The sequence below is a fragment of the Segatella copri genome, assembly GCF_026015295.1.
Taxonomy (GTDB): Bacteria; Bacteroidota; Bacteroidia; order Bacteroidales; family Bacteroidaceae; genus Prevotella; species Prevotella copri_C.
Window position 1 is genome coordinate 1 of record NZ_JAPDUW010000001.1, and the last position, 57,671, is coordinate 57,671.

The window sequence follows — 57,671 nt, forward strand, 5'->3', positions numbered from 1 at the left end:
ATGTTAGCAAGTCCAAAAGCCCTCTGGGACAACAGTCTTTTGCTCATAAAGGACAGTGTAACAGAGCAGCAATATAACACATGGTTCAAGCCAATCGTCTTTGAATCGTACAAGCCGTCGACAAAGACTTTGTTGGTGCAGGTTCCGAGTCCGTTCGTATACGAGTACTTGGAACAGAACTTCGTTGACTTGTTAAGTAAGGTGCTGCATCGTAATTTTGGGGAAGGAATCCGTCTCACTTATCGTGTTGTAACCGATAAGGAGCATAAGCTTTCTCAAGATATAGAGGCAGATCCAGACGATGCTGATATGGCAAAGCAAACTCGTGAGCGTGCCCAGCAGACGGCTGCCCAGCCTGCCGCTCCCCAGCAGCAGGAAGACATTGATACACAGTTAGACCCGAAGCTTACTTTCAACAATTATATGGAGGGTGACAGCAATAAGCTGCCTCGTTCCGTAGGATTGTCTATTGCCGAGCATCCCAATACCACCCAGTTTAACCCAATGTTCATTTACGGACCTTCGGGTAGCGGTAAGACGCATCTGGTGAATGCCATCGGTCTGAAAGCGAAGCAGATGTATCCTCAGAAGCGTGTGCTCTATGTGAGTGCCCGTCTTTTCCAGACCCAGTATACTGATGCCGTGCTCCATAATGCGAGCAATGATTTCATCAACTTCTATCAGTCTATCGATATGCTGATTGTGGATGATATCCAGGAGTGGGCTGGTAAGGCGAAGACGCTGAACACCTTCTTCCATATCTTCAACCACCTTTTCCGCAACGGAAAGCGTATTATCCTGGCGTGCGACCGCCCTCCGGTAGAGTTGAAGGATATGCCAGACCGTCTGCTCACCCGTTTCTCTTGCGGTCTGGTCTGCGAGTTGGAGAAGCCGAATATCCAGTTGTGTGTGGATATCCTGAGCAATAAGATCCGTCGTGACGGTTTGAAGATTCCGGTAGATGTCATCTCTTTCATCGCCCAGACCTGTAACGGAAGTGTGCGCGATTTGCAGGGAGCCATCAATGGTCTTCTGGCTTACAGCATCGTTTATAACAGCAGCATTGATATCCGTCTTGCCGAGCGCGTCATCAAGCGTGCGGTGAAGGTCGATGATAAGCCGCTCACCATTGATGACATCGTTGAAACGGTTTGTCATCATTATAATGTAACGGTTACTGCCGTGAACAGCAAGAGCCGTAAGCGTGATTATGTCGTGGCAAGACAGGTAACGATGTATCTGGCACAGAAATATACCAAAATGCCTGCTTCGAGAATCGGCAAACTCGTTGGTAATCGCGATCATAGCACAGTTATCCACAGTTGTTCAAAGGTGGAAGAAAGACTGAAGATTGATGCTGGATTCAGCGATGAACTGGTTAGTATCGAAAACGGATTAAAGGTGAAAAGGGCATAAAGGATGTGCTTTTCGCTGATAGGATAAGTTTAAGCGCGGAACCTTGGTATAGTGGTTCTTGTTTATATAAATGAAATAAAGGAAGCCTGGCAAGTTTGTTTTTGCCTTGGCTTCCTTTTTCCGTCTATAATATCTGAACTGTAAACTATCAACTCTTTTTCATCATCTTCTTCCATTTAAAGTATCCGGCTACGGCGATGATGACGTAGAGACCATAAAGTCCTGCCTTGAATGGGATGCCTTTGATGATATAGAGATAGAAGCAAACGGCATCTACGATAATCCAGAAGAACCACTGCTCGATATATTTGCGTGCCAGCGCCCAGAGACCCACAAAGCTCAGGGCATTGGTGAAACTGTCTTGCAGAGGAACCGTAGAGTTGGTGAAAGTTATCAGTATATAATAGGTGATGCCCCAGGCTGCAAGGAAGAACAGAAGAGTAGGGAGATAGAGCGACTTCTTCATATAGGTAATCGGAAGTTCTTCTTTCTCCTTCTGGTTGTGCTTCTTGCCATATTTCCATACGGCATAACCATATATACCGGCTATCGTATAGTAGACCGCCATACCCGCATCGCCGTAAAGACCATGACTCCAATAGAGCCATACGTCCAGGGCGGGCATGATGATGCCTACCAGCCAGAGCCAGATACTGGCACGGTACTCCAACAGGATATAAACCAGTCCGAGTACCGTGGTAAAGATGTCTAAACCATGTGATGCAATATAATCCATCATGATGATTTCTGATTAGAACTTCAATGTAAGATGCGTCATCCAGGTGGTATCTGCCATCGGGATGTAGGCTATCTGCTTGAATCGGTTGTCCAATGTATATCCGTAACCGGTAGCATTGCTCCAGGTGAATGCGCTGGCTGCATAGTGGCGGTTGAAGATATTGTTGATGTCTACACCGAAGCTTACCTCCTTGATGCCGAGTGCCTTGGTTACCTTAGCTCTGTAGTTCAGGCTCAGGTCGCTCTGTGAATAGCATGGCAGCGAGAAGTCGCGGTCTTCTGTGTTGGTAATATACTGGCGACTTACAAAGTTGGTATGCCAGGTAGCAGAGAAACCGGCATAGTGGATATCGATGAATCCGTTCAGGATAGCTGATGGAGAATAAGACAGGGTTGAGTTGTCGTAATGTACTACGCCTGGCTTCGTATCATCTTCCCAGTTGCTTACATACTCATCAAAGTCCTTGATCTTGTTCTTGCTCAAAGCGGCATTTCCTTCTACAGACAACCATGACAATGGTGCCCAGCCGGCTGTCAGCTCTACGCCCATACGGTAAGAATCCTTGATGTTGGTGGTCAGCGCCTCGCCGATGTCACTCAACTGTCCGGTCTGAGCCAGCTGGTTGTCATAATCCATATAGTAGAAGTTGGCGCCTGCATGCCAGTTGTCGCCCTGATACTGATAGCCGAACTCTACATCGAGCAGCTTCTCCTCTTTAGGGAATGGATAGTTGAAGTTGTCGGTAAAGTTGTTGCGCTCTGGCTCGCGGTTGCTGTAGGCTACAGATGCGTATGCCTTGTGGCCATCCTTGTTGAAGCTGATACCTGCCTTAGGGTTGAAAAAGTTGTACTTCTCGTTGATGTTCAGCTCCTGGTTCTTGTAGCTGCCATCTGCCTGGGCGATAAATTTGTCGTTGATACCGTCGGTCTTGTATTCTACACGGCGATACTGCAGGTCAGCGAAGGCATTCCAGTAGTCTGCAAAGCGATAGCTTGCCTTGACGAAGGCGCTGTAGTCATACTTGTGGGCATCAGAATCATAGTACTTATACTGACCATTGTTGCCGAAGAACTTCTTCTCGGCATCCTGGTTGGCGATATAAGTAAGGTATCCCCAGTGGTTGCCACGGAACTGCTGCAGGTTCAATCCGCCGATAACATCCCAGTGCTCATCCTTGTAGTTGGTATTGTATACCATGCCGTAGGTATGCTGGGTGAGTCCCTTCTTGCGGATGAAGTCAGATTTCTTAACCTTGTTGCCCTCTGCATCCTTGTAAACGAGTCCGAACTTGGCAAACTTGGCGTTGTTCTTAAACTCCTTGTAGTAGCCGTAGCCATAGGTATAATGCAGTGAGAGGCTGTGGCTCCAGTGGCTGCCAGGTGTCCAGGTAGCTGAAAGGATGTTGTGGTTCTGATAGAAGTTATCAGTAGTCTTGTCCCATTTGCTTCCGTCGCGCAGGGTATAAGGAGTGATGGTATAATCGCCTTTGCCGTTGCGAACCAAATCGCCTGTCAGCACATTAAACTTATCCAGACCTGCCTTATACATATCTTTATAAGTGCGGATGCCATCCTCAAGGAGGGTGAAGTTTGAGTTGTAATCTCCGCCCAGCACTCCGTTCCAAGCCTGACCGGTCTTCTCGAAGTTGCCGATGTTCTTGTAGCTTACCTTGAAGTTATCGCCCAGCCAGGTCAGTCCGCCATAGTAAGAACCTGAGCGGCCTGCTGTGCCGTCTACATAACCGTCGGTAGCTGTCTCGTGATAAGCACCGTCAAAAATCAGATGCTTGCCGAGCAGACCTGTAGAGAAGCTGGCGCCTGTATGATAGGTATTGTAAGAACCGAAAGAACCGGTAACTTCTGCAGTAGGGGTGAGCGAAGGAGCAGCTGTAGCCATAGAGATGCTTCCACCGAAGGCACCGTCGCCATTGGTAGAAGAGCCTACGCCGCGCTGTACCTGGATGCTGCCCAGGAGCGAAGAATAACTGTTCATGTTAGCCCAGAAAACGGTCTGGTCTTCCGGTGAGTTGAGAGCCACTCCGTCGAGTGTTACATTGATGCGGCTTCCGGCAGCGCCACGAATGCGCATATAGGTAGTACCGGTGCCGATACCGTTCTCACTCCAGGCGAGAATGCCCGGTGTACGAGAAAGGAGAAATGGCAATTCCTGACCTGAGCAAGAGAATTGTTTGAGTTCTGATTTCCTGATGTTAGCCACGGCGTATGGAGCTTCCTTTGCGGCACGTACGCCTTTTACAATCACTTCATTCAAATTCTGCACCTTCAAGGTGTCGATTTTTGTCTGTGCCAGTGCAGCCTGGCTTGCCAAAGAGCAAAACGCTACACTGAGTGCGATCCCGTTGAATCTTTTCATTTATTTAAATTAAAAACATCATATAAGGGGGGAATGTGCCTTATTTTCCTACGCCAGCATTACCTGGTTCAGGTCGATGGGTATATTCTCAGCATCCGCTTTTTTCTCTTTTCCGGCGGTAGCACCCCTTAGTTAGCTCTCTGCTAACCGGGTGCAAAGTTACAAATAAATTTTAATCCCGCAAAATTTACGTAGATTTTTACTATATTTGTGTCCTTTTATCATTCTTTTTTCTTATATTTGCAGTCGGATTGCGGTTATTCGCAGTCCTTACAGTTTGAAACCTAAACTTCATGTGATAGGATTATGAGACGATATATTTCACATTTGTTCACGTGGGTCATCTCTTTCCTGACCCTGTTGGCATTCTCATCGTGCTTGAATGAGCATCCTAAGGATCAGCTCGATGGGGGTGGCAGCAATGGTTCTGCGTCTGAAATATTCGATACGACCATAGCTCCTTTATATGATTTTATGGGTGGAACGATAGATGGGGAAGGCATCCGCGATATTCAGCGTCTTGACAGTCTGCTTTCTCTTTCTCCTGATGATGAACAGCTTTATTCTTCCTGGCAATATCTTTATCGGGCTATCGGTATGTGCAACAAGTCGCTGGATATGATAGATTTACAGTCTGTACGCCTTACCGATAACCAGAAGGCGCAGTTCAAGGCTGAGGTGCGTGCCATCAGAGCCATGATGTATTATGAGGCGATGGATTTGTATGGCAGGATTCCGGTACTCCTGTCTTCGGCAGAATCACTCATCTATGAACCGGCATCGGGCTCTTCGGTTACCGATGAAAAGCTGTCGGCTCAGAGCGAACGGAGCGAAATCTTCCATTTCATCTTTAGCGAATTGCAGCAGGTGTTGCCTTATCTTCCTCAGACGTCCAGTTTGGAGGAAGGCTTTCATTATGGGCGCATCACGCAGCCTGTGGTTAACTTCCTGCTGGCTAAACTGGCGCTGAATGCTGAAATCTATATGTACAACGATTGGGCGCAGGGTTACAGGAAGCGTCCGAAGGGTAGGGACCTGGAATTTATGGTGCGTACAGCCGATGGCGCCTCGCTCATTACGGGCGGCAAGGCGAGTGAGAACCGCAGCAAGATATTGAATGCTTGGGAAACCTGCATCTTCTATTGCAACAGACTGGCTGATGAAGGCTACAGTTTAGAGGAGGATGAAATCTTCAATAGTTCTGTGCGTTATCAGATGCCGAAGGATGCGCTGGTGATGGATGAGGCTGATTCTGTTCAGCATCCACGGCCAGCCAAACCTCTGTTCCGTTTCCGTTATGCTGATGTGTTGCTGATGAAGGCTGAGGCGATGGAGCGCAACGATGGGGATGGCAGGGCAGAGTATAATATGGTTCGTGCGCATGCCGGTTTGCCTGCGCGCAAGTCTTCGCTTGCCAATATTCTGGAAGACCGTCAGGTTATGCTGGCAGGCGAAACCTGTCATCGTCAGGATCTTATCCGTTTCGGCAAGTTCCTCAAGTCCTCGCATCTTCGCCGTTCTGTTCAGTCCGCTCTTACGTCCTGTTCCATCGTCTTCCCGATACCTCAGCGGAGCCTTGCCTTCAATGGCAAGTTGGTTCAGAATAAAGGATATGAGGCAATGGAATAGCCCAAAACTCTTCACTCTTCACCCGATAGCTCGAATCCCCTTTATATAAAGGTGTTGCGGAGGGTGAAGAGTTTTTTGTAACTCTTCACCTCTCTTCACCCACTCTTCACCTCTCGAATCCCCTTTATATAAAGGCATTCCCAGCGATTGGGTGAAGAGTGAAGAGTAAAATCAATTCGACCTGTACGGTTGAAATTACCCAATACGCCCTGAAAGGGCAGAAGCTCCTAGCCCAGGGCATCGCCCTGGGTTATTATGGGCGCAAACCTGTCGCCCTGTAAGGGCAAAAGCTTTCAAATACCAGGCAATTAACAAAGCTTTTGCCCTTACAGGGCGCCTTGCTGACTGCTATTATACCCAGGGCGATGCCCTGGGCTAGGAGCTTCTGCCCTTTCAGGGCGTGTAGGGCAAAACTTGCGAAAGTTCTGTCGGTTATTTAAAAACCTGGCAAACCGGTTTTCGTTCGCTGTTTGGCTCGGACAGCCCACTGTTCTTCCTGTCGCCAGTCTGCTGTTCTTGTTTCACTCGTCAGCTGTCCCCGATAAATAAAACCATTTTTTTCCTTTTTAAAAATCACTTTTTTCCTTTTCCCATCCTCATTTAAAAATAAAATTTGTACTTTTGCATACGTTTTAACGTGTTAACGATAATCTTGGCAGATGCCAAATACAAAAATAAGAACGAAATGGATACATTATATTTATTGCAGTTCGCCTGTTTCCTATTTATGCTCGTCAATATCCTCATCCTGGGTATTACCCGACTGCACATGAAGTGGATGAACCGGCGATATGAAGTGTCACGATGGCTGATTATCGGAGCCATGGTAGGATTGGCCATACAATTTCTCATGCAGATGCTTCTGGGCTTCCGGGCGCAAGACGCTGCTGTGGGAGCCGTTTTCAACATTCTGGTCTATCCCCCTTGCTTCTCGCTCATCTCTATTGGCATTTACAATATTGAGGCAACGCATGCCAACCGCCGGAAGATGAACATCGTTTGCGCCAGCATTTATGCCGCCATATTGGCTGCCTTCTGCATCGGCTTTATCCTGAGCGGAAACTTCCATATCGGCAGCTGGATTTATGTGATGATAGTCCTGTTCGCCATCAACGTAGTCTATTGCATCTATATGATAATAGTGGAAATCAGAAAGCGCAGAAGGATGCTGGAGGTGATGGCTGGTTACGATATCCTGCCTTACGTGAGATATGCGCGAGCCAGTGTATTCATCGTCTTTTTCCCTGCAGTAGCCCTGCCTTTTGCAGTTCTTTCCACCAAATCTCTATATGTAATCGGACCTCTGGGACTGCTTGCTGTCTTTTTCTTCACGCTCAGTTTCATGGCTTTGGGCTATAATTACGTGCCTACCGAAGAACTCTTGGATAAGGAGGAAGAAGAGAAGGCTGCCATGGAAAGTGTGGAAGACAATGCCTGTTTAGAACTGCAGGATGAAGAACTTGATGATAAGAAAGAAACTTTACAATCAAAGCGTTCAGAAAGACGGCAGAAGATCGTCCGTGAGAGGTTGGATGAATGGTGTGCTGCCAAGGGTTATAGGGATACGTCGCTGAATATGATTACCCTGTCACGTTCGTTGGATATCAGCAGATACGAGTTGTCGCGCTACCTCTCATCCTGTCTCAATACCACCTTCCGCCCCTGGCTTGCCGAGGTGCGTTTTGAGGCTGCCAAGAAGATGATGTTGGATAACCCCGACTTCGGTAATGACATCATTTCTGCCGAGTGCGGCTTCTCTTCCCGTACCCATCTCTACCGTATGTTCAAAGAGAAAGAAGGCTGCTCTCCTACGGCTTGGAGAGAGAAAAACTGTTAAAAAGTATGTATTAGGTGTCGCATTCCCCACGAATGCGACACCTTTTTTGTAGGAATGCGACACCTATGTGGGGGAATGCGACACCTTGTTTCAAAGAAAAACACTATATTTGCACCATGAAAAGTATAATAGAATCATTAGCCAAAGAAGAACAGGCTATCCTGATAGTAGCTTTGTTTCTCCTCATTTATGTTGGCATCATGATTAATGTCATGGTGAGGGAATATAGGACCTATCTTGATGATTACCCGATGTGTCATTTCAGCTTGGGTGATTTCATCAGGAGAGGGCGTTTTTATATCTGCCTCATCCTCGGCGTAGTGTTTATCACGTTCGTGTGTCTGGTAGTCAGTCTGATGGCAATCAGTATTCAGTAATTTCTTGATAAAAAATAATAACAAATATAATATTAAATTATGAAACATTTTTCAAATCAATCCAATGGGTCGCACGTCGGCCGTATGAACTATGGGGGGGCAAAGTTCTGTAGATTTGCCCTATTCCCATTGATGTTGCTCATGTTGTTGCTTCTGCCTGGACGTATGGTGGCGCAGACAGAATACGACAAGACAGTAACGCTTACTGCCTTAGCGGGTAACCCAGTGGGCTACACAGGTAAGACTGATGAGACTTACAAAAATCTCTTTGATGGCAAAAAGAAAGAAGGTGATTTCTCTAAGTGGTGCTGCAAGTTTAGCAGCAGCGCCTATGTCATCTTCGAAGCCAGCAAGGCAGGAATTCCTGTGGGCTACACCATCACTACGGGTAATGACAATGCAAATCCTAGATGTGGAGGTCGCAATCCGTTGTCATGGAAACTCTATGGCAACAACGAAGGCAAAGAAGGCGCTTGGACGCTTATCGATAAGGTAGAAAATGACAAGGTGCTCCAGGATAAGAACTATGCTTCGTACGACTTCAAGTGCGAATGTTCTACCTCTTATCAATACTTTAAATGGGAAATCTCGGCTATTCATAGTGGAAGCCTATTGCAGGTAGGCGAGTTTGAACTCAAACTCAAAACCTGTACTCACCTGAAAGCCGATGGCTCGTCTGCTCTTGGCGCAGCAATCAAAACCGTTGAACCTACTTGCACAGAGCATGGCTATACCACAAAAGAATGCTCTCTCTGTCATTTAATTGTGAAGGAATATTTGAATCTTAAGCCACACACTCTCACTCATCATGCACTGAAAGCTGCTACATGTACAGAGGCTGGTATCATAGAATACTGGCAGTGCAGTGTATGCAACAAACTCTTCAGCAATGAAGCCGCAACTCAAGAGATTACTGATGCTGCCAGCCTTGAGATTCCAGCAAAAGGTCATCAATACAACAGTGAAGGCACTTGTACAAAATGTAACGCAAAAGGACCTCGCTATACTTTGTTCGATGGTTTGGATGGTATAACCGATGTTACCTTTACTTGCAATGGTGATTATCCTTGGAAGATGCTGGACTTGGGAGACGAAGGAATGTCTGAGGTCTCTTCCTATATTACAGATGAAAGCATAGGACTGATGTCAAATAATTATGAGATGGATTACAGTACATCTGAAATTGTAATCAAATTCAATGTAGAAAAGCCTATATTATTTTCATTTAAATATCTAATTTCGGCAGAGTATTTTGACAAATTCATTATTACTTTAAATGGCAAAATGCTTGATGAAATTAGAGAAACAAACCAAAAAGTGTATAAAAGCATTTTAAATAAGGGTGAATATTCTTTGACATTATCTTACGAAAAAGACGGGGATATAAGTGATGGTGCTGACCGCGCAATCATATACGATCTGAACACGGCAACCACTATTGATGACTATATCGCAGATTATGAATCGTCTAACAATACAATTACATTCAAAAAAATCAATTCTGACAATCTGGGAGCTCTTGATTCAAACCATACAGTTATAGTGTGTAATGAACCGACGGTGAATGATGTGTGCTCTTTTTTAGGGATAAAGTACTCAGATATCAAGAGTGTCGTTTTCGATGAGAGTTTCATTACATACACTCCAACATCGTTGAATAGTTTCTTTAGAGAACTCAATAGCTTGCAAACTATTACAGGTCTTAAATATTTGAATACAGCGAATGTGACGGATATGGGATGTATGTTCTATAATTGTCAAAATCTCAATTCGCTCGACCTTACTAACTTCAACACTCCGAAGGTGGAGCATATGTCCTATATGTTCCTTAACTGCTACGCTCTCACAACCATCTACGCCAGCGACAATTTTGTTACGGGAAAGGTTACTGATGGTTCTAGCATGTTCTCGGGCTGCACAAACCTCAAAGGTTTTATACATTATATGAGTAACCCAGACAAAATCGACCAAACCTACGCCAACTACAAGACTGGCTATTTCACCAAGCTGGTAGGCAAGAATGGCGATGAGAAGATAGGAGCAACGGGAGAAACTCTTGCTACGGATAATCTCGTTCTTGACGATGGCAAGGACTTCGTGGCTTACGAGCCATTCGCAGCCAAGGCTGCATCTTACAGCCGCACTGTAGAAGGTACTACCTGGGCAACGCTCTGCCTGCCTTTCGAGGTATCTCTCGATGGTCAGAACTTCCGTGCCTTCAAACTCCTTTCGGCTGATGAGGGTACAGAAACCGTAGAACTCGAAGAGATAGAGACAAGCATCGAGGCTGGTACTCCTGTTATCATCAAAATGAAGGATGGAGAAACAAAGCTCGACTTTACTGTAGCCAACAAGGAGATTACAAATGAAGTAAAGCCAGTTGAAACAGCTAATGGCAACTATCAGCTTCAGGGACTCTATACCCAAAAGATGTTCAGCAAGGATGCTGATAACAACTGCTACATCGTGAAGGGCGACAAGCTGATGAACCCAGCCAAGCTGTTGGGTACAGCAACAGAGTTTGTGGGCAGCAAGCCTTTCCGTGCTTACATGGTAGATAACTCATCAGCTCCTGCAGCTGGTGCCAGAATGTTCAGCATCAGCGTAGGCGGCAGCACCACAGCCATCGAGCAGTTGGAGACTACAGCAGATAGCAAGGCTGAATACTACGACCTCCAGGGCCGTCGCCTCCAGGATTTGCAGAAGGGTGTGAACATCGTGAAGCGTGGTGGCAAGACTATGAAGGTTATCATCAAGTAATTAAAATATAGAAATAGATATGAAAAAGAAAAAATATATCAAGCCAGTGGTTAGCGTCATGGAAATGGAAACCACAGCCATCCTCGCCGGCTCTGTTATCCAGAAGGCGTCAGAAGCGGATTACAGCGACGAAAAAGTGAAGGATTTCTGGGATAATGAAACTAATAAGGGAATTTGGGCAGACTAGCCCCAGATTCTCTATAGTACCCCCAGGCAGCACATTTGATGCCTGAGGCAAAATAAAAAGCCCCCGGAACTATTACGCTTCGGGGGCTTTTTCTGCTTTCTAGGTATCATGTTGATAGGTAAGTTCATGAACATCCACAACATTTTTTCCTAAACTTTTCTCCTGTTTTCTTTGCATTTTCAAAATAAAAGCTTATCTTTGCAGACAAATAGAAGTAGAACTTTTAAATGGATAAATATGGCTTTAAAAATTAAAACTCGTGAAGAAGCAATTGCTGTATTACGAGACATGGTTAAACGTAAAAGAGAAATGGAGGCAAAGGCTCAAATAGACTTTGCTAAAGCACGTAAGGAGGCTGCAAATTGCTATGCAGGCCTTTAACTTAACGCGCCTCAATTTTCATTCTCCTTATAAGGTCTGGATAGATAATGGCTCATATAAGTTCTTGACAGATTATGGTGTTCAGTATCGAATAGAATTTGTTGAAAATAATAATATCTGGGAGGATGAAAAAGCGTATGAATTTGGTATTCTCAATGAAAACAAGAAGAATTCTCCTAACGATTCTAAAGTAAAAGAGACTGTACAAAGTATTATTGAAGAGTTCTTTCTCACGAATCCGGACATTCTTTTATATCAATGTGAAACGGGTGATAGCAGACAGGCTATGCGAGCTCGTCTTTTTACCAGATGGTTTAACGAATTCGATAAACGAGATCGGTTTTGTGTCAAGGTTTCTATTCTTAGAGATGAAGAAGTTGACAATTACATAGCTATTATAGTTCAAAAGAGTAATCCTAAGTTGACTGACATCCTTCGAGATTTTGATGAGTTTATCGGTTTCTTTGATACAAAGCCCGAATAAAAGCGGTAAGTGAGATACAGACAAACGGAATCTCTATCGTACCCCCACCAGGCAGCACCTTTGCTGCCTGGTGCATAAAAAAAACTCCCGATGCGTATGGCACCGGGGGCTTTTTTCCGTTTCCTTCTTTATTCTTCTTTATACTTCCTTCCAATCTACCAATCCTTTTCCCTTATCATCCAGTTCTATGGCAAGGGCGATTACTTTTCGCTTATCAGCCTTGAAAGGTTCGGCATACTGCTTGGCTGTTATCTGCTCCGTGGCAGCATCTACACCGCCGTTATTGCTCAGCTTCTGAAGGATGCCTACCGGCAATATTCTATCGTTAGTCTCTATCATAATTCCTAATCTTTGTTTTCCAATTGCAAATTTACGATTATTTTCCCAAACCGCCATGCTTTTTCCTCTTTTTTTTCTTCCCATATTGCGTATAGTGTATTTCTATATGGGTGAAGAGGGGTGAAGAGTGGGTGAAGAGATAAAGAAAACTCTTCACCTCCCGAAACCCCGATAAACAGAGGGGTTACGGGCGAGAAGGTGAAGAGTGAAGAGATAAATCGGGATTGCTTAAATAGACAGAGAATTAAAAATTGTATTTTTCTCCTAGCATTTTATGGATAGTCTGAATGAGAATGTGGAAGGCTGGCTGTGCCATGGCACCATGACCATATCCGCCCAATTCGTAAAGCTGGGTGTCTGGGCGTCCTATCAGATTCATCATGCGCCACATATATGCATTTTCTTCATAACGGCCAAATAGTTCTATGTTGCGATCGCCTGTTATCAACACCAAGTGAGCTGCATCCTTGCGAACATGATAGAGTGGGGCATACTTGTCGATAGTTGGTTGCAGATTATCGATGCCGTTCATCTTGCGATAAGCAAAATGGCTAATCATCTGACCGCTGAATGGAATCAGACCGGCAATGTTGTTGGCATCAACTCCATAACGTGAAAGCCAAGTCTTATCTAATCCTAACATGGTTGTAATATAGCCGCCGGCAGAATGTCCCGAAACAAATATTTTCTTTGCATCTCCACCATATTGACTGATATTTTGGAATACCCATGCCAATGCAGCTGCACAATCATCTAGGCATTCGTCTATTTTTACCTTGGGAAGTAAACGGTAGTTTACACCTACTACAACAAAGCCTTGTTTCTTCAGCAGTCCGGGAATCTCTTTTTGTCCACTGGTCAATCCGCCTCCGTGATACCACACTACTACAGGTGAGTTTTTTTTACTCTTGTCATAACAGATGTCGAGTTTGCAACGTTCTTTGATATAAGTATCTTTCCCATTCTTATATTGAATGTTGCTTGTTATCACTTCGTCAGAAGAAATGGACTTCTGCGCATTCACGTTCAAGACCATAAAAGTCATGAATATCATCCATAAAACCTTTTTCATAAGTTGCTTTTGTTTAAATTATTTGGAATTTAGAAAAAATATTTGCAAATGTATACATAAATAAAGTAAATAGCAAATTTTGAAGAAATAATGTGATAATATTAACACGAATTAACCGGGAAGTTTAGGATGCTCCTTAATAATTGTACCTTTTACCATTATAAATCTACCACTTATTTTTAGAACTATGAAAAATGTAAAGTCCTGATAATCAAATGCAGTTATAAAAACAGGTGGTCATTTTTACCACTTAATTATTTAATCAACCAACAAATATCAGACATTTTATATACTTTTGCAATCGGAAACCAATCATGGATGGGTTCCCGACTATCAGACAACAATTTTAAACATAAATGAGAATAACTAAAGTTTAAATTATGAGAAAATCAAAAAGTAATGCGATGTTGCGAGGATTAGCAGCCTCAGCACTCGTCCTAATGGTCTCAGCGACAGCTTGGGGACAGAAGGTGAAGATTACGGGTACTGTAATCGACAATACCAATGAACCCGTTATCGGAGCTTCGGTTCTGGAGAATGGTACCAAAAATGGTGTTGCTACAGACCTGGATGGTCACTTCACCATCGAAGTACAGCCAGGTGCCAGACTCAAAATTTCTTATATAGGTTATAAGAATAAGGAAGTGAAAGCTTCTAACGGCGTACAGATTATGCTCGAAGAGGAGTCTAATATGCTCAACGAAGTGGTGGCTATCGGTTATGGCTCTGTCAAGCGTAAGGATGTAACTACTGCCGTATCCAGTGTGTCAGCCAAAGACCTTGATACCCGTCCTATCGTATCTGCCGCAGCAGGTATGCAGGGAAAGGCAGCCGGTTTGCAGATTTCGCAAGCCAACGGTCAGCCAGGTGCTTCACCAACCATACGTGTGCGTGGTACCACCTCTTTAAATGGTAGTAATGATCCGCTCTATGTAGTAGATGGTGTGCCAATGACTAATATCGACTTTCTGGCAGCTGATGATATTGATAATATCCAGGTATTGAAGGATGCCTCTTCTGCTGCAATCTATGGATCCCGTGCAGCCAATGGTGTCATCATTATCGGTACAAAGCAGGGTAAGGCTGGCGTTGCCAAGGTTTCTCTGAATGCTCATTATGCATTTAATACTGTACGTGACAACCAGGAATCTCTTAATGCGGCTCAGTATAAGGAGCTGATGGATGAAATCGGTCTGGTGAAACTGCCTGAAGGCTTGAAAGACCAGACCGACTGGAAAGACGAGGTGTTCCGTACGGGTAATGTACAGGACTACCAGCTTTCTATTACCAATGGTACCGACAAACTGAGATACTTTATCTCGGGTGGCTATACAGGCGAAAATGGTGTTATCAAGAAGTCAAGCTATCAGCGTTACAACTTCCGAGCATCTGTAGAGAACGATATACGTAAGTGGTTGCGACTCAATGCCAGTGTAACTTATTCTGATTATACCAACAAGGGTACAGGTATCATTTCGGGTGCCGGTTCTAACCGAGGCGGCGTAGTAACCGCTATCGTCAATACGCCAACCTATGCACCGGTATGGAATCCGGAGAATCCTAGCCAGTTCTACAACAACTTCTATGGCGTGAACATTACCTCGCCAGCAGAGAATATCGCCCGTACTCAGAATAATAAGTCTGCTTACAACCGATTGTTGGCAACCGGAAAGGCTACTTTCACCTTTATGCCAGAACTGACTTATAACACATCTCTCTCGTTCGACCGTACACAAGGAACAACCACCAACTTCCTTGACCCGATATCTACCACCATCGGCCGTCAGGAATTCGGTACAGGATATGATGGTAGAAACATCAGCAGCGTTATCGTATGGGACAATGTATTAAACTATAAGAAGGCATTCGGAAAGCACAGTCTGGATGCGATGGCTGGTAGTTCCTGGACACAGAGCAAGTGGAGCCAGAACTATATCAACGGTAGCAACTATGCCAACGATCTGTTCCCAACCTTGAATGCAGCCAACAAGATTTCCTGGACAGGAACCGGTTCGTCAGCTTCTGATTGGGCTATTCTCTCAACATTCGCCCGTTTGCAGTACAACTGGAATGATACCTATATGGTAACCGCTAATATGCGTGCTGATGGTTCTTCCAAGTTGGCACCTCATCACCGTTGGGGCTACTTCCCATCATTCTCTGGTGCCTGGCGCGTAAGCAATGAGAAATTCATGAAAGATATCAAGTGGATTGACGACTTGAAAATTCGTGGAGGCTGGGGACAGACCGGTAACCAGAGCGGATTGGGCGATTACAGCTATCTGGCAAGATACAATATCAATCGTGTGCAGTGGTTTGGCGAGGGAAATGATGCCAATTCTACTCCTACTTTCTCACAGGGCAATCTGAGCAACCCTGAACTGACTTGGGAAACAACAACCCAGACCAATATAGGTCTCGACTTGACCGTACTGGGCAACCGCCTCACTTTCTATGCTGATTACTATTATAAGAAGACCAAGGATATGTTGATGAACATCACCTTGCCGGCAGGTAGTGCTGCAGCAAGAAACCTGACCTATAATGGCGGTTCGATGATCAACAAAGGCTGGGAGTTTGCCATCTCTTCACAGAATCTGACAGGCGCCTTGAAGTGGAATACAGATTTCAACATCTCATTCAACAAGAATAAGTTGGAGAGCCTGTCTCTGACTCAGGTATATTATGAAGCCACGACTACCGATTTCGTCAACGAACAGGTGGTTCGCAATACGCCAGGTAAGCCATTGGGCAGTTTCTGGGGATATGTAGCAGAAGGTGTGGATCCCGAGACCGGTGATATGAAGTATAAGGACGTGACCGGTGATGGTCTGGTATCAGCCAGTGACCGTACTTATATCGGTGATCCGAACCCAGACTTCACCTTCGGTTTGACCAATACCTTCTCTTATAAAGGCTTGAATCTCAGTATTCTTATCCAGGGAAGCTATGGCAACGATATCTACAACGTTTCACGTATGGAAACCGAAGGAATGTATGATGGTAAGAACCAAAGCACCAAGGTGCTTGCTCGCTGGAGAGTTCCTGGTCAGATTACCGATGTGCCAAAGGCTAAGTGGGATATCCGCAACTCAACCTACTTCGTAGAAGATGGCAGTTATCTCCGTGTAAAGGATATTTCTCTCTCTTACGATGTGCCTCGCAAACTGATTTCTCGCTTCGGTCTGACCCGTCTGCAGCCATACGTATCAGCAACCAACCTGCTTACCCTGACCGACTATTCAGGTATGGATCCGGAGGTTAACCAGTATGGCAACAGTGGTAGTGTGCAGGGCATCGACTGGGGTACATATCCACTCAATAAGAGTGTAGTATTAGGTGTAAAAGTAGAATTCTAAACATCGATAACAATGAAAACATATCATACAATCAAGACATTGGCGCTCGGTGGCATCGCAATGTTCTTTTTGGCAAGTTGCTCTCTCGACTACGAGCCATTATCAGAGCCATCAGAAATAACACAGGGCGGTCAGACAGAGACCTCAACAGCCGTATTGAAGGACAAGGCTGCTGCTGATGCACAGCTCAAATCGCTCTATGAGTTGTTCCGCAACCGTCAGGAGCATACCCATCTCGACTATCTTCTGATAGGCGATTCACATAGTGATAATGCTTATGCCGGAACTACCGGTGCAGAGGTTGTACCTTATGAGACCAACTCTATCGATGCCAGCAACTCGGTATTGAGCCGTGACTGGAACCGCTATCTGGAGGATATCGCCAAGGCAAATGTGCTGATCAATGGTGTTGAGCAATTGAAGGAGAATGGTCAGATATCAGAAGCTGAATATCATTCCTATAAGGCACAGGGCGAAATTTTCCGTGCCCTGATGATGTTCCGAATGGCTCGTCTGTGGGGTTCTTTCCCAGTCATTACGACCATCGCCAAGACCATTACATCCGAGAATATCAATGAGGTATATCCTACCTATTATCCTCCTCGCAAGACGCCGAAGGAATGTTATGAGCAGATTATTGCCGACTTGACGGATGCTGAGCAGTATGCACCGGATAATGACAATTCCGACCGCACCAAGATGACCAAGACCGTAGCTCAGGCTATGCTTGCCAAGGTTTATGCCGAAAAGGAAGTGCAGGATTATGACAAGGTAATCGCTTATGCCGACAAGGTAATGAAGACAACCGGTGTAGAGCTGGAAGACAGTTATGAAACTCTTTGGGGCTATGATGAGACAGCGAAAGACTGCATGAAACGCAATACCAAAGAAGGTATTCTGGAGGTGCATTGGACAACCGGTAGCGGAAACTGGGAAACCTGGATGTACGGCCGTCAGTTAGACAACTGGGATTATTACTTTACCTGGGCAAAGTGGATTACTCCTTCACGAGACATCATCAATGACTTTGACAAGGAAGGTGATGAGGTTCGTAAGAATCAGGCTATCGTATATTATGCCTGTACCTGGAGTAACTATTATCCGGCTTCCAACTATCCGTTCATGTATAAGTTACGCTCTTCATACAATAATATTTACTGGGTTCGCTTAGCTGATATTATCCTGATGAAGGCTGAGGCAGAAGCCTATAAGGGCAATCTTGCCGAGAGTGCGAAACTCGTGAACCAGATTCGCAAGCGTGCCAAACTGAAGGAACTGACATCCGACAAGACTGGCAGCAAGGAATCTATGATAGAGGCTGTTCTCCATGAGCGCCGTCTGGAACTTGCCTTTGAGGGAGAACGCTGGTTCGACCTCTGCCGCAACAACAAGGTCGAGAAGTATCTCAACGGAATAGACAACCGTGACAGCGGACGCATCAGACAGGTAAGACAGTTTGACAGCAATTCATACCTGTTGCCAATTCCACAGACCGCTCTTGACCAGAATACCAATCTAGAGCAGAATCCAGGTTACTAAGCTAACCTGGATAGCTTTCAACTCAAACCGTTATTAACAAATAATAGAAGAAACGAATATGAAATACTATAGCAGTAAACTGATGATGCTGGTCTGCGCAACAGCTTTCTCTGTGACAGCTTGCAGCAGCAGTAACTCATTCTCAGATCCTGTAGACTTTGATACTCCTAGTGAGGCACCAAATCCAGTACCGGCACAAGGAACAGCCAAAACTTTCATTACCACAGCCGATGGAGTCTATTCATTGGCACAGGGTGAGGTAAAGTTGTATAATGGAGTATCTATGGCACCAACCACCATCGAACTCGATTTAAATAAGAAGTATCAGACGATTGATGGATTTGGTTATGCCATCACTTATTCATCCTGCTATAATCTGATGCAGATGAACCCAGAGGCGCGTCTGGCTCTCTTGAAGCGCATTTACTCTACCACAGAGGGTTATGGCGTAAGTTATGCCCGTATCTCTTTGGGATGCAACGACTTTTCAAGTACTGAGTATACCTATTGCGACAAGAAGGGCAGCGAGGCTGATCCTCTCAGCAACTTCGCGCTCTATAGTGATGAGAACGATTATGTGATTCCGGTATTGAAGGAGATTCTTGCCATCAACCCAAATCTGAAGATTATCGCAGCTCCCTGGACTTGTCCGAAATGGATGAAGGTGACAGATATCAACACCAAGCAGCCAAAGGATTCATGGACTGACGGTCATCTCAATCCGGATTATCGCGAGGCTTATGCCAAGTACTTTGTGAAGTTTATTAATGTGATGAAGGAGAAAGGCATCAATATCTATGCTGTTAGTCCTCAGAATGAGCCATTGAACAAGGCTAACTGTGCTTCACTCTATATGCCTTGGCAGGAAGAGGCTCCTTTCGTAAAGGAATTGGCAGCACAGTTTAAGAAGAATAATCTGCAGACCAAGATTTATGTCTTCGATCACAACTACAACTATGACAATATTGCCGATCAGGAAGATTATCCTGTGAAACTCTACAATGCTATCGGTGATAACTTTGAGGGCTCAGAGCTGGTTGTAGGTGCTGCTTATCATGATTATGGCGGCAACAACAGCGAGTTGACTGATATCCACAACCAGCGTCCAGACAAGGAACTGATATTCTCGGAAACCAGTATCGGAACCTGGAATAACGGACGTGACTTGAGTAAACGACTGATGGCGGATATGAAGAATGTGGCGCTCGCTACGGTAAACCAGTATTGCAAGGCTGTGCTTGTATGGAATCTGATGCTTGACAATAAGATGGGACCTAACCTGGATGGTGGATGCCAGACCTGCTATGGTGCTATTGATATCAATCAGAATGGTTACAACCAGTTGAGCTACAATTCTCATTATTACATCATCAACCACATGTCTAGTGTCGTTGCTCCTGGTGCGGTTCGCATTGGTAATACGTCCCGCACCGTTAATGACAGCAAGATTACACATGCTGAGTTTGTTAATCCTGATGGTAGTTATGCTGCTGTCATTATCAACGAGGGAGATGAGGCTAAGTCAATCAACCTCAGTGATGGAACTCATAATTTTACCTGCAAGGTTCCTGCTAATGGTGTGATTTCTTGCAAGTGGAATAAGTAATCCATAAACTATAGTAAATGATTCATTAAAGATACGATCATTATGAAACATATCAGATATTATATCATGGCGTTGCTCGCCCTGCCACTGATGGCATCTTGCGGCGATGATGATTACAGTGCGCCTACTCCTGCCGGTAATCCAGTGATGAGCTATACGGCTCCTGCTGCAGCTGTATGGATGGGTGATGAAGTGGAGGTGAAAGTAAACTGCAAGGATGAGGGAGGCGTGGCTCTCTCTACCTTGAAAGCTAACCTCCTGTTTAGTGGGCAGAGTGTAGATGAAACTACCATCCGTACCAAGGAGGCTGGTGAATATACAGTCAAACTGAAAGTACCTTATGCACAGAATGTTCCTGATGGAAAGGTGGATATTCAACTTACTCTGCAGAATGTATCAACCAAATCGAATACAGAGACCTTGTCGTTTGACATCAAGCGCCCTCACTTCAACAATCTGCAGTTTGTGAGTGCTGATGGTGTTAAATATGACATGACAGAGAAGAGCGACTTTATTTATCAGGCTGTTCTTCCTAGCAGTAAGAAGACCTTCAAGGGATATTTTGCAACGAAGGATGGAAAGTTTGTCTTCGGTTCCAGCACAGGCAAGGATATCAGTTTGGGAGAAACAGGCAACTTCAACTTCACTTCTGAGAATATGAGCGATGTAGTTGTCACTTTCGATGCCAAGAACTATACGGCTGGTCCTACCGATGTATTGCCGGTTACTGTCCTCGATTTTGCCGATTCTGATGCAGGCAAGACTTGGGTGGGTGATATCAAGCAAGGTGCTACCTGTAACCTTACTATCAACGGCAATAATCTGCCAGATGACTGGTATTATGACAGCGACTGGTTCCAGAAAGAAGAGGATGGAAACTATACTTTCAAGGCTATTACCGGCAGATATACTATTTTGGCAGACTTCACCCATAAGTCATTCCGTATCTGGACAATGAATGGAAGTGAGCCTATGTCACTGAATGGCGATGGTACTGGTGCACTCTGGATCATCGGTAATGAAGGTGTCAACAAGCCAACTTGGGACGCTGTAAATCATGGCTGGTGGACAGGTGTAGATTCTGATGTCTGTCTCACTCCTATCAAGGATAAGGTATATCAGGTTACACTCACCGTAGGCAAGCAGCTCAGAGCTACTGGCGTAGACTTCAAGTTCTTCGGTCAGGCAAACTGGGGTATTGAGTTCAAGGGTAAGGATAACAGCCATCTCATCTCAACTGAGAGCGAGGTATTCGGCATCGGTGACGGTAACGGTCACGACAACGGCAATGTTTATCTGAAAGATGGAGTAGAACTGAAGGATGGCGAGACATACGTTCTTACAGTTGACTTGACTGCCGGTGTAGACAAGGCAGTTCTCAAAGTAGAAAAGAAATAATATGTAGGTTTATAATCATTCATAAGCATTTTAGGTTTTAGTTTGATAATTTAGGTATAAAGCTTTGTTTAAGGCTGCTCCAAACCTTTTGGGGCAGCCTTTTTTTGAGAGGTGCAAGGATGTAAGAACAATAAAAGTAAAAAAGAATATCAAAAAAATGCTTGAAAATTTGGAAATGTACCCAAAAAACTATACCTTTGTCCCTTGAATGTCCTATACAGCAGTAAGGGCTGGATCTAATGATACCTATACAACAAAATATTATCAACTAATGATAGAAAGATTATTATCTATATTGTATATCTGGTGTTTCGCTACACTTACATCATGCTTTGCTCAAAAGGAAAGCATCAGTGAACTGTATACCCAACTTGATCGGGCTATAGAGCAATCCCAGCACTATACCAAACTGAAAGAAAGCAGCATCGCTCAGTTGAAGAAATTGATTCATCAGGAGAACAATCCGAAGTTGCTCATCAATACTTATCGCAAGATCTATTCAGAATATAAGTCCTACCAGAGCGATTCTGCTGTGGCTTATATTCAGAAAGCCATTGTATTGGCTCAGAAGGAAGGACTGCCGGCTGAAGTTGCTGGATTGAAAAGTCAGTTAGCTTTACAGTATTCTACAGCCGGAGCTTTTGCTGAGGCTTTGGAGGTGCTCAATCATATAGATAAAAAGACATTGGATGAATCGAACCGGAAAGATTATTTCATTGCCTATTACCATGTCTATGGTGAGTTGGGCTTTTCTAATATGCATGTAGATACTGATTTAAGTCAGAATTTCTTTAGTCGTCAGAATGCATATCGGGATACTTTGTTTGCAATCCTTCCACATCATAGCGAAGATTATCTCATGCGTAAAGAGGTGATGCTTACCAGTCAGAATAAATGGGATGAAGCATTGAAGGTGAATGATGAACGGTTGAATTTATGTAAGGAGGGGAGTCATGAATACGGTATCGTAGCCTACTATCGCTATCTGATTTACCGTTCTCTGAAAAACGAAGAAATGAAGAAATATTGGTTGCTAAAATCTGCCATTTGTGATGTGAAGTGTGCTATCAATGATCAGGCTTCGCTCTGGATGCTCGCCGATATTCTGAGTCAGGAGGGAGATGTTGAGCGTTCTTATAAATACATCAACTTCTCTTGGAATGCCAATAAAAGTTGCAGTACCCGTATACGTAACTGGCAGATTTCGCCAGTGCTTGGTACCATCGATCATAATTATCAGGCACAGCTCAAGAAAGCAAACCAGCGTCTTGTCTTTGCCATCATCTGTGTCAGTCTTCTGGTTCTTTCTTTAGGTGTTCTGGCTTTCTATGTCAATAAGCAGAAGAAATATGTTACCATAGCGAGAAATGAACTGAAGAAAACGAATGAACAATTGGAAGAACTGAATAAGAAACTTTCTGCTACCAACGAAATGTTGAAGACTTCGAATGATAAACTGAATGAGTCAAATGGTGTGAAGGAAGAATATATAGGCCAGTTCCTGGGAGCATGTTCTCATTATATAGACAAACTGGATAAGTTGCGTCTCCATGTCAATAAAATGGTAAAGAACCGTGAATATCAGGAACTTTATTCAATGACGAGAAGCAGTGAACTGAAGGAACACGAGTTGGGAGAACTCTATACAAATTTCGATAAGGTCTTCTTGCATCTGTTCCCTAATTTCGTGGAAGACCTCAATAGCCTTCTGAAGCCGGAGGCACAAATCCATCTTACCGATGCAACAAAGTTACCGGCAATGGTGAGGGTATTCGCCTTGATAAGACTGGGTATTGATGACAGTACGAAGATAGCAGAATTCCTACATTATGCAGTTAATACGATATATAATTATCGGGCAAAACTGCGTAATGGAGCTATTGGTGAAAGAAATGAATTTGAGAAGAATGTGAAAGAATTAGGAACGATAAAAGGAAAAGAATAATATATTGAGCCCCTTTTTAAAGTGGGCTCAGTAAATGATGTAATAAAGTTGGTTAAAAATGTAGTAAAATGCTTGTTTGCTTGTCGTTTTTTTAGTATCTTTGCGATGAAAAATAAAACTCAAGTGTGGAAAATGTGGAGAATTTCACGAAAGAAGTATCAGAAATGTGTAAACTTACACATTTTTCGCACTTTAATGATGGAGGTGCTAAAAAATGTTTAATAGAATAATTATTCAAGAATTAAAACAATGGAGAGCTAAAAAAGACCGTAAGCCATTGATTATGCTGGGCGCTCGACAAGTAGGAAAGACTTCTGTACTTCAGAAGTTCGGAGAAGAATATTTTGAGCATTGCGCATATTTTAGTCTCAATGAAGAAGAGGGAGTCTGCGATATCTTTCGCAAGACCAAGAACCCGCTGCAAATCCTCGAGCAATTGTCATATCTTACTTCAGAACCTATTTTGCCTCAGAAGACTTTGCTTATTCTTGATGAGATACAAGACTGTCCGGAAGCCATTAGCGCAATGAAATATTTCTGCGAAAAGACACCGGAATATGTTGTGGCTTGTGCTGGTTCTCTTTTGGGGTTGGCTTTTGGTCATCAAGGCTTTTCGTTTCCTGTGGGTAAGGTTGACCATATAAATATGTATCCTGTCACTTTTTCTGAGTTTTTGGAGCAGCGAGATGAAAGGCTTTACCAATATTATATGTCAATAGATAGCTTGGAACCTCTTCCTGACGTTTTTTTTGATAGACTTTCTCAGGCATTTACTGCCTATCGTATATCTGGTGGAATGCCAGCTGCGGCAATGAAGATGATAGAAAAGGATCTGAGTGGCGTGGAAACAACTCTACGTAATATCTTGCAAGATTATTCCTTGGACTTTGTGAAGCATGCTACGCCTTTACTGGCTAATAGGATTTCGCATGTTTGGAAGTCTTTGCCGTCACAGTTGGCTAAGGAAAATAGAAAGTTTGTTTATCAGCTGGTTCGTCCTGGTGCAAGAGCGAGGGAATATGAGGATGCTCTTACATGGCTTAAAAATGCGGGATTGATATATAAGGTAAGCTTGTGCTCTACTCCGCAAGTTCCTTTGAAATCGTATGAAGATTTGAGCATCTTCAAGATTTATAGTCTTGATGTGGGATTATTGAGAGTGCTTGCTGATTTGAGTCCTGAGGCTTATCTGGTTGATAATCCTATATTTAAAGAATATAAGGGTGCTTTGGCAGAGAATTATATTCTTCAGAGTCTAGTGGCTAATGGCGTTAATTGTTCCCATTATTGGGCTTCGGGTAATAAAGCAGAAGTGGAATTTATTGTTCAGCGTGGTTTGGAAGTTATTCCGGTGGAAGTGAAGTCGGGTACCAGTGTCACGGGGCGTAGTTTGATAGAGTATAACAAAAGGTACTCACCTGGTTTGCGCATCAGATATTCGATGCTTAATCTCAAGAGGGATGATTCCTTTATCAACATCCCTCTTTTCCTGGCTGATAGAACGGAGAAACTGATTTTTAAATAATTTTTAATGAGAAAAAAGATAAATGGGTGAAGAGGGGTGAAGAGTGGGTGAAGAGATAAAGAAAACTCTTCACCTCCCGAAACCCCGATAAACAGAGGGGTTACGGGCGAGAAGGTGAAGAGTGAAGAGATAAATCGGGATTGCTTACAACTGATAGAACTTGGTGAAAGCCTTCACGCAATATTCATGGTCGATAACGCTACCGGTTTCGCGGCAACTGTGCATAGCGAGGATGGCATTGCCCATATCCACACCCTTCAATGGGATGGAAGAGGCGAGGATATTGCCCAAGGTGCTGCCACCTGCTACATCGCTGTGGTTTACGAAACGCTGGCATGGTACACCGGCTGCATCGCAGATGTTGGCGAAGATGGCTGCTGATACAGCATCGCTCGCATACTTCTGGGCTGCATTGAACTTGATGACCGGACCACCGCCCAACTTAGGATGATTCGTAGGGTCGAACTTCTCGCTATAGTTAGGATGCCAGGCATGCGCATTATCGGCTGAAATCATGAAGGCACGCTCTACTGCCTGATAATAAGCCTCTTCTGTATGGCTCTGTGCCAGGGCAATGCGCTGGAGCATATATGAAAGAAATGGACTTCCGGCTCCCTGTTTGGTCTGAGACCCCGTTTCTTCATTATCGAAGATGGCGAGAACCTGGGTGGTATCATTGGCAACAGATGCAATCATCGCCTCTACACCAGCCCAGCACATAGACAGGTCGTCGAGTCTGCCTGAAGAGATAAACTCATCGTGTACACCGAAGGTGCAGGCTGGAGTGGCATCAGCCAGATAGAGATCGAAATCAAGAACATCCTCTTTCTGGATATTCAGTTCGCCGGTTATCACATTCATCAGGAGGTTACCCTTCTCCAGTTCATCATTGATGATGCCGAGGATAGGGAGTACATCCTTCTGCTTGCTCAACTTCACACCATCATTCACCTTACGGTTGAAGTGGATAGCGAGATTGCTGATCTGCAGCAATGGGCGCTTCACATGAAGAAGAAGTGTCTGGGGATTCATCGCATTCTCGCCCTTCACGATAACTCTACCTGCCAGGGTGAGCGGACGGTCGAACCAGGTTGACATGATAGGACCACCATAAACCTCGGTATTCAGTTTTACGATACCGCCCTCGCAAAGCATCTCAGCATTTGGCTTGATGCGGAAGGTAGGCGAGTCGCAGTGGGCGCAGATCATGTGGAAACCGGCATCTGCCAAAGGCTTCTTTCCGATTTGGAAGGCGTAGATGGAAGAGTCGTTCTTGGTAACGAAGAACTTTTCACCCGCTTCAATCTTGCCCAAAGGCTCCTGTGGGTTCATACGTCGGAACCCGTTCTTCTCCAATTCCTCGGAGATATTCTTTACTGCCAGGAAATTCACTGGCGATGCGTCTAGAAAGGATAATAATCTTTTGATCATAGTCTATATCTTTATATTAATATCTTGCAAAGATAATAGATTTTTTTCATTTTATCTCATTATTCTATTTGTTTTTCATTTTTTTGTATTATCTTTGTCCCCAAATAAGATCAATGAATGAATTATGAAACGATATAAATCCTGCACTCTAATTATATTGCTGCTGTTGGCATCGGCTCTTCAGGCATATGCGCATATTTCCAGAAATATGTTCATGCTTTCCAATCTCAATGCTGACAATGGTCTTTCCAGCCCTCGAGTTTATTCTATTGTCGAGGCTGAGGATGGTGCCATGTGGATAAGTACTAAGCGTGGAGTTGACCGATATAATGGGCAACAAGTAACCAATTATACTTTATACACAGAGATGCCGTATAGTGATGCTAGTGGTAGATGTATTAAACTGACTAAGGATGCGCAACATCTGATTTACGCCTACGACAACAAGGGAAAGGTGTATATATATGATAAGAGGAAAGATACATTTGTTTTGAAATGTAATCTTCAGAAAATTTTAGGTGGAAGTATCGTGTTGAACGAACTGTTGGTAGACGGAAAGGGCAATTTCTGGTTAGCTATGGATAGAGGCATTTATTGCTTATCAGCAGCTACTGATGGAAAGGAGATAGTTCGGGAGACAGCTAAGGGTAGGTTTGTATTGAAAAATACCTATATAAATCATATCCAATTTATAGGTCAGAAACTCTTGATAGGAACATTTAAAGATGTTTATTGCTATTCGGTGTCTGCCCGGAAGTTAGAAAAGAAGATTAGTGGCAGTTCTGTAGTATCCTCTTATCATGATATTGCGGGACATCGTATCTGGCTGGGTACTTTTCACGAAGGAGTTAAAGTGATGGATGATCGTACTTGGAAGCTGATAAAATCTGCTGATTTCCAATCTTTGCAAAACATTCCTAAAATTCCAGTACGTTCAATCATTTTATATGATAAGCAGACTCTTCTGATGGCTGTAGATGGAGCTGGAATATATGCTTATGACAGTTCGAATAAACAAACCAGACTCTTGCTTGATACAGATGGACGTCCGTGTAACGTGTTGAATGGTAATGGATTATATACCTTGTGCTGCAATCGTTTTGGCGATTTATGGACAGGCTCTTACTCGGGAGGAGTAGATTTGGCAATACCGATGAAACATACATTGGAATATATCACACATGAATATCTCAACAGTCAATCACTGATAGATAATTGTGTGAACGATGTTTTCCAAAGCCGTGATGGGAAAATATGGTATGCCACAGATAAAGGAGTAAGTGTCTATGATGCGCAGACTCGTCTTTGGCATCATGGATTATATAATAAGGTGGCGCTTACGATTTGTCAGACTGTAGACGGCAGAATTCTGGTTGGTACCTATGGTAATGGCGTATATCAGGTTCATGCTGATGGCACTAGTATGCCTGCTTATTCTGTGGAAACAGGAATGTTGAAGAGTGATTACGTATTCAGTCTTTTTACTGATAGCGATGGTAATATTTGGGTGGGATGTTTGGATGGAGATATGGCTTGTTTCCCTTCAGATAAATATAATTTGAATGGAACGGGAAAGTCGGTATTCTATCTGCCTGTCAACGAAGTGCAATGCATCACGGAATCACTGGATAAGCGTTTTATTGCTGTAGGAACTTCGCATGGAGGCTATTTGATTGATAAGCGTGAACCTTTGCATCCTCGTCGTTTCTTTTATCCTGAACAGTATCCCGGTAAAGACATTAATTTGTTTGTCAACAGTATGTCTTTTCAGGATTCCCGTCATATCTGGATTGGAACGGATGGAGGAGGACTCTATGATTATGATTTCCTGACAAAGAAGTTTAAGCGCTATACGAATCAGGACGCTTTGCCTTCTAATACTGTTTATGGACTTATAAAAGGTATTAATGGCAATTTGTGGATCAGTACGGATAAAGGATTGGCTTTCATGAAACAGGGGAAGATAGTAAACCTCAACATCTTTAAGGGAATGGAACGTGAGTATAACCGAATGTCTGTTGCGTGTACTTCAGATGGCAGGGTGCTTTTTGGCAGCAACGATGGAGTTGTCGCTTTGACTCCTATGTTTGCCAAAGGTTTGAATTATGCCGCTCCACTTCGTATTCATAGTGTTGAGGTTGAAGGTGTCGAACGTTCCGATTACTGGAATGAATGTCTCTTTGAAATGTTGAAGGAAGGCAAATTGAGTCTTAGCCATAATGAGAATACGCTGGTTGTTTCTTTCGAGAGTATCAATTATCAATACCAGTATGATATCCAATATCAATATTATTTGGAAGGATACGACCGTAATTGGAGTAAACCATCTTCTAATCAGTTGGCACGATTTGTAAATTTGCCTTCGGGCAGCTATGTGCTTCATGTAAAGGCTATCTGCAGAAGTAATGGTAGAGAATTGGGAGAAACAACTTTGGAAATTCATATAGCCCAACCTTGGTGGAATACCTGGTGGGCATGGATTATCTATCTCTGTATTTTTGCTGCCATCTTATATTTTGTCTGGCAGTATTACAAAGAGCGCTTACAGCGAAAGTATTATGATGAGAAAATCAATTTCTTCGTTAATACTGCCCATAACATACGTACTCCTTTGAGTCTCGTGTTGGCTCCTCTTGATAATCTGGCTAATGATTCCAGCTTGAGTGAGAAAAGTCGTGGATTCTTGGATATGGCGCATCGCAACGGCAACAAACTGTTGAAGATGGTTACAGAATTGCTTGACTTCCAAAAGGTAGAGCAGTCTGCCGAACAGGTTCGCCTGCAAGATATAGAATTGCCGATGCTTTTACGTGTGCAGTTGGAAAAGTTTGTATTGGCAGCTCAGGAGAAGCATATTCAACTGTGTATTGAAACGTGTCCGCAGCAACAGATTCATTCTGATGTCAAAATGATGGATCTGATATTGGAAAATCTTCTCTCGAATGCTATCAAATATACACCTCAAGGTGGAAAGGTTACGTTGTCGGCTTCTGTTGAAGGTAAGATGGCTATGATTCATGTATGTGATACAGGTATAGGTATTCCAAAGGCCGAAATTAAGAGTATCTTCAAGACCTTCTTCAGGGCTTCTAATGCGATAAATTCTCAGGAAATGGGAAGTGGATTAGGACTGATGCTTACACGGAAGCTTGTAGAGAAATTAGGAGGAAAGCTTAGTTTCGTAAGTGAGGAAGGAAAGGGTACTACTTTCTGTGTGAAGATGCCATTAGGTCATGTAACAGATTCTTCTGTCCGGCTTGTAGGAGAAAAGAAAAATGTTGCAACTGAATCTTCTTTAGCTGAAGATAAGCATGATGAAACTTGCCAGACTGTGTCTTCTGCGGTTCTGCAGGATGCTGATGTTTCAACGGATACACTTCTTTTTGTCGATGACAATGAAGATCTTCGCAAATATATCAGAATGACTTTTGGTGATTCTTATCAAGTAGTTGATGTAGAGAGTGCAGAGGCTGCCTTGAAATATTTGAAAGAGGGCGGGGTATGTGATATCGTTGTTTCTGATGTCATGATGCCGGGAATGCACGGAGATGAGTTCTGTCGCAGCATCAAGGAAAATAAGGAAACATCATGGCTGCCTGTTATCCTGCTGACTGCTAAGGCTGGTCGTGACTTTATGATAGAGGGACTCGGACTTGGTGCTGATGACTATATAGCCAAGCCATTCGATACAGCTATTCTTGCGAGTAAGGTTGCCAGTATTTTGAAGAATCGTCGCCGGTTGAGTCAGTATTATATGGACAGAAGCCTTGCACTTGTTAGAGGAGAGGTTGCTTCTGAGTCTGCCTCTTCCGAGCAGATTGTGGGTTCTGCTTCTTCCAATGAACGCTTGGAACCTACTGGAGTTTCTGAAGAGAAAAAGGATGATACTGTTTTGAATAAGCAAGGCCAGACATTCGAAAATGTGGCAGAAGCTGTTCTGGATCCACAAGACCAGGCTTTTGTAGATAAAGCTACCCGTTTGGTGTTGACTCATCTGAGCGACACAGACTTTAATATCGACCGACTCTGTAGAGAGATGGCGATGAGCAGAACGCTTTTCTATGGTAGGCTGAAGACTCTTACGGGTCAAAGTCCGCAGGATTTTATGCGTTTGATACGTCTGGAGCAGGCTGCAATCTTCCTGAAACAGGGGGATAGTGTGCTGGATGTATCTGTGAAAGCCGGTTTTGTAAATGTGAAGTACTTTAGTACTGTATTTAAAAAGCACTTTGGGGTTTCTCCAAGTAAGTATCTGTAAATTAGAGTTTTAAATTCAAAGAAAAGGTTTCTGTTTAGACGATATGTCTGATTTGAAACCTTTTTTTGTTTGTTATCTAACCCTCTGAAAGTTCCTTTTCTTTATCTTTGCAACCAGATTCTGTTACGTAAGTTAAACAGTTATTTAAAAAACGAAACAATAACAATATAAACATAAAAATGAGAAGGAACTTTTTGAAAATTAGCCTCTTTTTAATAGGCGTCTTCACATGTTTCTCATGCGAAGCAAGTACATTGCCCTCATCCGGCAGTTCTGATGGTGTAGGCGAATCCATACCTACTGCCCAGCAATGGAATAAAGATGTTGTGGGGTGGAATCTTGGCAACGAATTCGAGTGCTCAGCTCCTGGACAGGATGGTGAGTCGATGCAGATTGGCAACCCTGATGGTTCTATCCATGCAGAGACAGCCTGGGGCAATCCCGTTGTTACCAAGAAGATGATACAAGCCGTGAAGAAGGCAGGTTTCAATGCCATCCGTATTCCAATCCGTTGGCAGTGCCACATTACCAACGCTCAGGCGATGAGCATCGACAAGGCTTGGATTGCTCGCATCAAGGAGGTGGTGGGCTGGTGCCTTGACAACGGTTTGAAGGTTATCATCAATGTGCATCATGAAAAATGGCTCGAAAGTCGTCCTACCTATCAATATAAGGAAGAAAACTGCCAGAAGCTTGCGCTCCTCTGGATGAATATCGCCTCTGAGTTTGCCAATTATGATTATCGTCTTGCTTTCGCAGGAACTAACGAAGTGCATATCAAAGATAACTGGGGCAAACCTACTGCCGAGAACCTCGAAGTGCAGAATGCTTACAATCAGATATTCGTGGATGTGGTTCGTGCCACAGGCGGCAACAATGCCAAGCGCCACCTCATCTTACAGACTTACGTTTGTAACCCTTGGTTTGGCATCGAGAATGGAGATTTCATCATTCCGAAGGATGCCGAAGACAATGGCAACAACTATATGAGTGTGGAATTCCACTACTATCAGCCATGGAGCTACGCCGGCGATTGCACCTACGATTACTGGGGTGATGCCTACAAGGATGCTGGCAAGATACCTGCAGACAACGAGAAGACGATGACGGATTTCTTCGACAAGGCGGTGAATACCTGGAGCAACAAAGGACTGGGTATCGTAATAGGAGAGTGGGGAGTAACCGATCACTATAAGTCAAACTCAGAGAAAGTGCATGAAAACATGACCTACTACTGTAAGTTCTTGACTACGGAGGCTCGCAAACGAGGCTTCTCTACTTTCGTTTGGGACAACAACCACTTCGGCAACGGCTCTGAGAAGTATGGCATCTTCGACCGTTTCAAGAGTATGAAGGTGAATGCTCCTTGGATTCTCGAAGGAATCTTTGGGAAAGAATAATGTTAAACTAAAAACAAAAATATCAATTATGAGAAAGAAAACTATGTTTCTCGGCCTGCTTGGTGCAGGTTTGATGTGGATGCCTGCTTCTGCCATTCTCGCTGCCCAGATGAACAATGCAGCGATGAGCGTTCAGCAGAACCAAGGCATCAAGGGTACAGTGGTGGATGCCACTGGCGAAACCTTGATTGGCGCTAGCGTGAAGGTGGCTGGTACAACCAACGGTGCCGTTACCGATATAGATGGTAACTTTACGTTGAACTGCAAGCCTGGAGCAACGCTCGAAGTGAGCTACATCGGTTACAAGACGATGACCGTGAAAGCTGCTAATGGCATGAAAATACAGATGCAAGAGGATGGTAAGGCCTTGAATGAGGTCGTTGTTACCGCCCTTGGTATCAAGCGCGACCGCAAGGCTTTGGGCTATGGCTTGGAGGAGGTTAAAGGTGAGGAACTTACCAAGGCGAAGGAAACCAACGTCATCAACTCTCTTTCAGGTAAGGTGGCTGGTCTCGTTGTGCAGAACACCGCTGGCGGTGCTTCTGGTTCTACCCGCGTGCTTCTTCGTGGTAATACAGAAATGGCAGGCAATAACCAGCCTCTCTACGTGGTGGATGGTGTGCCTTTGGATAATACCAACTTTGGCAGTGCTGGTGAAGCAGGTGGTTATGACCTCGGTGATGGTATCTCTGCCATCAATCCAGACGATATCGAGACGATGACCGTATTGAAAGGTCCTGCTGCCTCAGCCCTCTATGGTAGCCGTGCTTCCCATGGTGTTATCTTGATTACGACCAAGAAGGCGGAGAAGGATAGAATTTCCGTGGAGTACAATGGTTCTTATACTATCGATACCCAGTTGGCTAAATGGGACGACATCCAGGAGGTATATGGTGCTGGCTACAATGGCGAGCTTCCTACATCCAGTACCTCTGGTACCAATGCCAGTTGGGGTCCTAAGGCCGATGACTTCATGTTCAAATATTTCGATGGCGAGGAACGTCCATTCATGATGCATCCAAACAATGCTTCTGGTTTCTTCCGTACAGGTTTCACCACTCAGAACTCTGCCATCCTCTCAGTTAATTCCGGTAAGACGGGTATGCGTTTCTCTGTTACGGATATGCGCAACAAGGATATCTTGCCAAATACCAACATGAGTCGTGACAACTTCAACCTCCGTGTGAATACCTCAGCAGGTCCTGTTGACTTCGACTTCACCGCCAACTATACTCGTGAGAAGGTAAAGAACCGTCCTGCCCTTGGTGACTCTCAGAGCAACGTGGGTAAGAACCTCATGACCCTGGCGGGTACCTACGACCAGGCTTGGCTGAAGCACTATGAGGATGCCGACGGCAACTACTCCAACTGGAATGGTAACGATCAGTATAACAAGAACCCATACTGGGATCTCTATAAGAACAGCAATACATCCGACAAGGACGTGTTCCGTTTTACGGGTAAGGCAATCTGGAACATCAACAAGCACTTCAAGTTGCAGGGTACTATTGGTACCGACATCAACAGCATGAACTTCGAGGACTTCATTGCCAAGACAACTCCAGGAACTCCTGCCGGAAAGCTTACCGACCAAATCTTCAACAACCGCACACTTAACGCCGAGATACTCGCCCTCTACAACAACTCATGGGGCGACTTCGATGTCAATGCTACCGCTGGTGGTAACATCTTCAAGGTGAATAACAAGACCACTACAAACATCGGTCTCAACCAGCAGATGGATGGCATCCAGAATATCATGAACTATCAGGAACAGAACACTCGTGAGAGTATGTACAAGAAGCAGATCAGCTCTCTCTATGCCAGCGCAAGCCTCGGCTACAAGCATACTTACTATTTGGAGGGAACCCTCCGTGGCGATAAGTCGTCTACGCTCCCTACAAATAACAATACATACGTATATCCTTCTGTATCGGGTAGCTTGGTTTTCTCTGAGTTTATCAAGAACAAGAAGTTCATCAATTATGGTAAGATTCGCGCATCTTGGGCAAAGGTAGGTAGCGATACCGATCCATACCTGTTGGCACTCAACTATACCACGGGCAAGTACAGCTACGCGGGTTATACCATCGGTATGATAGCCAACTCAACACAGCCGAACAAGGATTTGAAGCCTACAATGACAGGTTCTTACGAGGTAGGTTTGGAGATGAAGTTCCTTAACGGACGCTTGGGCTTGGATGCCACCTATTACAACCAGAACTCCAAGAACCAGATTTTGAGTTTGGCTTCAACCACCACCTCTGGCTATGCTTACCGCCTCATCAATGCCGGTGAGATTCAGAACCAGGGTGTCGAGATTGCCCTCAATGCCCGTGCCTTGCAGATCAAGGACTTCGCTTGGGACTTGGGTGTCAACTTCTCGAAGAATACCAACAAGGTGAAGTCGCTCACCGATGGCATGGACTATTTTGAGCTTGCCAAGGCAACCTGGTGCGGTGTATCAGTAGGTGCTCAGGTTGGCGAGAACTATGGAGCTATCCGTGGACACGACTTCCTTTACAACGACAAGGGACAGGTGGTTGTCGATGCAGCTACTGGTCTTCCAAAGATTGACCAGAAGGTCAAGACCATCGGCAACTCTACTTGGGACTGGACAGGTGGTTTCTACTCAACCTTCAGCTACAAGAACTTCCGCCTTTCTGCATCCTTCGATGTGAAGGTAGGTGCCGATATCTACTCTATGTCTATGCGTTCTGCATACCAGACAGGTAAGGCAAAGGGAACATTGGCAGGCCGTGAGGAGTGGTACTCTTCTGAGGAGGCTCGCAAGGCTTCGGGTATGGATCTTGCCGCATGGCGTGAAGCAGGTAAATGCAAGGGATTGGTCGTAGATGGTGTCATCGACAATGGCGACGGTACTTATCGCAAGAACGACATCGCCGTGAACCCTGAAGATTACTGGAAGCATGTGGCAAATGGCGTGCAGAGTGCCTTCATTTATGACAACTCTTACGTGAAGTGTCGTGAGATTACTTTCGGCTATACCTTCCCAGAGAGCATCCTGGGCAAGTATGTCAAGGGCTTGACCGTATCCTTCGTGGCTCGTAACCCATTCATTGTTTGGAAGAACATTCCTAACATCGACCCAGACTCCAGCTACAACACCTCAGGTCTCGGTCTGGAATATGGTTCCCTGCCATCTCGCAAGAGTTATGGTTTGAACGTGAACGTGAAGTTCTAGTCTCGAAAAAATGAATCAATTTCTTTAGAAGAGTTCTAATATATAATAAGGTAAGAAAATGAACAATATAATCAAGAAATATATAGGTAAGAGCAGCCTGATGATGGCTTTCGCCCTGATGGCAACCGGCACTGCGATGACTTCTTGCTCTGATGATACCTTGAGCAACATCAATACCGACAAGACCAAGGTGAGCGAGCTCGACCCTAACGCACAGTTGACAACAGCTTTGTTGCAGACTTACGGTGACTTCAGTCTGATGGATACCTACCGTAACTATATAACTGGTTTTCCACAGTATTTCGCTGGTGGTTGGAATGTAACCAATTACGCTGGTTCTAATTTCAGAGAAGATGATATGACCCGTCGAGTTTGGGACCGCTATTATGAAATCGGTATCAAGAACCTTGTGGATGCCATCAACAATTCTGCTGACAAGGCAAACTTGAATGCAGCACTTCGTATCCATCGTGTCTATATCACGGCAGTTTTGGCAGATACCTACGGTGACGTGCCTTGTTTGGAGGCAGGTCTGGGTTATATCTCAGGTATCTCCAACCCTAAGTATGATACCGTAGAGGAACTCTACAGCTGGTTCTTCAAGGAACTTGACGCTTGCGAGAAGCAGCTTGGCACAGGTACCGACCACATTTCTGGTGATGTCACCAGCATGGGTGGTGATGTAGCTAAGTGGAAGAAGTATGCCAATGCACTCCGTATGCGCTATGCCATGCGCATTTCCGATGTTAATCCACAGAAGGCAAAGGAGGAGTTTGAGAAGGCTGTAGCTGCCGGTGCCATCGCCAGTGCAGCAGATGATGCTTATATCAAGTATGCTGATGCTCCATTTACCTATTATGATGGAGCCAACGATTACGATTTCCGTGCCAATGCATTGAGCGAGACTCTCTATGGTCAGGATGCTACATCGCCTACCATGGTATGCTCTACCTTGTTCTATCAGTTGCAGAATACCAACGACCCTCGTCTCTATCGCATCTGCCGTCACTACTACAATATCAAGCGTAGTCAGGTGAAGCCAGATAAGGAGCAGAACATCGACTTGACCGATGATTTCCTGGCTTACTTCCAGAGCAAGAACCTCGGTGAGGAGCCTTGCAACCCTGGTGCAGCCTGGTACACAGACTGGATGAATCCAGCTACGTTGGATGACCTTCCTACTTTGAAGAAGTATGCAGAGATAGACGCGAACACTTATGCCAGCTCTGATTATATAGCCCGAGCTGGTCGTCCTTGCCTGAACATCGACTTCGAGATGCCTTCTTGTCCTGGCGACTTGATGAGCTATGCTGAGGTAGAGTTCCTCAAGGCTGAGGCTGCAAACAAGGGTTGGAATGTAGGTGGTGGTGATGCTGAGAGTCACTACGAGGCTGGTGTTCGTGCCAGCATGGAGTTGCTCAACAACTACTATCTTACATCCAACAAGATTTCCAAGGAAGAGATAGATGCGTTCATTGCTAACAATCCGTTGGGTGACAATCCTAAGGAGACCATCAACACCCAGGCTTGGATTCTCCACATGATGAACCCTTCTGAGGGTTGGGCTAACATGCGCCGCTCTGACTATCCTGCCATCTTGAATCGTGATCGCTTGACCAAGAAAGGTTTCACTTATACGGATCCCGATTGGTCAATGCCTGTCCGCTTGCAGTATCCTGAGTTGGAAGCTCAGTACAACAATGCTAACTACAAGGCTGCCATCGACCGCATGGGTGGTACAGACGATTGGCACAAGCGCCTCTGGTGGGACAAGGCTGATGTAAACCTTCAGCCAGACTTCAATCCTCCATTCGGAACGGGATATAGCAAGTAGTGTTTAATGTTAAGTGTTAAATGTTAAGTCTTATAGGACAATAGAATAGAATAATTAATTATGAATAAGACAATGAAACAATATAAGGAAAAAGTCTTGAAGGCTATGATGATGCTCTTAGCCGTGGGTTTCGCACTGGCTGGTACATCTACCTTGTCTTCTTGCTCTTCTGACGATGAACCATACTTCACTGTCAGCGAAGATGACAATCCACGTATCTTGAACACCGACTTGGCTGATTCCAAGATAGACCGCAAGACTAATTATAAGATGGAAATCAAGGTGACTCCAGCTCACTACACCACTGTGACATGGTTGCTTGATGGCAAACAGATTGCCGAAGGTACCACCTTCGACCAGACTTTGCCTTTAGGTGATCATGAACTGAAGATTGTGGCAACCACCACCAAGAATAAGACCACATCCCGTACCTTGAAAGTTACCGTGACTCCTGCTGCTGATGATCCAGCCTTGGGTACCAATGCCAGCGAGCTTTGGGTAGCTCCGGGAGAAACTACAACCATACGCAACTGCAAGAATCTGGTGGATCACGTTCAGAAAGTACTCATCGATGGTAAGGAGGCTGCCTTCGTAGTTCTCGATGAGGGTAAGGCATTGAAAGTTACAGCTCCTTCTGACCTCGCCAATGGCGATTACGACATTACATTGGTAGATGGCAGTGGTGTAGAGTTCCCTTGCGGTAAAATCAAGGTAACTACAGAGCCACGTCCATCTATGGAGACTACCCTCTGGGAAGGTCATCACTATGTATCTTGGGACTTGGGAGATGGTGACCCTAACAAGAGCTTCAACCTCATCACCAAGGACCAGGTAGCTAAGTGGAAAGAGGGGCAGACCCTTCGAGTTTACTGCTCGATGAAGGATGACGATGATTACCATCAGATCAAGCTTGCCACCGGCTGGTGGACCGACTTGACTTCTCCATACGAGTTTGGTGAGGGCAATGTCGTGAAGTTTGAGTTGACCCAGGATGCACTCGACAAGATGGCTGCAGAGGATGGGTTCATCTGTGTGGGACATGGCTATTATGTAGATAAAGTAACTATTGAATAATATATTAGAAAGATTTCCGTTTTTATCATAAAACGTCAAACCTTTGAATTTATGAAGAAAATTTTATTATCTATTTCATTGTTGGCATTGGCTTATACAGCCAGTGCCAATGTTCCGGTTATCAAGAGCGACCCTAAGATAGAGGCTCAGGTAGAACAAACCCTGAAGAAACTCACCTTGGAGGAAAAGATAGGTCAGATGATGGAATTGGTGACCGACCTCTTTGGTGCCAACGACAAGAACGGTGTGTTCTATATCGACGAGCACAAGACCGATTCTATCCTTTCCCGCTATAAGATCGGCTCTATCCTCAATGCTCCAAATACCTGCGCACCAACCGCTAAGCAGTGGGAGAAGTACATCGCGCAAATCCAGAAGATCTCGATGAAGCGCATCGGCATCCCTTGTGTCTTCGGTCTCGACCAGAACCACGGTTCTACTTATACACAGGGCGGAACCCTCTTCCCGCAGAACATCAATGTGGCTGCCACCTTCAATCGTGAGATAGCTCGCCGTTCGGCTGAGGCTACCGCTTACGAGACTCGTGCCGTGAGCATCCCTTGGACTTACAGTCCTACCGTTGACCTCGGTCGTGATGCCCGTTGGCCTCGCATCTGGGAGAACTTTGGCGAAGATTGCTACCTCAGTTCAGAGATGGGCAAGGCGATGGTCTATGGTTTCCAGGGCGAGGACCCAAACAACATCGACCAGTATCACATTGCCACTTCAATGAAGCACTTCATGGGCTATGGTGTGCCTTGGACCGGTAAAGACCGTACGCCAGCCTATATCTCTCCTGCCGACTTGCGAGAGAAGCACTTCGCTCCTTTCCTGGCGGGTCTGCAGGCTGGAGCCTTGACCGTGATGGTGAATTCCGCTTCCGTTAACGGTATGCCGATGCATGCCAACAAGGACATCCTGACAGGATGGCTGAAGGAAGAGACTGGATGGGATGGTGTGCTCATTACCGACTGGGCAGACATCAACAATCTCTATACTCGTGAGATGGTGGCAAAGGACAAGAAGGATGCGCTCCGCATCGCCATCAATGCCGGTATCGACATGATTATGGAACCTTATTCTTGCGATGCTTGTGGCTATCTTGTAGAACTGGTGAAGGAAGGTAAGATTCCGATGAGTCGCATCGACGATGCCTGTCGCCGTGTGCTTCGCATGAAGTACCGTCTCGACCTCTTCAAGAACCCAACCCAGAAACTGAAGAATTATCCTAAGTTTGGTGGCGAGGAGTTTGCCAAGCTCGCCTTGGAGGGAGCTACCGAGAGTATGGTGCTCCTGAAGAACGAGGGTAATATCCTTCCTTTGCAGCATGGTAAGAAGATTCTCCTTACAGGTCCTAATGCCAATCAGATGCGTTGTCTGGATGGTGGATGGAGCTATACCTGGCAGGGACATCGTGCCGATGAGTTTGCCGGCAAGTACAATACCATCTATGAGGCATTCTGTAATGAGTATGGCAAGGAGAATGTTATCTTGAACCAGGGTGTTACCTATAATGAGAAGGGAAAATACTGGGAGGAGAACGAACCTCAGATTCAGGGGGCGGTGGCTGCAGCGAAGGATGCCGACGTCATCGTGGCTTGCATTGGCGAGAACTCTTATACAGAGACTCCGGGCAACCTGACCGACCTTTGGCTCTCAGAGAACCAGCGCAATCTGGTCAAGGCTTTGGCTCAGACAGGCAAGCCTGTCATCTTGGTGCTGAATGAAGGTCGTCCTCGTCTCATCGCCGACATCGAACCATTGGCACAGGGCATCATCGACATCCTTATCCCTGGCAACATGGGCGGCGATGCCTTGGCAAACCTGGTATCGGGCAAGTCAAACTTCAGTGGCAAGATGCCTTACACCTATCCTAAGGAAATTAATTCGCTCGCCAACTATGACTTCAAGAAGAGTGAGGAGGTGGGTACGATGGAAGGTGCTTACGACTACAATGCGAAGATTACCCAGCAGTGGGGCTTCGGATATGGTTTGAGTTATACCACTTACAAATATAGCAACCTGAAGGTTTCTCAGTCTGATTTCCGCCACGGCGACATCATCAAGGTGAGCGTGGATGTGAAGAATACGGGAAAGGTGGCAGGCAAGGAGAGTGTTCTCCTGTTCAGTAGCGATCTCATCGCTAGTATGGTGCCTGATGGCCGTCGTCTCCGTGCCTTCGACAAGGTGGAACTTCAGCCTGGTGAGACCAAGACCATGATATTTGAATTGAAGGCAGACGATTTGGCCTTCGTAGGTTGGAATGGCAAATGGAGATTGGAGGAAGGCGACTTCAAGTTGATGATAGCCGACCAGAGTGCCGATATCCATTGCACTGATACTTATCAGTGGCCTACTGCCAACCGATAATGTATATTTAAAAGATGATTTAAAGAAAAGAGCGTGCCAAGAGTGGTGCGCTCTTTTTGTTTGCATAGTAAAATGCAGAAGAGTTAAATATCTACAAGAATCCCCCATGATGTTTGGTGTTATGTCTTGAAATGATTACTTTTGCAAATCATAATTTTTGCAGATTTACAGAATCATTCAAAACAAGGATAAATGGAAATAGTAATTGGAATCATCATAGGACTTGCCATCGGATTCTTCGTGGGGAAACTGATGGAAGCAAAAAGTGCGGGAGAGGAGAAAACCCAGCTCGTAGCGAAGGCTCAGGTGCTGGCGGCTAACATTGAACAGATAAAACTGCATCATGCTTCTGAGGTTCAATCAATGAAATCTCAAATGGAGAACGAGCGGCTGTATGCGGCGAAACTCAGGGCGGAAAGCGACCAGCAGTGGGCACAGAAACTCGAGAGCCTGAAGCAGGAAATGCAGCGAATGACGATAGAACAGCAGAAGGTGGCGGCTGAGCAGTTGGCTGCCAAGCAGTCGGCTCTGCAGGAAAACAACCGTCTGCAGATGGATGAACTCCTGAAACCTATCAAGGAACAGTTTGCTGATTTCAAGAAATCGGTAGAGGAGAGCAAAACCCAGAACGAGGTGAACAAGAAGGAACTGCAGAACACCTTCGAGGCAACGATGAAACTCTTCCAGCAGGAACAGCAGCAGGCTGTACTGAACCTGAAGGAGCAGACCGAGAAGATTGGCTCCGATGCTGCCAACCTGACCAAGGCATTGAAGGGCGACAGCAAGATGCAGGGCGACTGGGGCGAGATGGTGCTGGAAACCATCCTGGAGAACAGCGGACTTCGTAAAGATGAGGAATTCTTCATTCAGGAGAATACGAAAGATGAAGAGGGAAAGAACTATCGTCCGGATGTCATCGTCAGATTCCCGGAAGGCAGAAGTGTGGTCATCGATTCCAAGGTTTCGCTTACCGCCTATTCCGATGCTCTGGCAGCTGAAGATGAGGCTGAACAGGAACGCCTGATGAAGGCACATGCGCTGAGCGTACGAAAGCACATCGATGAACTGGCAGCCAAAGACTATTCCAAACTGGTGGATGATGCCATCGGCTTCGTACTGATGTTCATCCCTAACGAGACCAGCTATATAGCAGCCATGAAGCAGCAGCCTGATCTCAGCCGTTATGCTTATCAGAAGAAGATTATCATCATCTCACCAAGCAATCTGCTCATGGCACTCCAGCTTGCGTATAATCTCTGGCAGTATGACCGGCAGAACAAGAATGTGGAGAAAATCGTGAAGACGGCAGCTGACCTGTATGATAAGGTGGCTGGCTTCGAAGATACCTTTACAGGAATCGGTGATCTGATAACCCGCCTTTCGGGTACCTTCGACAAGGCAAGAAAGCAGCTTTACGATGGAAGTGGCAACGTGATGCGCAGGGTGGAAAGCCTGAAAGGGATGGGCGTTACGCCGAAGAAACAGATCAAATCGCTGGAGGAATCGTAACATTTTCTTTTCCTGGTCTTACCATATTGTTCAAAAGTATTTGTTAATCGTTCAATTTTTGAAATTAGTTCTCTAAAAATGAGCGGTTTTCGATTTTTCTTTGTACTTTTGCCACGCCTATTCGGAAAGATAGGCACATACATGGAACAATCAAAAAATAACATATAATCAAATCAAAAATACCGTATAATCATGAAACTGAACGAAATTCTTTCAGACAGCTTTAATGCTGCAGAATGGGAAGCTAAGGGTTATGAACTTCCTAAGTATGACATCGCAGCCGTAGCTAAGAAGACTCACGACGAGCCTACTTGGGTTCACTTCGGTGCAGGTAACATCTTCCGTGCGTTCCCTGCTGCTATTCTTAACGATGCACTTAACACCGGCAAGTACGATCGTGGTGTTATTGTTGCAGAAAGCTTCGACTACGAAATTATCGACAAGGCTTATCGCCCTTACAATAATCTCTCTCTTCTCGTCAGCCTCCAGAGCAACGGAACCATCGAGAAGAAGGTCATCGCTTCTATCACAGAAAGCCTCAAGGCGGATAAGCAGTTTGGTGAGGACTGGGCGCGTCTGGTCCAGATTTTCCAGGCACCAAGTCTGCAGATGGTAACTTTCACCATCACAGAGAAGGGATATTCTTATAATGATGCCGATTTGGCACGTGGTCTTGATGCAGTATTTGCTATGGGTAAGCTTACCGCTCTTCTCTATGAGCGTTATAAGGCAGGCAAGTTGCCACTTACTCTTCAGTCTACCGACAACTGTTCTCACAACGGCGACCATGTTAAGGCTGGCGTAAAGGCTTATGCTGAGCGTTGGGCACAGGATGGTATCGTAGAGGCTGGTTTCGTAGATTATATCAATGACAGCAGCAAGATTACCTATCCTTGGTCTATGATTGATAAGATTACTCCTCGTCCTCACGAGAAGGTACAGGCGATGCTCGCTGAGGATGGTTTCGAGGATAACAATACGATTATCACCGAGAAGCATACTTTCACCGCTCCTTTCGTAAATGCCGAGGAAGTGCAGTATCTCGTTTGCGAGGATACTTATACCAACGGTCGTCCGCCATTGGAGTTGGGCGGTGCGCTCTATACCACCCGCAAGACCGTGGATGAGGTTGAGACCATGAAGGTAACCACCTGTCTGAACCCTCTCCATACAGCGATGTCAATCTATGGTTGCATGCTCGACTATACCTTGATTTCAGCCGAGATGGCTGATGAGGACCTTCGTGCCTTCATCCAGAAGATTGGTTATATCGAGGCGATGCCAGTAGTAACAGATCCAGGTGTATTGAACCCATACGAGTTTATCGGCACCGTTATCAACAAGCGTCTGCCTAACCCGTTCATGCCAGATGCTCCTCAGCGTATCGCTACCGATACCAGCCAGAAACTCTCTATCCGTTTCGGTGAGACTATCAAGAAGTACATCGGCCGTGGTCTCGACAAGAGCAATCTCGTGTTGATTCCTTTGGTATTGGCAGGTTATGCCCGTTATCTCAAGGCATTGGATGATAACCTGAAGCCATTCGAGCCATCTTCTGACCCATTGTTGGCAGAACTCCAGGCTATCGTAGCTCCTCTTGAAGTAGGAAAGGCTGATCAGGACTACTCTTGCCTGAAGAATCTCTATTCCCGCAAGGATGTATTCGGACTCGATCTCTACGAGGCTGGCTTCGGCGAGCAGATTGAGGGCATGGTAAAGGAACTCTTTGCAGGTAAGGGTGCTGTAAGAGCGACATTGCATAAATATGTTTCTGCAAGATAATTCATTTTTAAACTTATACATTATAATATATATATGGAAAGAACATGGCGCTGGTTTGGCAAGAAAGATAAGATTACGCTTGCACAGTTGAAACAGATAGGTGTTGAGGGCATTGTTACCGCATTGCACGATGTTCCTCTGGGCGAGGTTTGGACACGCGAGAAGATTCATGAACTCAAGGAGTACATCGAGTCTTATGGTATGAAATGGAGCGTGGTTGAGTCTTTGCCTGTGGTTGAAACCCTGAAATATGGTGGTCCTGACCGTGATTATCAGATTGAGGTTTACAAGGAAAGTCTCCGCAACCTGGGCGAGGAAGGCATCAAGTGCATCTGCTACAACTTCATGCCTGTATTAGACTGGGCTCGTACCGATTTGTCACACGAGAATCCTAACGGAGCCAACAACCTCTATATGAACTGGGGCGAGTTTGCCTACTTTGATATCTATATCCTGCAGCGTGAAGGCGCTCGTGAGGATTGGGCTGAGTTCTCTAAGGAGCACAAGTGGGGCAGAGACCTCGTGGCTGAGGCTGATGAAATCAAGAAGACTTCTACTCCTGAGCAGGATCATGCCTTGGTAGAGAATATCATCATCAAGACCCAGGGCTTCGTATCCGGTAACTTCAGCGAGGGCGATTCGGCTCCTGTCCAGAAGTTCCGCGACCTGTTGAAGCTTTATGATGGCATTGACAAGAAGAAGTTGCAGGAGAACATGAAGTACTGGCTGGAGGCTATCATGCCTATCTGCGATGAGTACGATATCAACATGTGTGTTCACCCGGATGATCCTCCTTATCCTGTATTCGGTTTGCCAAGAATCATCGGTCGTGCCGAGGATATCCAGTGGATGCTCGATGCTGTGCCAAACAAGCACAATGGTCTGACTTTCTGTGCAGGTTCATTCTCTGCCGGCGAGCACAACGACTGTGTGGCAATGGCTAAGCAGTTTGCCGACCGCACTCACTTTGTTCATCTGCGTTCCTGCTACATTTTCCCTAACGGCAACTTTACAGAGGCTTCTCACTTGGGTGGTCGCGGCCATCTGATAGAGCTTTGCCGCATCTTCGAGAAGGCTGAGCAGGAAGGCAAGTGCAATTCCGGCCGTCGATTGCCGATGCGAGTAGACCACGGTATGACCTTCACTGATGAGCCAGGTGGCGTATTCGATGAGAGCAATCATGGTCACAATGCCGGTTACACTCTCCTCGGCCGTATGTTTGCCATGGGTCAGATTCAGGGTGTCATCGCAACAGTAGATGATGAACTGGGCATTGAGTACAAGCAGCCGGGATTCTATGATTAGTGATTAGTTATTAGTGATTTGAAATTCAGGTAAGATAAAATACGAAAAAGGCTAGCGTGCGTTTTTGCATGCTAGCCTTTTTTTGTGTGCTTGGGGTGCTTTATTCTTTTGTTTTGAGCTCCACTTCCTCCACATATTTCACCAGTGAATCCTTGCCATTGAGGAGATAGAAGTCTACACGAACCACGTGGTTGATGTCGGCATTGCCCTTCACCTTTATGTGTCGGGTCTTGCTGTACATCATCGTGTCGCGGCGTGAAGGATAGGATACGAGCTCGATGAGGTCTTTGGTAGAGCTGCTGCCCACATAATAGATGCCTACACTGTCTTTTCCGTTCTTGATGGCAGCAATCTTCGCCATCTTCTTGGCATGAGCTGCAGAGGTATCTATCGGGTAAAACTCGCTGGCAGCTACCGTGTCGCCGTCATGCTGGTCGGGTGCAAACTTGCAGCTGGTACCCATCGTAGTGATAATGGATGTAGCAGCCAGGGCTGCCACAAAGTATAATATTTTCTTCATTGTTATTTCCTTTCTTTTCTTTTAAAGAATCCTGTTTTGTTCGCAAAATGCGTTATCGGCTGCAAAAGTACAAAAAATAACTCGAAAAGCCATACCTTTTTTATCTTTTTCCTTTTAATACTTCGGATGGAGAGACGTGTGCTGAAACTGGGTGGAAGGAGTTATGGGGATAGCATGGAAGAAGTTATGGGGATGGCATGGAATGAGCGGTATGGAAGGTGTTGGAAGGTATGGTAGATATGGATGGCATGGAAGGAATGGATGGAATTCGGTGCAAAGATACGAATTTTCTCTGATACTGCCAAATTTGGGGGTGTGATAAGGAAATCCTCAAATCCGCAACCTATAGGGTTTAGTGGGATTTTGCTTGCAAAGCGACAAAATTCATTTTATTGTACATATTTCTTGCACAACAGAAATGTCGCAGACACAAAATCCCCTTACCCCATAAAGCGACTTGAGGTAATACGCTGGTTTAACCAGAAAAGCATGGTCTTTAACCAAAGTCTGTCTTGAACAGGTTGGCATAAGCATTGTTGTCTGAGTAAATGTTCAATACATGCCTACGTGATGTCTTAATCCATTTCGCAGGAACAGAGATGAACTTGAAAACAAAGGTCTTGATTCTGCTGGTGGCACGCAATCCAAATTCATGGGTTTTCAATCTCTGCATAATAGCTTTGTAGAAGTTTCTGATGAGAGCTGTCATAAGCAGGAATACAGTATTCTGTGCCATGAACGATTTTGGCAATCGATTCCAGCCAAAGCCATTGTTCATGTCATCGAAGATGCGTTCCTTGCCACCACGAAGATTGTAGAATTCCACGATGTCTCTTGCACTCGACTTGTAATCGTTAGTCAGTATACATCTGTAGGTATATTCGCCTTCCCAAATGTCAAGGTATCCATCTATTCGCCTTTGTCTCTGTATGACAAGACGATACGGTTTTCCTTTCCATTTCTCAACAAGGATAGAATTCAACTCAAACTCAATACCGTTGATTTCAACAGTTTTCCATCCAGTTAAGGCAAACATGGAATCGTAGAAAGAAGAGCATCTGTTGGCACGAATATAAAAATGCCTGCAATGAGCCTCTACCATATCTACGATTTCCTCCGAACATGAGCCGCAATCCATGCGGGCACGAGAAATATATATTTCCGAAGCCTCCAATCGCTTGAAGATTCTTTCCAAAGTCTCTCTTTGGTTGAAGCGCACGTTTGTGTTACCGTCTCTATTTTCAATACCGACAATCATGTCGTTAATGACTGCCACCCCTGGACTATAGCCCAAGAACTTCTTGTAGGTTGGTTTTGCATCATACTTCTCTGTTTCAATGAACTGATGGTCAAAGTCAAAATCATACTCTTGACCGGATTTCAATTGACCAGTAGCAAGCAGGGCATTGACCAGTAAGCAGTTCATCTTGTCTGCAGTATTGAAATCATAGGATTTGCCAGAAGCAGACTTATAGGTGATGCTCTTAAAAGTCAGTTCTTCGATAGCACGTAATATGGTGTCTGCGCTGCAAGTGCGAAGAGTTGGATGAAGAGACAAATGTTTCATCAGGTGAGTTGTAACATCCTCAATACATGAGCCACCACAAAGATATACGCACATCAGAGAGCGTAGAATCTCGCTATATTGATAACCAAACATAGTGCATCTCAATCCCAAGGTGGAATCTATGGTTTGAGCTAAAAGAGCATCAAATTGCTCCATAATCGAAAAAATTCCCCCAAAAGGAGTGAGTTTCTCAGATTTTATTTGTATCTTTGCCATGTCATATTAGAGTTTTGCTTGTCTTCTTTTCGCAACACTAAGGTAAGTGAAAATTCTGACATGGCAAAATCCTGGGTAACTTTTTGTTGCTCAGGCACTTATAAATAATGTTAAATATAGTGTTGCGGAATTAAGGGAAATGTTTGAACTGTGCTTTCAGATTGAAAGTAGTTAAACTTCCTTACTCATAGTTTTGCGGGTGACAACTCATAGTTTTACGGGTAACAACTCATAGCTTTGCTCTCTTAAAGTATAGAGTTAAGCAGTAAATCAGGTGTTTACGAGGGTTATGATGTTTTTACTGCAATGACTCAGTTCCTCAGTTCCTCAGTTTTTCTCTGACCCTTCACTTTTTCCTTTATTTAGAAGTTTATTATATATATAAATATATATATAATAATATATAATATATAACAATTTAAAACAACTTTGAACTATAAGGGCTATATACCCCTTAGGAAAAAACTGAGGAACTGAGGAACTGAGGAACTGAGGAAATGATAGAGACTTAGAATCTTACTCTTGATACTGTTGAATATGTGCTTATGTTAAAAGTTAAGTATCAGATTATCAGATAAATAAAACACTTGACCCCCTGAAATAAGGGGTCAAGTGTTTATTGTGATACCCATACGTCGTGAAACACAACGTATGGGTATGAAAAAGAATTTCGTTACATTGAACTTTCAAATCGTAACTTGATGAGATTTGGCTGATTTACATCTCAACCACTACTTCATGCTTGCCTTCAGAGCAAGGAACGATGGTGCCTGAGATAGGAGAGCCATCCACTGTAATCTGCTTCACGCCCTTCTGGTTTCCGCTAGGATTCTTTACTGTGATATGGTATTCGCCACCACGGAACTTGCGGGTTACCTCATACTCCTTAGCGGTGCTTGGGAGACAAGGATCGATGAGCAAGCCTTCATAATCTGGCTTGATGCCGAGGATGAATTCTGATACTGTATACCACATCCATGCCGCTGTACCGGTGAGCCAGGAGTTCTTTCCTTCGCCCGGCTTGGCTGCATCCTTACCGGCTACCATCTGGCAGTTTACGTAAGGTTCTACCTTGTGAAGTGTCTGATATTTTTCCTCTACATAGCTAGGCAGAATCTTGGTATAATGGCTCCAGGCATCGTTGCCTCGACCGGCTACAGTCTCTCCGATGATGACCCAAGGATTGTTGTGGCAGAAGATACCGGCGTTCTCCTTGTAGCCTTCAGGATAAGAAGAAATCTCACCCATTTCTACATGATAGGTAGTGTAGGCTGGGTTGTTCAGCACCATTCCGTGCTCGCATTCCAGTTGTTTCTTGCTGCTATCCAGTGCTTTATCGCAGAGTCCTTCTTCCAGACCGATACCAGCCATCGTACACCAGCCCTGGCTCTCGATGAAGATTTTGCCTTCCTCGTTCTCATCACTACCAATCTTGTTGCCGAAGAAATCGTAAGCGCGGAGGAACCATTCACCGTCCCATCCATGCTGCTTCACAGCCTCGTTCATCTCATCTACAGCCTGCTGCATGCGCTCGGCTTCTGTCAAATAATCTTCTTCTGCAAGACCGGCTATTTCGCCCTCCTTGCTTTCCATAGCTTCCTTGGCAAGCTGCTTGCACAGAGCCACATAATCCTTGCCGGTAACCACGAACAGACCGGCTATCATCAGACTCTCTGCCTTGCTTCCTTCGCCCTTGTTTTCGGTGGTCTGGAAACTCTCGTTAGGGTCCCAGGAGAAGCAGTTCAGGTTCAAACAGTCGTTCCAGTCGGCTCTTCCGATGAGTGGCAACTTGTGTGGACCCAGATTGTTGATAACATGGTTCATCGAAATCTTGAGGTGCTCGAAGAGGCTTACTTCTGTGCCTGGCTGGTTGTCGAAAGGCACCTGCTCGGCGAGGATAGAGAAGTCGCCCGTCTCCTTGATATAGGCTACGGTACCGAAGATGAGCCAGCATGGGTCGTCGTTGAAACCGCCACCGATATCGTTGTTGCCACGCTTGGTGAGCGGCTGATACTGGTGGTAGCAGCCACCGTCAGGGAACTGGGTGCTGGCGATATCGATGATGCGCTGGCGGGCACGGGTAGGTATCTGATGAACGAAACCTACGAGGTCCTGGTTGGAATCGCGGAAGCCCATGCCTCGACCGATGCCGCTTTCGAAGAAACTTGCTGAGCGTGACATACAGAAGGTGATCATGCACTGATACTGGTTCCAGATGTTCACCATGCGGTCTAACTTGTCGTTGCCGCTCTTCACGGTGAAGATGTTCAGCAGGTTATCCCAGTACTGGTTGAGTTCTGCAAAGGCAGCATCCACCTTTTCTGTGGTATCAAACTTGGCGATAAGCTGATGCGCTTTCTCCTTGTTGATTACCTTCTTGGCGCTGAACTTCTTGTCCTGCTCGTTCTCCACATAGCCCAGCAGGAAGATGAGGTCGCGGCTCTCGCCTGGCTGCAGGGTTACTTCGATGTAGTGAGATGCGATTGGGCTCCAGCCGTGGGCAAAGCTGTTGCGTGGCTTGCCTTCCATCACAGCCTCAGGCTCGGAAAACTCGTTATAGAGTCCGATGAAGCTCTCGCGGTCGGTATCGTAGCCCTGAATCTCGGTATTCACTGTGTAGAAAGCATAGTGGTTGCGGCGCTCGCGGTATTCGGTCTTGTGATAGATGGTAGAACCCTCTACCTCCACTTCGCCTGTAGAGAAGTTGCGCTGGAAGTTCTCCATGTCGGTAGCAGCATTCCAGAGGCACCACTCTGCAAAGGAGAACACCTTGAGGGTCTTCACCTCCTTAGTCTGGTTCTTCAGCGTCATCTTCTGCACCTCAGCCCATGTATGGAGCGGAACGAAGAAGAGCACACTCGCCTCCACGCCGTTCTTGCTGCCCGTGATGCGGGTGTAGTTCATGCCGTGGCGGCACTCGTAGCTGTCGAGCGGTGTCTTGCAAGGTTTCCATCCCGGGTTCCATACGGTATCGCCATCTTTGATATAGAAATAGCGACCGCCGTTATCCATCGGCACACCATTGTAGCGATAACGGGTGATGCGACGGAACTTGGCATCCTTGTAGAAAGAATAACCACCTGCTGTGTTTGAGATGAGCGAGAAGAAATCCTCGTTACCCAAATAATTGATCCAAGGCCATGGAGTCTTTGGATCAGTAATCACGTATTCGCGATTGGCGTCATCAAAATGACCATACTTTTTTTCTGCCATTGTTTTTTTAATGTTATTTCTTGGTAAAATATACTATTTTGATGCAAAGATAGTAAAAAGTTTCAGTTTCGGGGTTAGAAAACAGTTTTTTTTTGTATTTTTGCAATGAAAAGTTTGATGATTATCATCATTCTATTAACATTTTATACAGTTGGCTTATGAAAAGAAACATTTTATCACTTTTGGTAGCCCTCTTTGCTACGATGCAGGTTGCGGCTCAGACATACGACAACTTGTGGAAGCAAGCTGAAATCAATGCTCAGAAGGACCAGCCTAAGAGCGAAATCGCGGTGATGAAGAAAATCATCGCCAAGGCTTCGGCTGCCAAAGATTACGGGCAGCTGCTGGCGGCTGAGACAAGACAGATGACACTCTGGAATGAGATTTCGGCTGACTCGCTGACGCCTAACGTGAAGCGGATGGAAGCAGAGGTGCTGAAGGTGAAAGACCCGGCATTGAAGGCGGTGAGATATGCCGTGCTGGGTAAGGTGTACTGTGATATGAACGAAAAGAAAAGCCAGGAGTTCTTCAAGAAGGCCTTGGAACAGCCTGAACTTCTTGCCCGGCATACATCTGCAGAGTATGTTCCATTGACGCAGAAGGGCGTGGATGGCAGTTCCTTCAACAACGATCTGCTGCATCTCATCGGATTCGAGGCAGACAGCAAGGAGGCGTATCTGCAGCTGTACACTTATTATAATAAGGTGGGCAATCGGGGTGCGGCTTGTCTCTGTGCCTATAAGCTCATCGAGAAATACCGCCAGGACGATGTGAGAGAGGTGAAGAAATCGAAGTATCTGCAGACCATCGACTCGCTCATCCAGGTTTATCAGGATATTCCGGAGGCAGGCGAACTTGCCGTGGAGCATTTCCGCTTCATGGAAGGTGCTACCGATGCCAAACCGCAGGATAAGCTCAACTATATCAACTATGCGCTGAGCCGCTGGGGTGGATGGTCGAGAATGAACGAACTGAGAAATGCGCAGAAGCGACTCACCGAACCGATGTTCCGGGTGAAGGATATGCCGCAGGTATTGCGACCTGGGGAGAAGGCTTGGGTGCAGCTTGATGTGCGCAATCTCCAGAACCTGAAAATCAGTATCTCCCGCCTCAATATCACGGCGGATAACGATTATGATGCTCAGGATGAGGCTACCTATAAGATGCTCCTGAAGAAGACTACGAAGCTGCATCAGAAGGATTACAGCCGCAACTACTACGGTCGCCCGGATTACGAAGAGGTGAAGGATTCCATCGAAATCGGTGGCAATCTGCCGCTGGGTGCCTATCTGATGGAGGTGACTTCGGATAATACCTGCATCGCTCCGCAGCGAGAACTCTTCTATGTCAGCAATCTGGCGGTGATGATCCAGCAGTTGCCGGATGATAAACATCGCTATGTAGTGGTGAATGCTACAGACGGACAGCCTATCGCCGGGGCGAAGATAGAACTCTACGACCAGCGGTATGATTTCAAGACGAAGAAGGACAAGCGAATAGTTCATGCCCGCTTGACAACAGATGAGAACGGAGAGGCTTACTTCAAGAATGTGGATGGAAATGTATTGATTTCTACCAACAATGACAAATTTACGCCAGCCAAGTACATCTATCTCAGCCGTACCCGCTATTATGAGAAGAAGGATAATGAGACTAAATATCAGGTTTATACCGACCGTGCTCTCTATCGCCCGGGGCAGAAGGTACATGCCTCAGCCATTTTCTATACTGTCAAGAAGGGGTTGGATGCCAGCGTGCCAGGAAAGAGTATGGAACTGAAGTTTGTCCTGAGTGATGCCAACTGGAAGCAGGTGGCAGAACAGAAGGTTACGACCGATGAATATGGTACGGCTTCGGTAGATTTCGAACTCCCGAAGGAGGGAAAGACAGGACAGTATTCCATCTCCGTGAATGGTACAGCAAGCGAATATTTCAGAGTTGAGGAATACAAGCGTCCAACCTTCGAGATTACCTTCCCGAAGGTGAACGAGAAATACACCTGGGGCGACACCGTGGTGGTGAAAGCTTCAGCCAAGACCTATGCCGGAGTGCCGGTGCAGGGTGCCAAGGTGGAGTATCAGGTGACCCGCAGAAACCAACTCTGGTGGTGGGGCGCAGGATCTGCCGGACAGTTGGTGAAAACTGACAGTTGCGTGACTCGTGAGGACGGAACCTTCGACGTCGAGATTCCGCTGGAGGCTTCCTTGTCAGGAAAAGACGAGGCTGATATGAGCGATTTCATGCGCCAAGCCCGTTTCTTCAACTTCGAGGTCTCAGCCATCGTTACCGACATCAGTGGTGAGAGCCATGAGGGCGTGATGAGTCTGCCTCTGGGCACCAAGCCAACCATCCTCACGGTGAATCTTCCTAAGCGTATCGAAACAGACAGTCTGAAGACGGTGACCTTCGCTTACCGCAATGCCAGTGGTATGCCGATTTCTAGTAGGTTAAAATATCGAATTGATAAGGGCGAATGGAAGGATGCCGAGGCGAATGCACCGGTTTCTATCAAGGAATATGCTTCTTCTTCTGCATCTTCTTCCCTCGTTTGGAAATCTGGCGTTCATCAGTTGGAGGCAATCTGCGGACAGGACACCCTGCAGCAGAAGTTCACCCTTTTCAGCATGAAGGATACCCATCCGGTGGAGCCAACTACCGAATGGTATTATCAGACGGCGAAGACCTTCCCTCGTGATGGCAAGCCGGTCTATATCCAGGTGGGCTCTTCGGAGAACGGAGCGCACATCGTATATTCCATCATCGCCGGCAACAAACTGCTGGAGAAAGGTGCCTGGGAGTTGGGCGACAGTATCGTGACCCTGCCTTTCACCTACAAGGAGGAATATGCGTCGGGCATCGTACTGAACTATAGTTTCGTGAAGCAAGGCAAGTGCTATACCCGAATGATGAGCATTGCCCGTCCTTTGCCTGAGAAGAAACTGAACATCGCCTGGAAGACCTTCCGCAACCGTCTGACCCCTGGACAGAAGGAGGAGTGGACGCTTAGGATTACCACCCCTGACGGCAAGCCAGCCAAGGCGCAGCTGATGAGCGTACTCTATGACAAGTCGCTCGACCAGATAGCCCCGCATTTCTGGAATTTCTCCCTGGGCTTCTATCAGAGTTTGCCAAACTGCTACTGGGAGGACAACCTCACTTTCCGTTCATTTTACTTGAATGGCGTTTATCCTACCAAGTATTATGACGAGAAGGGACTGGATGTGGATAAGTTTGATGGCAAATACTTTAGTTATTATGCTTATATGCAAGCGGTGGAGCTAAGCAAGTTGGAACGTTCTTCCGGTAGAACCGTTGAGGCTGTTCGTATAAAGAAAGACGAGCTGGTTAAGGAAGAAGCGAAAGTCATCAGGATTCGCGGCTCTAAAATGACCCGTGTCGGAGCGGCTGCTCCATCTGCCAACAAGGTTTTTGATGTAGTAGAGGAGATGCCGCAGTTTGCCGGCGGTTCTGGCTCAGATGCAGAACTGTTCCTCGACCAGGTGCAGGTGCGCGAGAACCTGAACGAGACTGCCTTCTTCTATCCTGCCTTGGAGAGCGACAACAATGGCAACGTAGCCATCAGATTTACCCTGCCGGAGAGCGTGACTACCTGGAAGTTCATGGGATTGGCGCACGACAAGGAGATGCGCAACGGTTTGCTGGTGGATGAGGCTGTGGCTCAAAAGACCGTGATGGTGCAGCCTAATATGCCTCGCTTCCTGCGTGAGGGCGATAAGAGCACCATCGTGGTGAAACTCTTCAATACTTCCGACAAGAAGGTGAGCGGCAACGCCCGTATGCAGATTCTCGACCCGGAGACCAACAAGGTGGTTTGGCAGAAGACGCAGAACTACAGCATCGATGCCGAGGGCTCTGCTACCATCTCCTTTGATGTCCAGGGACTGAAAGAAGGTGTATATATTAATAAGGTGGTGGCTGCCGGTAATGGCTACAGCGATGGTGAACAGCACTATCTGCCGGTTTTGAGCAACCGTGAACTCGTGGTGAACACCCTGCCTATCACCCTGCATCAGAAGGGTGAGCAGAACTTCGATCTGAGCAAACTCTTCCTGAACAAGGAGGGCAAGCAGGCGAAGGGCGCTGAAGAGGCAAAGGTAACCATCGAGTACACCAATAACCCAAGTTGGCTGATGGTGAAGGCGCTGCCAGCCATCAGTAATCCGGATGAGGAGGACGCCATCTCGCTGATGTCTGCCATCTATGCCAATACCATTACCACCCATATCCAGAAGACTCTCTCTTTGGATAATCATTCTCAGAAGAATCTCGCTCAGGAGAGCATCCGTCTGCAGAATCAGGTGGAGAAGCTGCAGAAGTTGCAGAACCCTAACGGTTCCTTCTCCTGGTGGAATGGAATGAAGGGCAGCAGATATATGACAACGTCGGTAGCCGAAATGATGGTTCGATTGAATGCCATCGCAGGTGTGCAGAAATCAACTGCCCGGATGCTGACTTCGGCTCTGAACTATCTCTCTCTGCAGACCGCACAGGAAGTAAGAGAAATGAAGAAACAGGAGGAGAAAAAGCAGAAGGTGAGTCCTAGCGAACAGGCGCTGCATTATCTCTACATCCTTTCGATGGATGGCAGAAAGATGAAGCAGAATCTGGAAGCTGACAAGGCTTATCTCCTGGAAAAGATGTCGAAGATGACCGGTGATTTCTCCATCTATGGCAAGGCGCGTGCTGCCGTGGTACTCGCCAGAAACAGCCAGCAGAATGCTGCCTACCGCGAGAAGGCTGGCGAATATCTGCAGAGCGTGAACGAATATGCCGTTTATCGTGAGGAGATGGGCCGCTATTATGATACCCGTAAGGCACTCTATAGCTGGAGAAATTATAAGATTCCTACCCAGGTATCTGTGATAGAGGCGATGCAGCTGCTGAAGCCGAATGACAAGCAGACCATTGAGGAACTGCAGCGTTGGCTTCTGATGTCGAAACGCACCCAGGTTTGGGATACGCCGGTGAACACCGTGGATGCTGTTTACGCCTTTATGAAGGGCAATGAGAGCAACTGGAGCAGGAAGGCTGAAAATGCCGTGCTGAAACTGGATGGCAAGCTGCTGCCGATGCCGCAGGATTCCACTACTTTGGGCTATGTGAAGACCGAAAGACCGGGCAAGGCATCTAAGCTGAGCATCGACAAAAAGAGCGATTATACCAGCTGGGGAGCCGTCTATGCAGAGTTTAAGCAGCCTATCAGCGAAATCGGTTCCATGGAGTCGGGCATCAAGATTCGCCGTGTCATCGTTCCTGCCGAATCTGAGGGTAAGGGCAAGGCGCAGGCGAAGGTAGGCGAGAAGGTGAAGGTAACGCTCCTCATCACCGCCGACCGCGACTACGACTTTGTGCAGATTACGGATAAGCGTGCGGCATGTCTGGAGCCGGTTAACCAGAAGAGCGGTTATCAGTGGGGCATAGGCTGCTATGTTTCTCCAAGAGATTATGCAACAAATTTCTATTTCGATCGTTTATCTAAAGGTATGCACATCGTAGAAATGGAGTATTACGTGGATAGAAAGGGCGACTATCAGAGCGGAACTTGCACCGCTGAGTGTACCTACAGTCCGGAATTTGGTGGCCGCACAGAGACTTATGAATTGAAAGTTAATAATTAAAGTTTATAGATTGATAATTTAAAATAGAATAGTATGAAACGGATGAATATATGGATGCTCTCAGCGCTGTTGGCGCTGCCTGCATCAGCACAGAAGATTACAACCCAGCACGAGGTGGTAGACTGCGGACAGGTGGTGTTCAACAAGCCTGTAACTGCCGAATTCATGCTGAAGAATGACGGGCTCAAGCCGTTGGTTATCAACAATGTATTGAAAAGCTGCGGCTGTACGGAGGTAGGTTATCCGAAGACGAGCATTGCTGCCGGCGAAAGTTTCGTCATCAAGGCGGTATACGATGCCAAGCAGATGGGTACTTTCACCAAGCAGGTTTGCCTCTATACCAATGCGGATGAAGAGCCGTTCATCCTCTCTATGAGGGGAAAGGTAGTGGGCAGCGTAGTAGATTTCGCTGGTTCTTACGATGAGATGCTGGGTGTCATCAAGAGTGATGCCCAGGAGGTGGAGTTTGATGACGTGAACCGTGGCGACCGTCCGGTTCAGCGCATCCATATCTTCAATCCTACCGACGAATTACTGGAGCCGGTAGTGATGCATCTGCCACCCTATCTTCATGCTTTCGTATCGCCTTCCAAGGTAGCTCCGCGTCATTCTGCCGAAATCAGTTTCGTGCTGGATTCCAAGAAACTGCGCGACCTGGGCTTGAACCAGACATCGGTTTATCTCGGTGAACGTCCTGGCGATAAGATTGCGCCTGAGAAGGAAATCGTGGTATCAGCCGTTCTTCTTCCTGGTTTCGAGAACATGACTCCAGCCAAGAAGGTACTGGCTCCGAAGATTGAGATGTCTGCCACCGATCTCAATCTGGGTAGTTTCAATGGAAAGAAGAAGCTGAAGGGTGAGATTCTGATTACCAATAAGGGTAAGTCGGAACTGGATATCCGCAGCATGCAGATGTTTACGATGGGCTTGCAGGTGAACCTGAAGAAGAGTAAAATTCAGCCAGGAGAGACCGTTAAGATGAAGGTGACGGCTGTGGCTGCCGACTTGAAGAAATCGCGTGTCAGACACCCTCGTATCCTCATGATTACGAATGATCCTGAACATGCTAAGGTGGTGGTGAAGATTAATGTACAATGAATTAAAAACGAATATCGTGCAGATAGAAATAGATAACGGCAGTGGGTTCTGCTTTGGCGTAACCACTGCCATCAAGAAAGCTGAAGAGGAGTTGGCTAAGGGCGGTAAACTTTACTGCCTGGGCGATATTGTGCATAACGGTATGGAGGTGGAGCGCCTGCATGAAGCGGGACTCATCACGATAGACCATGAGCAGATGGAGGAACTGCAGGGCGTAAAGGTCTTGCTCCGTGCTCATGGTGAACCGCCTGAAACTTATGCCCTTGCCGAGCGAAACAACATTG

34 protein-coding genes (1 of these 34 running past the window's edge) are annotated in these 57,671 nt (G+C 45.7%); 26 read left to right on the forward strand and 8 right to left on the reverse strand.

The window, feature by feature from the left end; all coding sequences use genetic code 11:
- Positions 1 to 1,416 carry a chromosomal replication initiator protein DnaA gene (gene dnaA, locus ONT18_RS00005; RefSeq protein WP_118080725.1) on the forward strand — a complete coding sequence of 472 codons (1,416 nt, stop codon included), beginning with the start codon at positions 1 to 3 and terminating at the stop codon, positions 1,414 to 1,416.
- A gap of 148 nt (positions 1,417 to 1,564) precedes the next feature.
- Here dnaA and pnuC read toward each other — a convergent pair whose 3' ends face one another.
- Both pnuC and ONT18_RS00015 read right to left on the reverse strand, forming a co-directional pair.
- Positions 1,565 to 2,155, reverse strand: coding sequence for a nicotinamide riboside transporter PnuC (gene pnuC, locus ONT18_RS00010; protein WP_118153783.1), 591 nt, complete (start codon positions 2,153 to 2,155; stop codon positions 1,565 to 1,567).
- A gap of 12 nt (positions 2,156 to 2,167) precedes the next feature.
- Positions 2,168 to 4,528, reverse strand: a complete 2,361-nt coding sequence (locus ONT18_RS00015; RefSeq protein WP_264903482.1) for a TonB-dependent receptor — start codon at positions 4,526 to 4,528, stop codon at positions 2,168 to 2,170.
- A gap of 306 nt (positions 4,529 to 4,834) precedes the next feature.
- Here ONT18_RS00015 and ONT18_RS00020 point away from each other — a divergent pair, with 306 nt between their 5' ends.
- The 7 genes from ONT18_RS00020 to ONT18_RS00050 all read left to right on the forward strand — a co-directional run bounded on the left by ONT18_RS00020 (position 4,835) and on the right by ONT18_RS00050 (position 12,183).
- Entirely contained in the window at positions 4,835 to 6,157 is a 1,323-nt protein-coding gene (locus tag ONT18_RS00020) for a RagB/SusD family nutrient uptake outer membrane protein (protein WP_264903484.1), read from the forward strand.
- Positions 6,158 to 6,842: 685 nt separating this feature from the next.
- Positions 6,843 to 7,994, forward strand: a complete 1,152-nt coding sequence (locus ONT18_RS00025; RefSeq protein WP_264903486.1) for an AraC family transcriptional regulator — start codon at positions 6,843 to 6,845, stop codon at positions 7,992 to 7,994.
- Positions 7,995 to 8,110: 116 nt separating this feature from the next.
- Positions 8,111 to 8,371: a hypothetical protein gene (locus ONT18_RS00030; RefSeq protein ID WP_147329681.1), complete on the forward strand. Its 261-nt coding sequence runs from the start codon at positions 8,111 to 8,113 to the stop codon at positions 8,369 to 8,371.
- 39 nt (positions 8,372 to 8,410) lie between these two features.
- Positions 8,411 to 11,131: a BspA family leucine-rich repeat surface protein gene (locus tag ONT18_RS00035; RefSeq protein WP_264903489.1), complete on the forward strand. Its 2,721-nt coding sequence runs from the start codon at positions 8,411 to 8,413 to the stop codon at positions 11,129 to 11,131.
- A 19-nt stretch (positions 11,132 to 11,150) separates the two neighbouring features.
- Positions 11,151 to 11,318: a hypothetical protein gene (locus tag ONT18_RS00040; RefSeq protein WP_264903491.1), complete on the forward strand. Its 168-nt coding sequence runs from the start codon at positions 11,151 to 11,153 to the stop codon at positions 11,316 to 11,318.
- A 237-nt stretch (positions 11,319 to 11,555) separates the two neighbouring features.
- The gene (locus tag ONT18_RS00045) at positions 11,556 to 11,699 is read left to right on the forward strand and encodes a hypothetical protein (RefSeq protein ID WP_022121358.1); all 144 of its coding nucleotides are present in this window, start codon (positions 11,556 to 11,558) and stop codon (positions 11,697 to 11,699) included.
- The gene (locus tag ONT18_RS00050) at positions 11,686 to 12,183 is read left to right on the forward strand and encodes a DUF6169 family protein (RefSeq protein ID WP_022121359.1); all 498 of its coding nucleotides are present in this window, start codon (positions 11,686 to 11,688) and stop codon (positions 12,181 to 12,183) included. The genes ONT18_RS00045 and ONT18_RS00050 overlap by 14 nt, the downstream gene beginning before the upstream one ends.
- A 138-nt stretch (positions 12,184 to 12,321) precedes the next feature.
- On the opposite strand, the gene ONT18_RS00055 is transcribed toward ONT18_RS00050, so the two are convergent.
- The gene (locus ONT18_RS00055) at positions 12,322 to 12,522 is read right to left on the reverse strand and encodes a hypothetical protein (RefSeq protein ID WP_186292362.1); all 201 of its coding nucleotides are present in this window, start codon (positions 12,520 to 12,522) and stop codon (positions 12,322 to 12,324) included.
- Between the two features lie 244 nt (positions 12,523 to 12,766).
- The gene (locus ONT18_RS00060) at positions 12,767 to 13,594 is read right to left on the reverse strand and encodes an alpha/beta hydrolase (protein WP_119229002.1); all 828 of its coding nucleotides are present in this window, start codon (positions 13,592 to 13,594) and stop codon (positions 12,767 to 12,769) included.
- 380 nt (positions 13,595 to 13,974) lie between these two features.
- Here ONT18_RS00060 and ONT18_RS00065 point away from each other — a divergent pair, with 380 nt between their 5' ends.
- From ONT18_RS00065 to ONT18_RS00090, 6 genes are all read left to right on the forward strand, one after another.
- A complete protein-coding gene (locus ONT18_RS00065; RefSeq protein ID WP_118063650.1) occupies positions 13,975 to 16,953 on the forward strand; it encodes a SusC/RagA family TonB-linked outer membrane protein in 2,979 nt (992 codons plus the stop codon).
- Positions 16,954 to 16,965: 12 nt separating this feature from the next.
- Positions 16,966 to 18,492, forward strand: coding sequence for a RagB/SusD family nutrient uptake outer membrane protein (locus ONT18_RS00070; RefSeq protein WP_264903494.1), 1,527 nt, complete (start codon positions 16,966 to 16,968; stop codon positions 18,490 to 18,492).
- Between the two features lie 58 nt (positions 18,493 to 18,550).
- A complete protein-coding gene (locus ONT18_RS00075; RefSeq protein WP_264903495.1) occupies positions 18,551 to 20,098 on the forward strand; it encodes a glycoside hydrolase family 30 protein in 1,548 nt (515 codons plus the stop codon).
- 42 nt (positions 20,099 to 20,140) lie between these two features.
- Positions 20,141 to 21,496 carry a DUF5121 domain-containing protein gene (locus ONT18_RS00080; RefSeq protein ID WP_264903497.1) on the forward strand — a complete coding sequence of 452 codons (1,356 nt, stop codon included), beginning with the start codon at positions 20,141 to 20,143 and terminating at the stop codon, positions 21,494 to 21,496.
- 271 nt (positions 21,497 to 21,767) lie between these two features.
- Positions 21,768 to 23,441 carry a DUF6377 domain-containing protein gene (locus tag ONT18_RS00085; RefSeq protein WP_264903499.1) on the forward strand — a complete coding sequence of 558 codons (1,674 nt, stop codon included), beginning with the start codon at positions 21,768 to 21,770 and terminating at the stop codon, positions 23,439 to 23,441.
- A gap of 214 nt (positions 23,442 to 23,655) precedes the next feature.
- A complete protein-coding gene (locus ONT18_RS00090; RefSeq protein WP_117727276.1) occupies positions 23,656 to 24,966 on the forward strand; it encodes an ATP-binding protein in 1,311 nt (436 codons plus the stop codon).
- Between the two features lie 144 nt (positions 24,967 to 25,110).
- Here ONT18_RS00090 and ONT18_RS00095 read toward each other — a convergent pair whose 3' ends face one another.
- Positions 25,111 to 26,397 carry a M18 family aminopeptidase gene (locus ONT18_RS00095; protein WP_264903501.1) on the reverse strand — a complete coding sequence of 429 codons (1,287 nt, stop codon included), beginning with the start codon at positions 26,395 to 26,397 and terminating at the stop codon, positions 25,111 to 25,113.
- Between the two features lie 124 nt (positions 26,398 to 26,521).
- Between ONT18_RS00095 and ONT18_RS00100 the strand changes: the two genes are divergently transcribed.
- The 9 genes from ONT18_RS00100 (at position 26,522) to uxuA (ending at position 45,134) form a co-directional block, all read left to right on the forward strand.
- Positions 26,522 to 30,655, forward strand: coding sequence for an ATP-binding protein (locus ONT18_RS00100; RefSeq protein WP_264903503.1), 4,134 nt, complete (start codon positions 26,522 to 26,524; stop codon positions 30,653 to 30,655).
- 179 nt (positions 30,656 to 30,834) lie between these two features.
- Positions 30,835 to 32,055, forward strand: coding sequence for a glycoside hydrolase family 5 protein (locus ONT18_RS00105; protein WP_264903505.1), 1,221 nt, complete (start codon positions 30,835 to 30,837; stop codon positions 32,053 to 32,055).
- A 28-nt stretch (positions 32,056 to 32,083) separates the two neighbouring features.
- Positions 32,084 to 35,260 carry a SusC/RagA family TonB-linked outer membrane protein gene (locus ONT18_RS00110; RefSeq protein ID WP_264903506.1) on the forward strand — a complete coding sequence of 1,059 codons (3,177 nt, stop codon included), beginning with the start codon at positions 32,084 to 32,086 and terminating at the stop codon, positions 35,258 to 35,260.
- A gap of 58 nt (positions 35,261 to 35,318) precedes the next feature.
- Complete coding sequence (locus ONT18_RS00115) at positions 35,319 to 37,094, forward strand: SusD/RagB family nutrient-binding outer membrane lipoprotein (protein WP_264903508.1); 1,776 nt, start codon at positions 35,319 to 35,321, stop codon at positions 37,092 to 37,094.
- Positions 37,095 to 37,166: 72 nt separating this feature from the next.
- Positions 37,167 to 38,168, forward strand: a complete 1,002-nt coding sequence (locus ONT18_RS00120; protein WP_264903510.1) for a COG1470 family protein — start codon at positions 37,167 to 37,169, stop codon at positions 38,166 to 38,168.
- A gap of 51 nt (positions 38,169 to 38,219) precedes the next feature.
- Positions 38,220 to 40,538 carry a glycoside hydrolase family 3 N-terminal domain-containing protein gene (locus tag ONT18_RS00125; protein WP_264903512.1) on the forward strand — a complete coding sequence of 773 codons (2,319 nt, stop codon included), beginning with the start codon at positions 38,220 to 38,222 and terminating at the stop codon, positions 40,536 to 40,538.
- A 192-nt stretch (positions 40,539 to 40,730) separates the two neighbouring features.
- On the forward strand, positions 40,731 to 42,047 hold the full coding sequence (locus tag ONT18_RS00130) for a DNA recombination protein RmuC (RefSeq protein ID WP_264903514.1): 1,317 nt from the start codon (positions 40,731 to 40,733) through the stop codon (positions 42,045 to 42,047).
- Positions 42,048 to 42,239: 192 nt separating this feature from the next.
- Entirely contained in the window at positions 42,240 to 43,829 is a 1,590-nt protein-coding gene (locus tag ONT18_RS00135) for a mannitol dehydrogenase family protein (RefSeq protein WP_264903515.1), read from the forward strand.
- 33 nt (positions 43,830 to 43,862) lie between these two features.
- The gene (gene uxuA / locus ONT18_RS00140; protein ID WP_264903516.1) at positions 43,863 to 45,134 is read left to right on the forward strand and encodes a mannonate dehydratase; all 1,272 of its coding nucleotides are present in this window, start codon (positions 43,863 to 43,865) and stop codon (positions 45,132 to 45,134) included.
- A 100-nt stretch (positions 45,135 to 45,234) separates the two neighbouring features.
- Here uxuA and ONT18_RS00145 read toward each other — a convergent pair whose 3' ends face one another.
- The 3 genes from ONT18_RS00145 to ONT18_RS00155 form a co-directional block, all read right to left on the reverse strand.
- Positions 45,235 to 45,654, reverse strand: coding sequence for a hypothetical protein (locus ONT18_RS00145; protein WP_264903517.1), 420 nt, complete (start codon positions 45,652 to 45,654; stop codon positions 45,235 to 45,237).
- Positions 45,655 to 46,150: 496 nt separating this feature from the next.
- A complete protein-coding gene (locus tag ONT18_RS00150) occupies positions 46,151 to 47,437 on the reverse strand; it encodes an IS1380 family transposase (protein ID WP_264903518.1) in 1,287 nt (428 codons plus the stop codon).
- 717 nt (positions 47,438 to 48,154) lie between these two features.
- Positions 48,155 to 50,650, reverse strand: a complete 2,496-nt coding sequence (locus tag ONT18_RS00155) for a GH36-type glycosyl hydrolase domain-containing protein (RefSeq protein ID WP_264903519.1) — start codon at positions 50,648 to 50,650, stop codon at positions 48,155 to 48,157.
- 158 nt (positions 50,651 to 50,808) lie between these two features.
- Between ONT18_RS00155 and ONT18_RS00160 the strand changes: the two genes are divergently transcribed.
- The 3 genes in view from ONT18_RS00160 to ONT18_RS00170 are tightly spaced (at most 33 nt apart) and all read left to right on the forward strand, a layout consistent with a single transcriptional unit that may run on beyond the window.
- Entirely contained in the window at positions 50,809 to 56,289 is a 5,481-nt protein-coding gene (locus ONT18_RS00160; RefSeq protein WP_264903520.1) for an alpha-2-macroglobulin family protein, read from the forward strand.
- Positions 56,290 to 56,322: 33 nt separating this feature from the next.
- Positions 56,323 to 57,387, forward strand: coding sequence for a DUF1573 domain-containing protein (locus ONT18_RS00165; RefSeq protein ID WP_264903521.1), 1,065 nt, complete (start codon positions 56,323 to 56,325; stop codon positions 57,385 to 57,387).
- A gap of 13 nt (positions 57,388 to 57,400) precedes the next feature.
- Positions 57,401 to 57,671 carry the beginning of a 4-hydroxy-3-methylbut-2-enyl diphosphate reductase gene (locus ONT18_RS00170; RefSeq protein ID WP_264906750.1) on the forward strand. The gene runs 617 nt beyond the window's last position, so only the first 271 of its 888 coding nucleotides appear in the window; it begins with the start codon at positions 57,401 to 57,403; its stop codon lies beyond the right edge, outside the window.

Coding starts and splice junctions, on each gene's coding strand:
- ONT18_RS00130 (WP_264903514.1), top strand. CDS start 40,731: ATGGAAATAGTAATTGGAATCATCATAGGACTTGCCATCGGATTCTTC.
- ONT18_RS00135 (WP_264903515.1), top strand. CDS start 42,240: ATGAAACTGAACGAAATTCTTTCAGACAGCTTTAATGCTGCAGAATGG.
- ONT18_RS00035 (WP_264903489.1), top strand. CDS start 8,411: ATGAAACATTTTTCAAATCAATCCAATGGGTCGCACGTCGGCCGTATG.
- ONT18_RS00095 (WP_264903501.1), bottom strand. CDS start 26,397: ATGATCAAAAGATTATTATCCTTTCTAGACGCATCGCCAGTGAATTTC.
- ONT18_RS00150 (WP_264903518.1), bottom strand. CDS start 47,437: ATGGCAAAGATACAAATAAAATCTGAGAAACTCACTCCTTTTGGGGGA.
- ONT18_RS00115 (WP_264903508.1), top strand. CDS start 35,319: ATGAACAATATAATCAAGAAATATATAGGTAAGAGCAGCCTGATGATG.
- ONT18_RS00125 (WP_264903512.1), top strand. CDS start 38,220: ATGAAGAAAATTTTATTATCTATTTCATTGTTGGCATTGGCTTATACA.
- ONT18_RS00155 (WP_264903519.1), bottom strand. CDS start 50,650: ATGGCAGAAAAAAAGTATGGTCATTTTGATGACGCCAATCGCGAATAC.
- ONT18_RS00090 (WP_117727276.1), top strand. CDS start 23,656: ATGTTTAATAGAATAATTATTCAAGAATTAAAACAATGGAGAGCTAAA.
- ONT18_RS00080 (WP_264903497.1), top strand. CDS start 20,141: ATGAAACATATCAGATATTATATCATGGCGTTGCTCGCCCTGCCACTG.
- ONT18_RS00085 (WP_264903499.1), top strand. CDS start 21,768: ATGATAGAAAGATTATTATCTATATTGTATATCTGGTGTTTCGCTACA.
- ONT18_RS00100 (WP_264903503.1), top strand. CDS start 26,522: ATGAAACGATATAAATCCTGCACTCTAATTATATTGCTGCTGTTGGCA.
- uxuA (WP_264903516.1), top strand. CDS start 43,863: ATGGAAAGAACATGGCGCTGGTTTGGCAAGAAAGATAAGATTACGCTT.
- ONT18_RS00050 (WP_022121359.1), top strand. CDS start 11,686: ATGCAGGCCTTTAACTTAACGCGCCTCAATTTTCATTCTCCTTATAAG.
- ONT18_RS00070 (WP_264903494.1), top strand. CDS start 16,966: ATGAAAACATATCATACAATCAAGACATTGGCGCTCGGTGGCATCGCA.
- ONT18_RS00120 (WP_264903510.1), top strand. CDS start 37,167: ATGAAACAATATAAGGAAAAAGTCTTGAAGGCTATGATGATGCTCTTA.
- ONT18_RS00060 (WP_119229002.1), bottom strand. CDS start 13,594: ATGAAAAAGGTTTTATGGATGATATTCATGACTTTTATGGTCTTGAAC.
- ONT18_RS00160 (WP_264903520.1), top strand. CDS start 50,809: ATGAAAAGAAACATTTTATCACTTTTGGTAGCCCTCTTTGCTACGATG.
- ONT18_RS00165 (WP_264903521.1), top strand. CDS start 56,323: ATGAAACGGATGAATATATGGATGCTCTCAGCGCTGTTGGCGCTGCCT.
- ONT18_RS00065 (WP_118063650.1), top strand. CDS start 13,975: ATGAGAAAATCAAAAAGTAATGCGATGTTGCGAGGATTAGCAGCCTCA.
- ONT18_RS00015 (WP_264903482.1), bottom strand. CDS start 4,528: ATGAAAAGATTCAACGGGATCGCACTCAGTGTAGCGTTTTGCTCTTTG.
- ONT18_RS00040 (WP_264903491.1), top strand. CDS start 11,151: ATGAAAAAGAAAAAATATATCAAGCCAGTGGTTAGCGTCATGGAAATG.
- ONT18_RS00110 (WP_264903506.1), top strand. CDS start 32,084: ATGAGAAAGAAAACTATGTTTCTCGGCCTGCTTGGTGCAGGTTTGATG.
- ONT18_RS00020 (WP_264903484.1), top strand. CDS start 4,835: ATGAGACGATATATTTCACATTTGTTCACGTGGGTCATCTCTTTCCTG.
- dnaA (WP_118080725.1), top strand. CDS start 1: ATGTTAGCAAGTCCAAAAGCCCTCTGGGACAACAGTCTTTTGCTCATA.
- ONT18_RS00075 (WP_264903495.1), top strand. CDS start 18,551: ATGAAATACTATAGCAGTAAACTGATGATGCTGGTCTGCGCAACAGCT.
- ONT18_RS00045 (WP_022121358.1), top strand. CDS start 11,556: ATGGCTTTAAAAATTAAAACTCGTGAAGAAGCAATTGCTGTATTACGA.
- ONT18_RS00145 (WP_264903517.1), bottom strand. CDS start 45,654: ATGAAGAAAATATTATACTTTGTGGCAGCCCTGGCTGCTACATCCATT.
- ONT18_RS00055 (WP_186292362.1), bottom strand. CDS start 12,522: ATGATAGAGACTAACGATAGAATATTGCCGGTAGGCATCCTTCAGAAG.
- ONT18_RS00025 (WP_264903486.1), top strand. CDS start 6,843: ATGGATACATTATATTTATTGCAGTTCGCCTGTTTCCTATTTATGCTC.
- pnuC (WP_118153783.1), bottom strand. CDS start 2,155: ATGATGGATTATATTGCATCACATGGTTTAGACATCTTTACCACGGTA.
- ONT18_RS00105 (WP_264903505.1), top strand. CDS start 30,835: ATGAGAAGGAACTTTTTGAAAATTAGCCTCTTTTTAATAGGCGTCTTC.
- ONT18_RS00030 (WP_147329681.1), top strand. CDS start 8,111: ATGAAAAGTATAATAGAATCATTAGCCAAAGAAGAACAGGCTATCCTG.